At 48.6% G+C, this 57671-nt stretch carries 52 protein-coding genes, 2 tRNA genes, 2 other RNA genes, 1 pseudogene and 1 other annotated feature (2 of these 58 cut by a window edge); of the genes and pseudogenes, 30 read left to right on the forward strand and 27 right to left on the reverse strand.

Annotated elements, in window-relative coordinates:
• Positions 1 to 1276: the 5' portion of a nitrate/nitrite two-component system sensor histidine kinase NarX gene (narX, locus tag OGX67_RS10215; RefSeq protein WP_003020754.1), read on the reverse strand. It extends 521 nt beyond the left edge of the window; only the first 1276 of its 1797 coding nucleotides appear in the window; the start codon lies at positions 1274 to 1276; its stop codon lies off the left edge, out of view.
• 340 nt (positions 1277 to 1616) lie between these two features.
• On the opposite strand from narX, the gene OGX67_RS10220 reads away from it, so the two are divergent.
• The 5 genes from OGX67_RS10220 to narI all read left to right on the forward strand — a co-directional run bounded on the left by OGX67_RS10220 (position 1617) and on the right by narI (position 10066).
• A complete protein-coding gene (locus tag OGX67_RS10220; protein ID WP_003020752.1) occupies positions 1617 to 3008 on the forward strand; it encodes a NarK family nitrate/nitrite MFS transporter in 1392 nt (463 codons plus the stop codon).
• Positions 3009 to 3403: 395 nt separating this feature from the next.
• Positions 3404 to 7147, forward strand: coding sequence for a nitrate reductase subunit alpha (locus tag OGX67_RS10225; protein ID WP_268044360.1), 3744 nt, complete (start codon positions 3404 to 3406; stop codon positions 7145 to 7147).
• Positions 7144 to 8682 carry a nitrate reductase subunit beta gene (narH, locus tag OGX67_RS10230; protein WP_257651146.1) on the forward strand — a complete coding sequence of 513 codons (1539 nt, stop codon included), beginning with the start codon at positions 7144 to 7146 and terminating at the stop codon, positions 8680 to 8682. Before OGX67_RS10225 ends, narH begins: the two co-directional genes overlap by 4 nt.
• Positions 8679 to 9389 (forward strand): nitrate reductase molybdenum cofactor assembly chaperone, encoded by a 711-nt coding sequence (gene narJ / locus OGX67_RS10235; RefSeq protein WP_003020745.1) that lies wholly within the window; start codon positions 8679 to 8681, stop codon positions 9387 to 9389. Before narH ends, narJ begins: the two co-directional genes overlap by 4 nt.
• Positions 9389 to 10066 carry a respiratory nitrate reductase subunit gamma gene (gene narI / locus OGX67_RS10240; protein ID WP_003020743.1) on the forward strand — a complete coding sequence of 226 codons (678 nt, stop codon included), beginning with the start codon at positions 9389 to 9391 and terminating at the stop codon, positions 10064 to 10066. The genes narJ and narI overlap by 1 nt, the downstream gene beginning before the upstream one ends.
• A 236-nt stretch (positions 10067 to 10302) precedes the next feature.
• Here narI and OGX67_RS10245 read toward each other — a convergent pair.
• From OGX67_RS10245 to OGX67_RS10270, 6 genes are all read right to left on the reverse strand, one after another.
• A non-coding RNA gene (locus OGX67_RS10245) (RtT sRNA) lies at positions 10303 to 10434 on the reverse strand.
• Positions 10435 to 10478: 44 nt separating this feature from the next.
• Positions 10479 to 10563: transfer RNA gene (locus tag OGX67_RS10250), tRNA-Tyr, on the reverse strand.
• Between the two features lie 36 nt (positions 10564 to 10599).
• Positions 10600 to 10731: non-coding RNA, RtT sRNA (locus OGX67_RS10255), on the reverse strand.
• A 44-nt stretch (positions 10732 to 10775) separates the two neighbouring features.
• Positions 10776 to 10860 (reverse strand) — tRNA-Tyr (locus OGX67_RS10260).
• A gap of 156 nt (positions 10861 to 11016) precedes the next feature.
• Positions 11017 to 11859 (reverse strand): formyltetrahydrofolate deformylase, encoded by an 843-nt coding sequence (gene purU, locus OGX67_RS10265; protein WP_003020737.1) that lies wholly within the window; start codon positions 11857 to 11859, stop codon positions 11017 to 11019.
• 55 nt (positions 11860 to 11914) lie between these two features.
• On the reverse strand, positions 11915 to 12370 hold the full coding sequence (locus OGX67_RS10270) for a YchJ family protein (RefSeq protein WP_003020734.1): 456 nt from the start codon (positions 12368 to 12370) through the stop codon (positions 11915 to 11917).
• A 111-nt stretch (positions 12371 to 12481) separates the two neighbouring features.
• On the opposite strand from OGX67_RS10270, the gene rssA reads away from it, so the two are divergent.
• The 3 genes from rssA (at position 12482) to galU (ending at position 15610) form a co-directional block, all read left to right on the forward strand.
• Complete coding sequence (gene rssA, locus OGX67_RS10275; protein WP_003020732.1) at positions 12482 to 13393, forward strand: patatin-like phospholipase RssA; 912 nt, start codon at positions 12482 to 12484, stop codon at positions 13391 to 13393.
• Between the two features lie 90 nt (positions 13394 to 13483).
• Entirely contained in the window at positions 13484 to 14497 is a 1014-nt protein-coding gene (gene rssB / locus OGX67_RS10280; RefSeq protein ID WP_003841305.1) for a two-component system response regulator RssB, read from the forward strand.
• A 204-nt stretch (positions 14498 to 14701) separates the two neighbouring features.
• Positions 14702 to 15610 carry a UTP--glucose-1-phosphate uridylyltransferase GalU gene (gene galU, locus OGX67_RS10285; protein ID WP_003020727.1) on the forward strand — a complete coding sequence of 303 codons (909 nt, stop codon included), beginning with the start codon at positions 14702 to 14704 and terminating at the stop codon, positions 15608 to 15610.
• Positions 15611 to 15746: 136 nt separating this feature from the next.
• Here galU and hns read toward each other — a convergent pair whose 3' ends face one another.
• Positions 15747 to 16160, reverse strand: a complete 414-nt coding sequence (gene hns / locus OGX67_RS10290) for a histone-like nucleoid-structuring protein H-NS (RefSeq protein ID WP_003020723.1) — start codon at positions 16158 to 16160, stop codon at positions 15747 to 15749.
• Positions 16161 to 16770: 610 nt separating this feature from the next.
• Between hns and tdk the strand changes: the two genes are divergently transcribed.
• Positions 16771 to 17388: a thymidine kinase gene (gene tdk, locus OGX67_RS10295; protein WP_003020720.1), complete on the forward strand. Its 618-nt coding sequence runs from the start codon at positions 16771 to 16773 to the stop codon at positions 17386 to 17388.
• A gap of 236 nt (positions 17389 to 17624) precedes the next feature.
• Here the strand turns inward: tdk and adhE are convergent, their stop codons facing one another.
• Positions 17625 to 20303 (reverse strand): bifunctional acetaldehyde-CoA/alcohol dehydrogenase, encoded by a 2679-nt coding sequence (gene adhE, locus OGX67_RS10300; RefSeq protein ID WP_003020717.1) that lies wholly within the window; start codon positions 20301 to 20303, stop codon positions 17625 to 17627.
• 487 nt (positions 20304 to 20790) lie between these two features.
• Between adhE and ychE the strand changes: the two genes are divergently transcribed.
• The 7 genes from ychE to OGX67_RS10335 all read left to right on the forward strand — a co-directional run bounded on the left by ychE (position 20791) and on the right by OGX67_RS10335 (position 28713).
• Positions 20791 to 21438, forward strand: coding sequence for an NAAT family transporter YchE (gene ychE / locus OGX67_RS10305; RefSeq protein ID WP_003020714.1), 648 nt, complete (start codon positions 20791 to 20793; stop codon positions 21436 to 21438).
• A gap of 769 nt (positions 21439 to 22207) precedes the next feature.
• Positions 22208 to 23839, forward strand: a complete 1632-nt coding sequence (oppA, locus tag OGX67_RS10310; RefSeq protein WP_003020712.1) for an oligopeptide ABC transporter substrate-binding protein OppA — start codon at positions 22208 to 22210, stop codon at positions 23837 to 23839.
• A gap of 122 nt (positions 23840 to 23961) precedes the next feature.
• Positions 23962 to 24882, forward strand: a complete 921-nt coding sequence (gene oppB / locus OGX67_RS10315; RefSeq protein ID WP_003020708.1) for an oligopeptide ABC transporter permease OppB — start codon at positions 23962 to 23964, stop codon at positions 24880 to 24882.
• 14 nt (positions 24883 to 24896) lie between these two features.
• Complete coding sequence (gene oppC, locus OGX67_RS10320; protein ID WP_003020701.1) at positions 24897 to 25805, forward strand: oligopeptide ABC transporter permease OppC; 909 nt, start codon at positions 24897 to 24899, stop codon at positions 25803 to 25805.
• 11 nt (positions 25806 to 25816) lie between these two features.
• Positions 25817 to 26830 (forward strand): murein tripeptide/oligopeptide ABC transporter ATP-binding protein OppD, encoded by a 1014-nt coding sequence (oppD, locus tag OGX67_RS10325; RefSeq protein WP_003020699.1) that lies wholly within the window; start codon positions 25817 to 25819, stop codon positions 26828 to 26830.
• A complete protein-coding gene (gene oppF / locus OGX67_RS10330) occupies positions 26827 to 27831 on the forward strand; it encodes a murein tripeptide/oligopeptide ABC transporter ATP-binding protein OppF (protein ID WP_003020696.1) in 1005 nt (334 codons plus the stop codon). The genes oppD and oppF overlap by 4 nt, the downstream gene beginning before the upstream one ends.
• Positions 27832 to 27876: 45 nt before the next feature.
• Positions 27877 to 28713: an ion transporter gene (locus OGX67_RS10335; RefSeq protein WP_003020693.1), complete on the forward strand. Its 837-nt coding sequence runs from the start codon at positions 27877 to 27879 to the stop codon at positions 28711 to 28713.
• Between the two features lie 37 nt (positions 28714 to 28750).
• On the opposite strand, the gene OGX67_RS10340 is transcribed toward OGX67_RS10335, so the two are convergent.
• Together OGX67_RS10340 and cls are read right to left on the reverse strand one after the other, a co-directional pair.
• Positions 28751 to 29080 (reverse strand): HI1450 family dsDNA-mimic protein, encoded by a 330-nt coding sequence (locus OGX67_RS10340; protein ID WP_003020691.1) that lies wholly within the window; start codon positions 29078 to 29080, stop codon positions 28751 to 28753.
• A gap of 34 nt (positions 29081 to 29114) precedes the next feature.
• On the reverse strand, positions 29115 to 30575 hold the full coding sequence (gene cls, locus OGX67_RS10345; protein WP_003020687.1) for a cardiolipin synthase: 1461 nt from the start codon (positions 30573 to 30575) through the stop codon (positions 29115 to 29117).
• A 142-nt stretch (positions 30576 to 30717) separates the two neighbouring features.
• Between cls and OGX67_RS10350 the strand changes: the two genes are divergently transcribed.
• Positions 30718 to 30891, forward strand: a complete 174-nt coding sequence (locus OGX67_RS10350; RefSeq protein WP_003020684.1) for a YciY family protein — start codon at positions 30718 to 30720, stop codon at positions 30889 to 30891.
• A gap of 106 nt (positions 30892 to 30997) precedes the next feature.
• Here the strand turns inward: OGX67_RS10350 and OGX67_RS10355 are convergent, their stop codons facing one another.
• Positions 30998 to 32659, reverse strand: a complete 1662-nt coding sequence (locus OGX67_RS10355) for an acyltransferase family protein (RefSeq protein WP_257651148.1) — start codon at positions 32657 to 32659, stop codon at positions 30998 to 31000.
• Positions 32659 to 32928, reverse strand: a complete 270-nt coding sequence (locus OGX67_RS10360) for an acyltransferase family protein (RefSeq protein WP_307876133.1) — start codon at positions 32926 to 32928, stop codon at positions 32659 to 32661. Before OGX67_RS10360 ends, OGX67_RS10355 begins: the two co-directional genes overlap by 1 nt.
• A 579-nt stretch (positions 32929 to 33507) precedes the next feature.
• On the opposite strand from OGX67_RS10360, the gene OGX67_RS10365 reads away from it, so the two are divergent.
• Both OGX67_RS10365 and OGX67_RS10370 read left to right on the forward strand, forming a co-directional pair.
• The gene (locus OGX67_RS10365) at positions 33508 to 34737 is read left to right on the forward strand and encodes an MBOAT family O-acyltransferase (RefSeq protein ID WP_286526446.1); all 1230 of its coding nucleotides are present in this window, start codon (positions 33508 to 33510) and stop codon (positions 34735 to 34737) included.
• 11 nt (positions 34738 to 34748) lie between these two features.
• Entirely contained in the window at positions 34749 to 35843 is a 1095-nt protein-coding gene (locus tag OGX67_RS10370) for an alginate O-acetyltransferase AlgX-related protein (protein WP_257651150.1), read from the forward strand.
• A 270-nt stretch (positions 35844 to 36113) separates the two neighbouring features.
• On the opposite strand, the gene OGX67_RS10375 is transcribed toward OGX67_RS10370, so the two are convergent.
• Positions 36114 to 36410 carry a YciI family protein gene (locus tag OGX67_RS10375; protein WP_003020675.1) on the reverse strand — a complete coding sequence of 99 codons (297 nt, stop codon included), beginning with the start codon at positions 36408 to 36410 and terminating at the stop codon, positions 36114 to 36116.
• Positions 36411 to 36625: 215 nt separating this feature from the next.
• On the opposite strand from OGX67_RS10375, the gene tonB reads away from it, so the two are divergent.
• Positions 36626 to 37354, forward strand: coding sequence for a TonB system transport protein TonB (gene tonB, locus OGX67_RS10380; RefSeq protein ID WP_257651151.1), 729 nt, complete (start codon positions 36626 to 36628; stop codon positions 37352 to 37354).
• Positions 37355 to 37418: 64 nt separating this feature from the next.
• On the opposite strand, the gene yciA is transcribed toward tonB, so the two are convergent.
• From yciA to OGX67_RS10400, 4 genes and pseudogenes are all read right to left on the reverse strand, one after another.
• Positions 37419 to 37820, reverse strand: a complete 402-nt coding sequence (gene yciA, locus OGX67_RS10385) for an acyl-CoA thioester hydrolase YciA (protein WP_003020670.1) — start codon at positions 37818 to 37820, stop codon at positions 37419 to 37421.
• Positions 37821 to 37985: 165 nt separating this feature from the next.
• Complete coding sequence (locus tag OGX67_RS10390; protein ID WP_003020667.1) at positions 37986 to 38525, reverse strand: septation protein A; 540 nt, start codon at positions 38523 to 38525, stop codon at positions 37986 to 37988.
• 54 nt (positions 38526 to 38579) lie between these two features.
• A complete protein-coding gene (locus tag OGX67_RS10395) occupies positions 38580 to 39323 on the reverse strand; it encodes a YciC family protein (RefSeq protein WP_003020663.1) in 744 nt (247 codons plus the stop codon).
• A 28-nt stretch (positions 39324 to 39351) separates the two neighbouring features.
• Positions 39352 to 39438: pseudogene (locus tag OGX67_RS10400) on the reverse strand (YkgJ family cysteine cluster protein); the annotation flags it as partial.
• 283 nt (positions 39439 to 39721) lie between these two features.
• On the opposite strand from OGX67_RS10400, the gene ompW reads away from it, so the two are divergent.
• Positions 39722 to 40360 (forward strand): outer membrane protein OmpW, encoded by a 639-nt coding sequence (ompW, locus tag OGX67_RS10405; RefSeq protein ID WP_003833354.1) that lies wholly within the window; start codon positions 39722 to 39724, stop codon positions 40358 to 40360.
• 568 nt (positions 40361 to 40928) lie between these two features.
• The gene (locus OGX67_RS10410) at positions 40929 to 41645 is read left to right on the forward strand and encodes a YebC/PmpR family DNA-binding transcriptional regulator (RefSeq protein WP_003020658.1); all 717 of its coding nucleotides are present in this window, start codon (positions 40929 to 40931) and stop codon (positions 41643 to 41645) included.
• A 72-nt stretch (positions 41646 to 41717) separates the two neighbouring features.
• Here the strand turns inward: OGX67_RS10410 and OGX67_RS10415 are convergent, their stop codons facing one another.
• On the reverse strand, positions 41718 to 42155 hold the full coding sequence (locus OGX67_RS10415) for a hypothetical protein (RefSeq protein ID WP_226807665.1): 438 nt from the start codon (positions 42153 to 42155) through the stop codon (positions 41718 to 41720).
• 260 nt (positions 42156 to 42415) lie between these two features.
• On the opposite strand from OGX67_RS10415, the gene OGX67_RS10420 reads away from it, so the two are divergent.
• Complete coding sequence (locus tag OGX67_RS10420; RefSeq protein ID WP_048232137.1) at positions 42416 to 42691, forward strand: hypothetical protein; 276 nt, start codon at positions 42416 to 42418, stop codon at positions 42689 to 42691.
• Positions 42692 to 42877: 186 nt separating this feature from the next.
• Positions 42878 to 44350 carry a GGDEF domain-containing protein gene (locus tag OGX67_RS10425; protein WP_257651152.1) on the forward strand — a complete coding sequence of 491 codons (1473 nt, stop codon included), beginning with the start codon at positions 42878 to 42880 and terminating at the stop codon, positions 44348 to 44350.
• A 32-nt stretch (positions 44351 to 44382) separates the two neighbouring features.
• Here the strand turns inward: OGX67_RS10425 and trpA are convergent, their stop codons facing one another.
• The 6 genes from trpA to trpL form a co-directional block, all read right to left on the reverse strand.
• Complete coding sequence (gene trpA / locus OGX67_RS10430; RefSeq protein WP_003020647.1) at positions 44383 to 45189, reverse strand: tryptophan synthase subunit alpha; 807 nt, start codon at positions 45187 to 45189, stop codon at positions 44383 to 44385.
• Positions 45189 to 46382 (reverse strand): tryptophan synthase subunit beta, encoded by a 1194-nt coding sequence (trpB, locus tag OGX67_RS10435; protein WP_003020645.1) that lies wholly within the window; start codon positions 46380 to 46382, stop codon positions 45189 to 45191. Before trpB ends, trpA begins: the two co-directional genes overlap by 1 nt.
• Positions 46383 to 46392: 10 nt before the next feature.
• Complete coding sequence (trpCF, locus tag OGX67_RS10440) at positions 46393 to 47751, reverse strand: bifunctional indole-3-glycerol-phosphate synthase TrpC/phosphoribosylanthranilate isomerase TrpF (RefSeq protein WP_257651209.1); 1359 nt, start codon at positions 47749 to 47751, stop codon at positions 46393 to 46395.
• Between the two features lie 3 nt (positions 47752 to 47754).
• Entirely contained in the window at positions 47755 to 49350 is a 1596-nt protein-coding gene (gene trpD, locus OGX67_RS10445) for a bifunctional anthranilate synthase glutamate amidotransferase component TrpG/anthranilate phosphoribosyltransferase TrpD (RefSeq protein WP_257651153.1), read from the reverse strand.
• Positions 49350 to 50912: an anthranilate synthase component 1 gene (locus OGX67_RS10450; protein ID WP_071697396.1), complete on the reverse strand. Its 1563-nt coding sequence runs from the start codon at positions 50910 to 50912 to the stop codon at positions 49350 to 49352. The genes trpD and OGX67_RS10450 overlap by 1 nt, the downstream gene beginning before the upstream one ends.
• A 23-nt stretch (positions 50913 to 50935) precedes the next feature.
• Positions 50936 to 51030 (reverse strand) — a sequence feature (Trp leader region).
• Complete coding sequence (trpL, locus tag OGX67_RS10455) at positions 51007 to 51051, reverse strand: trp operon leader peptide (RefSeq protein ID WP_191229385.1); 45 nt, start codon at positions 51049 to 51051, stop codon at positions 51007 to 51009. Its footprint overlaps the feature before it by 24 nt.
• A 135-nt stretch (positions 51052 to 51186) precedes the next feature.
• Here trpL and rnm point away from each other — a divergent pair, with 135 nt between their 5' ends.
• The 5 genes from rnm to OGX67_RS10480 all read left to right on the forward strand — a co-directional run bounded on the left by rnm (position 51187) and on the right by OGX67_RS10480 (position 55923).
• The gene (gene rnm, locus OGX67_RS10460) at positions 51187 to 52065 is read left to right on the forward strand and encodes an RNase RNM (protein ID WP_032949412.1); all 879 of its coding nucleotides are present in this window, start codon (positions 51187 to 51189) and stop codon (positions 52063 to 52065) included.
• Entirely contained in the window at positions 52062 to 52682 is a 621-nt protein-coding gene (locus OGX67_RS10465) for an L-threonylcarbamoyladenylate synthase (RefSeq protein ID WP_003020628.1), read from the forward strand. The genes rnm and OGX67_RS10465 overlap by 4 nt, the downstream gene beginning before the upstream one ends.
• Positions 52683 to 52974: 292 nt before the next feature.
• Positions 52975 to 54486, forward strand: a complete 1512-nt coding sequence (locus tag OGX67_RS10470; protein ID WP_225623044.1) for a tyrosine-type recombinase/integrase — start codon at positions 52975 to 52977, stop codon at positions 54484 to 54486.
• 108 nt (positions 54487 to 54594) lie between these two features.
• A complete protein-coding gene (locus OGX67_RS10475) occupies positions 54595 to 55317 on the forward strand; it encodes an HNH endonuclease (RefSeq protein ID WP_049014272.1) in 723 nt (240 codons plus the stop codon).
• Positions 55318 to 55455: 138 nt separating this feature from the next.
• The gene (locus OGX67_RS10480; protein WP_071845323.1) at positions 55456 to 55923 is read left to right on the forward strand and encodes a DUF1643 domain-containing protein; all 468 of its coding nucleotides are present in this window, start codon (positions 55456 to 55458) and stop codon (positions 55921 to 55923) included.
• 183 nt (positions 55924 to 56106) lie between these two features.
• Here the strand turns inward: OGX67_RS10480 and OGX67_RS10485 are convergent, their stop codons facing one another.
• Positions 56107 to 56283: a hypothetical protein gene (locus OGX67_RS10485; RefSeq protein ID WP_160311308.1), complete on the reverse strand. Its 177-nt coding sequence runs from the start codon at positions 56281 to 56283 to the stop codon at positions 56107 to 56109.
• A gap of 5 nt (positions 56284 to 56288) precedes the next feature.
• A complete protein-coding gene (locus tag OGX67_RS10490) occupies positions 56289 to 56867 on the reverse strand; it encodes a tyrosine-type recombinase/integrase (protein ID WP_049014266.1) in 579 nt (192 codons plus the stop codon).
• A gap of 746 nt (positions 56868 to 57613) precedes the next feature.
• Here OGX67_RS10490 and OGX67_RS10495 point away from each other — a divergent pair.
• A protein-coding gene (locus OGX67_RS10495; protein ID WP_049014264.1) for a DNA N-6-adenine-methyltransferase crosses the window boundary here: on the forward strand, positions 57614 to 57671 show its beginning. 635 nt of this gene lie beyond the right edge of the window; 58 of the gene's 693 nt are visible here — the first part of the coding sequence; the start codon lies at positions 57614 to 57616; the stop codon falls past the right edge of the window.

The raw sequence follows: 57671 nt of genomic DNA on the forward strand, positions 1-57671 counted from the left end.
TATCTGAAAGCGCATCGCCCTGCATCTGTAAACAGCTAACCTGCATCTTCATACAAGAGAGCGATTGTGCAATAGAATCATGAAGTTCGCGCGCAATGGTGGCACGCTCTTCCATCACAATCAACTGCTGTTGACGCTCCTGATGCCTGTCGAGCGCAAGCGTTGCGGTCAGTTGCTCAACCAGAGTATCAACCAACTGCTGCTGATCGTGGCTGAGATGGCGTCCGTTCGGCAAGGTGGCGAGCAGAATACCATACTGGGTATGCGCATCGGTCAATCGCCATTTCAATGTAATCCCGCCGTCAATCGCGGGCAGCGTTCCGCGAGGACACAGATGGCAACCTTTCTCATCACAGCTGGCATTTGACTGACAGGTAAATTCCTGATGATTGTCTTCATCTTCCAGGTCGTAAACCCGGAGCTCAATATCATGCAGCAAGGTCAAATTTTGCAAACCATTCAGTACCGGAGAGAGGCGTTCGCACAACGGCACCTGAGAATGCAGGCGGCGGTTAGCTTGCCACAGAAAAGAAAGAATCTGATTTTTGTGCTCCAGCCCCGCCGTTTTCTCCTGTACTCGCTGTTCCAGCACAGCGTAACTTTCGGCCAGTTCTTCCGACATATTATTTAGCGCCGAGCCCAAAGCCGCCATCTCATTACGACCGCTGATATGCGCGCGTTGGGTAAAATCACGCTGGCTGACGGCTCGCGCCATCGACAGCAGCTGTTTCCACGGCTCTAACAGGCGCACGCGCAGCCAGATAATGGTGAAAACCAGCAGCAATGCCATAAATACGGCCATCAGGCGATGCAGCAGGACGACGCGTTCAATGCGTAATTCGGTGGTATGGTCAAAGGCGGTGACCAATTTATCCAGTCCGCCCACAAAGCGCGTCACATCCTGCGCTACCGCATCAGGCGTTTGCGCATGCGCAAGTCCCGGCGCAAGTTCAGTGTGCCAGTAATCCTGTAATGCTTTTAACTGCGCCTGTTGTCCGTCTCGTTTTGCGGCACGCGTCAACTCCGGGCTAAACGCCGTTTGCTCCATTTCATCCAGCAGCGGTTGATCGCTAGCGTCCAGTGGTACGGCAGCCAGCAGGCGATAACTCTGCATGCGCAGCGATCCCGCTTTGTTGATTGCATGGGCGCTACCCTGAACGCCCTGAACCAGCCAACCGGAGACAGCCATACCCGCCACGCCGATGGCTGTGGACAATAAAACAATCAGCGCCACCTGGTTGACCAGCGTAAGCGGGGAGAGACAACGTTTAAACATGGTGACTTGTTCCTTCGGGTTTTCGTCGAACAGAAAACCTTATTGAATGACGATTCTGCTGCAGGCAGTGGCGTTATTCTCGGCGATACACTGGAGTATACCCATACCTCAAACGGGCTACCTCTTAATTGCCAGTGGAGGGAGAGATCCTGGGCGACGGGGAGTAGGGGGCGACAGAAGCGTGAAAAACCACATCTTTTTTACCGAAGTTATGTACTCATTAAGGGTAATAATAAATTTTAGGCATGAATAATGACACCTTTTCCTTTGATTTATATCAACTTACCTCCAGCTGTAAACCCTAATGTTGCAGGCATCGAAACAAGTATCAGAGGTGTCTATGAGTCACTCATCTGCCCCGGAAAGGGCATCTGGAGCTGTAATTACCGAATGGCGGCCGGAAGATCCCGCCTTCTGGCAGCAGCGTGGTCAACGAATCGCCAGCCGTAACCTGTGGATTTCCGTCCCTTGCTTGCTGCTGGCGTTTTGCGTGTGGATGTTATTTAGCGCCGTGGCGGTGAACTTACCGAAAGTCGGATTTGATTTCACCACTGAACAGCTGTTCATGCTGACGGCATTACCTTCGGTGTCCGGCGCGCTGCTGCGTGTTCCGTACTCCTTTATGGTCCCCCTGTTTGGTGGACGTCGCTGGACGGCATTTAGCACCGGCATCCTGATCATTCCTTGCGTATGGTTAGGTTTTGCGGTGCAGGATACCTCCACGCCGTTTAGTACCTTTATTATTATCTCCCTGCTGTGCGGCTTCGCTGGTGCGAACTTTGCGTCCAGTATGGCAAACATCAGCTTCTTCTTTCCAAAGCAGAAACAGGGCGGCGCGCTGGGTCTGAACGGTGGCCTGGGCAACATGGGCGTCAGCGTGATGCAGCTGGTCGCGCCGCTGGTGGTTTCATTGTCAATCTTTGCCGCATTTGGTAGCCATGGGGTTGAACAACCGGATGGTACACAGCTGTATCTGGCAAACGCCGCATGGATTTGGGTGCCGTTCCTCGCTATTTTCACGCTGGCCGCATGGTTCGGTATGAACGAACTGGCAACCTCCAAAGCCTCGCTGAAAGAGCAATTGCCGGTGCTGAAACGCGGGCATTTGTGGATTATGAGCCTGCTGTATCTGGCGACCTTCGGTTCCTTTATCGGTTTCTCTGCCGGTTTCGCGATGCTGTCGAAAACGCAGTTCCCTGAGGTGCAGATCCTGCATTACGCCTTCTTTGGCCCGTTCATTGGTGCGTTGGCGCGTTCTGCGGGCGGCGCAATCTCTGACCGTCTGGGCGGGACCCGCGTCACGCTGGTGAACTTCATTCTGATGGCTATTTTCAGTGCCTTACTGTTCCTGACGCTGCCATCAAATGGTGTCGGCGGCAACTTTATCGCCTTCTTTGCGGTATTCCTGGCATTGTTCCTGACGGCTGGTCTGGGGAGTGGTTCAACCTTCCAGATGATCTCTGTAATCTTTCGCAAACTGACGATGGACAGAGTAAAAGCTGAAGGTGGTTCAGAGGAGAAAGCGATGCGCGAGGCGGCAACCGATACGGCGGCAGCGTTGGGCTTTATCTCTGCTATTGGTGCGATCGGCGGCTTCTTTATCCCGAAAGCATTTGGCACGTCCCTGGCATTAACCGGTTCTCCGGTCGGTGCGATGAAAGTATTTCTGATCTTCTATGTCGCTTGTGTGGTTATCACCTGGGCGGTATACGGACGTCATTCTAAAAAGTAAAAAAGCAGTAACTGTTGATTATCCATTGCGCGGTGTTAGACCGCGCTTTTTTTTGTCTGTAATTAGTTACAACATACTTTTGTATTGTGGCATGACAACAGCCTGTGAGAACGGCGTACGCAACATGCTAAGCAGGGGGGATACCCCTTAATACCCACTTATAAAGAATTTAACATTTGCATGATAATTGAATTATTAAAAATCCTTTAAATTCAATTTATTACGTTAAATATCAATATCCCACTTTGGGGGTATGTAAAAACCAACCCTCATTTTTCATCCCTGCCTGCCTTGATCGTTATCAATTCTCACGCCCTTTCAGAGCGTTACCTTCGCTCTCAATCAAGCAATGTCGATTTATCAGAGAGCCGTCAGGCTCCTACAGGAGAAAACCGATGAGTAAATTCCTGGACCGGTTTCGCTACTTCAAGCAGAAGGGCGAAACCTTTGCCGATGGGCATGGCCAGCTTCTCAATACCAACAGGGACTGGGAGGACGGATACCGCCAGCGTTGGCAGCATGACAAAATCGTGCGTTCAACCCACGGGGTAAACTGCACTGGCTCATGCAGCTGGAAAATCTATGTGAAAAATGGTCTGGTGACCTGGGAAACCCAGCAAACCGATTATCCGCGTACCCGTCCGGACCTGCCAAACCACGAGCCTCGTGGTTGCCCTCGTGGTGCAAGCTATTCCTGGTATCTCTACAGCGCTAACCGTCTGAAATACCCGCTGATGCGCAAACGCCTGATGAAAATGTGGCGTGAAGCGAAAAGACTGCACAGCGATCCGGTAGACGCATGGGCCTCCATCATCGAAGACGCCGATAAAGCAAAAAGCTTCAAACAAGCGCGTGGTCGTGGTGGTTTCGTGCGTTCTTCCTGGCAGGAAGTGAATGAGCTGATTGCCGCTTCTAACGTTTACACCGTTAAAACCTACGGTCCTGACCGCGTGGCGGGCTTCTCGCCGATCCCTGCGATGTCGATGGTTTCCTACGCCTCCGGTGCACGATATCTGTCGCTGATTGGCGGCACCTGCCTGAGCTTCTACGATTGGTACTGTGACTTGCCGCCTGCGTCTCCGCAGACCTGGGGTGAGCAGACTGACGTTCCGGAATCTGCCGACTGGTATAACTCCAGCTACATCATCGCCTGGGGTTCCAACGTTCCGCAGACCCGTACCCCAGATGCGCACTTCTTCACGGAAGTTCGCTACAAAGGGACTAAAACGGTCGCCATCACCCCGGATTACGCCGAAATCGCCAAACTCTGCGATCTGTGGCTGGCTCCGAAGCAGGGCACCGATGCCGCAATGGCGCTGGCAATGGGCCACGTCATGCTGCGCGAGTTCCACCTTGATAACCCGAGCCAATACTTCACCGACTACGTGCGTCGTTACACCGACTTCCCGATGCTGGTGATGCTCGAAGAGCGTGACGGGTATTATGCGGCGGGTCGTATGCTGCGTGCCGCCGATCTGGTTGACTCCCTGGGTCAGGAAAATAATCCAGAGTGGAAAACTGTTGCCATCAATACCGACGGCGAAATGGTTGCGCCAAACGGTTCAATTGGTTTCCGCTGGGGTGAAAAAGGTAAATGGAACCTTGAGCAGCGCGACGGCACGTCCGGTAACGAAACCGAACTGCAGCTCAGCCTGTTGGGCAGCCAGGACGACATCGCTGAAGTCGGCTTCCCGTATTTTGGCGGCGAAGGTACCGAGCACTTTAGCAAAGTTGAACTGGAAAATGTTCTGCTGCACAAACTGCCGGTAAAACGCCTGCAACTGGCAGATGGCTCTACTGCGCTGGTGACGACCGTTTACGATCTGACCATGGCCAACTACGGTCTGGAACGCGGTCTGAACGATGAAAACTGCGCCTCCAGCTACGACGATATCAAAGCGTATACCCCGGCATGGGCAGAGAAAATCACTGGCGTATCGCGCGCTCAGATCGTGCGTATTGCCCGTGAATTTGCCGATAACGCAGATAAAACGCACGGCCGCTCAATGATTATTGTTGGCGCGGGTCTGAACCACTGGTACCACCTCGATATGAACTATCGTGGGCTTATCAACATGCTGGTGTTCTGTGGTTGCGTCGGCCAGAGCGGCGGCGGCTGGGCGCACTACGTGGGCCAGGAAAAACTGCGTCCGCAGACCGGCTGGCAGCCGCTGGCGTTTGCCCTTGACTGGCAGCGTCCGGCGCGTCACATGAACAGTACGTCCTACTTCTATAACCACTCCAGCCAATGGCGCTATGAGACGGTTACGGCACAGGAACTGCTGTCCCCGATGGCAGACAAATCCCGCTATAGTGGCCATTTGATTGACTTTAACGTTCGCGCTGAACGTATGGGCTGGTTGCCATCTGCGCCGCAATTGGGTACTAACCCGCTGTACATTGCGCGTGAGGCGGAAAAAGTCGGGATGACACCGGTGGATTACACTATTAAATCTCTGAAGGAAGGTTCTATTCGCTTTGCGGCTGAACAACCAGAGAACGGTAAAAACCATCCGCGTAACCTGTTTATCTGGCGTTCTAACCTGCTCGGCTCTTCCGGTAAAGGCCACGAGTACATGCTGAAGTATCTGCTGGGTACTGAACATGGTATTCAGGGGCTGGATCTGGGTAAACAGGGGGGCGTGAAGCCAGAAGAAGTGGAATGGCAGGATAACGGACTGGACGGCAAGCTGGATCTGGTCGTCACCCTGGACTTCCGTCTGTCGAGCACCTGTCTGTACTCCGACATCGTGCTGCCGACCGCCACCTGGTATGAAAAAGACGATATGAATACCTCGGATATGCATCCGTTTATTCACCCGTTGTCTGCCGCCGTTGATCCAGCCTGGGAATCGAAGAGCGACTGGGAAATCTACAAGGCTATCGCCAAGAAATTCTCTGAAGTTTGCGTGGGCCACCTTGGCAAAGAAACCGACGTAGTGACGCTGCCTATCCAGCACGACTCGGCCGCCGAACTGGCGCAGCCGTTGGATGTTAAAGACTGGAAGAAAGGCGAATGCGATCTGATTCCAGGCGTTACCGCGCCGCACATCATGACAGTTGAGCGTGATTATCCGGCAACCTACGAACGCTTCACGTCCATCGGCCCACTGATGGATAAAGTCGGTAACGGCGGGAAAGGGATTGCCTGGAATACCCAGAGCGAAATGGATCTGCTGCGCAAGCTCAATTACACCAAGGCTGAAGGCCCGGCAAAAGGCCAGCCGATGCTGAATACGGCGATTGATGCCGCTGAGATGATCCTCACCCTGGCACCGGAAACCAACGGTCAGGTGGCGGTGAAAGCCTGGGCAGCGCTGAGTGAATTTACCGGCCGTGACCATACGCATCTGGCGCTGAATAAAGAAGACGAGAAAATCCGCTTCCGCGATATTCAGGCGCAGCCGCGCAAAATTATCTCCAGCCCGACCTGGTCAGGACTGGAAGATGAACATGTTTCTTACAACGCTGGTTACACCAACGTTCACGAGCTGATCCCATGGCGTACGCTGACTGGTCGCCAGCAGCTGTATCAGGATCATCAGTGGATGCGAGACTTCGGTGAAAGCCTGCTGGTTTACCGCCCACCAATTGATACTCGTTCGGTGAAAGAGGTGATGGGCGAGAAATCAAATGGTAACCCGGAAAAAGCGCTCAACTTCCTGACGCCACACCAGAAGTGGGGTATCCACTCCACCTACAGCGATAACCTGCTGATGCTGACGTTAGGCCGCGGCGGTCCGATCGTGTGGATGAGCGAAGCGGATGCGAAAGATCTGGGTATCGAGGATAACGACTGGATCGAAGTCTTTAACAGTAACGGGGCACTCACCGCCCGTGCGGTTGTGAGTCAACGTGTCCCGGCCGGGATGACCATGATGTACCACGCCCAGGAACGTATTGTGAATATTCCGGGGTCGGAGATTACCGAGCAGCGCGGCGGGATCCATAACTCGGTGACCCGTATCACACCGAAACCGACGCACATGATTGGTGGTTATGCCCACCTGGCCTACGGCTTTAACTACTACGGCACCGTAGGTTCGAACCGTGATGAGTTCGTGGTGGTTCGTAAGATGAAGAACATTGACTGGTTGGATGGCGAAGGCAATGACCAGGTACAGGAGAGCGTAAAATGAAAATTCGTTCACAAGTCGGCATGGTGCTGAATCTCGATAAGTGCATCGGTTGCCACACCTGTTCAGTAACCTGTAAAAACGTCTGGACCAGCCGTGAAGGTGCGGAGTATGCCTGGTTTAACAACGTTGAAACCAAACCGGGTACTGGCTTCCCCACTGATTGGGAAAACCAGGAAAAATGGAAGGGCGGTTGGATCCGTAAGATCAACGGTAAACTGGTGCCGCGCATGGGTAACAAAGCGCTGCTGCTGGGTAAAATTTTTGCTAACCCGCATTTGCCAGGTATTGATGACTACTACGAACCGTTTGACTTCGATTACCAGACTCTGCACAACACCCCGGCAGACAGCAAAGCGCAGCCGATTGCCCGTCCGCGCTCGCTGATCACCGGTCAGCGTATGGATAAAATCACCAAAGGTCCGAACTGGGAAGATGACCTCGGCGGTGAGTTCGAGAAGCTGGCGAAAGACAAAAATTTCGAGAACATGCAGAAGGCGATGTACGGTCAGTTCGAAAACACCTTCATGATGTATTTGCCGCGTCTGTGCGAGCACTGCCTTAACCCGGCGTGCGTGGCAACTTGCCCGAGCGGTGCCATCTACAAGCGTGAAGAAGATGGCATCGTGCTGATCGATCAGGACAAATGCCGCGGCTGGCGTATGTGCATCACCGGTTGCCCTTATAAAAAAATCTACTTCAACTGGAAGAGCGGTAAGTCAGAGAAGTGCATTTTCTGCTATCCACGTATCGAAGCCGGTCAACCGACCGTGTGCTCCGAAACCTGCGTCGGTCGTATCCGTTACCTCGGCGTACTGCTGTATGACGCGGATGCGATTGAAAGCGCGGCAAGCACCGAGCATGAGAAAGATCTGTACCAGCGTCAACTGGACGTGTTCCTCGATCCGAACGATCCGGCTGTTATTGAACAGGCGCTGAAAGATGGTATTCCGCTGAGCGTTATCGATGCCGCACAGCAGTCTCCGGTTTATAAAATGGCGATGGACTGGAAGTTGGCGCTGCCGCTGCATCCGGAATACCGCACATTGCCGATGGTTTGGTACGTGCCGCCATTGTCACCGATTCAGTCTGCCGCCGATGCGGGCGAGCTGGGCAGCAACGGTATTCTGCCGGACGTTGACAGTCTGCGTATCCCGGTTCAGTACCTGGCGAACCTGCTGACAGCAGGCGATACTCAGCCGGTGCTGTTGGCGCTGAAACGTATGCTGGCGATGCGTCACTACAAACGTGCGGAAACCGTTGACGGTAAAGTCGATACCCGTGCGCTGGAAGAGGTGGGCTTGAGCGAAGCGCAGGCACAGGAAATGTATCGTTATCTGGCGATCGCGAACTACGAAGATCGTTTCGTGGTACCGAGCAGCCATCGTGAACTGGCGCGTGACGCGTTCCCGGAGAAAAGCGGTTGTGGCTTTACCTTCGGTGACGGTTGCCACGGTTCTGATACTAAATTCAATCTGTTCAACAGCCGCCGCATCGACGCTGTCGATGTGACCAGCAAAACGGAGCCGCACCAATGATTGAACTCGTCATTGTTTCGCGTTTGCTCGAGTACCCGGATGCTGCCCTGTGGCAGCATCAGCAGGAACTTTTCGATGCACTCGCGTCATCTGAGAACCTGGATAAAGAGGATGCCCAGACTCTGGGCGTTTTCCTGCGCGATCTAATCGCGCAAGACGTGCTGGATGTGCAGGCAAGTTACAGCGAACTGTTTGATCGTGGCCGTGCCACCTCGCTGCTGCTGTTTGAACATGTACACGGTGAATCCCGCGATCGCGGTCAGGCGATGGTTGACCTGATGGCACAGTATGAACAGCACGGTTTGCAGCTCGACAGCCGCGAACTTCCCGATCATCTGCCGTTGTATCTGGAATATCTTGCGCAACTGCCGAAAAGCGAAGCGCTAGGTGGCTTGCAGGATATTGCGCCGATCCTGGCTTTGCTCAGCGCTCGTTTGCAGCAGCGTGGAAGCCGTTATGCAGTACTGTTCGATTTACTGTTAAAACTGGCGAATACCGTAATCGACAGCGATAAAGTGGCTGAAAAAATTGCGGATGAAGCCCGTGATGATACTCCACAAGCGCTGGATGCGGTCTGGGAAGAAGAGCAGGTAAAATTCTTCGCCGATCAGGGGTGTGGCGAGTCGGAAATCTCCGCTCACCAGCGTCGTTTTGCCGGGGCCGTTGCGCCGCAGTATCTGAATATCACCACCGGAGGACAGCACTAATGCACTTCCTGAATACGTTCTTCTTTGACATCTATCCGTACATCGCGGGTTCTGTCTTTCTGATCGGCAGTTGGCTGCGTTATGACTACGGGCAGTATACGTGGCGTGCGGCCTCCAGTCAGATGCTGGATCGCAAAGGGATGAACCTGGCGTCAAACCTGTTTCACATTGGGATCCTGGGGATTTTTGCCGGGCACTTCTTGGGTATGTTAACGCCACACTGGATGTATGAAGCGTGGCTGCCGCTTGAAGTGAAACAAAAGATGGCGATGTTCGCGGGTGGCGCTAGCGGCGTAATGTGTCTGATTGGCGGTGTACTGCTGCTGAAACGTCGTTTGTTCAGCCCACGAGTGCGGGCTACCACCACCGGAGCGGATATTCTGATCCTCTCTCTGTTGGTTATCCAGTGTGCGCTGGGTCTGCTGACCATTCCGTTCTCCGCCCAGCATATGGACGGCAGCGAGATGATGAAGTTGGTGAACTGGGCGCAGACAGTGGTGACCTTCCATGGCGGAGCGTCTCAGTATCTGGATGGCGTCGCATTTATTTTCCGTGTGCACCTTGTGCTGGGTATGACGCTGTTCCTGTTGTTCCCATTCTCGCGTCTGGTACACATCTGGAGCGTCCCGGTCGAATATCTGACACGCAAATACCAGATTGTTCGTGCACGTCACTAATCGTATTTCTGTGAAAGATAAAACCCTGCTTCGGCGGGGTTTTTTTATGCCTGTTTGCCGGATGGCGGCGCAAACGCCTTATCCAGCCTACGCAGGTTTCAGCGAGCGCCGTAGGCCTGCGTAGTGCATCAGGCAATTTGTGGGCATGTGTCGAGTTTGTAGGCCTGATAAGCACAGCGCATCAGGCAAATAAAGGGCATTGCAGATTGATTATGTGTTGGTGCTTTATGAAGTGATGGTGGTGGGGGAAGGATTACTCAGCGCTGCGCGCTTCGCCCTTCGGGTCGTTGCCTGCGGCAACGCTTTCTCGCTAACGCTCGAATCGAACCTTGGTCGAAGCTTCTCATCCTTCCCAAATAGGAAGTATATGGGGCATTGCAGATTGATTTTGTGTTGGTGCTTTATGAAGTGATGGTGGTGGGGGAAGGATTCGAACCTTCGAAGTCGATGACGGCAGATTTACAGTCTGCTCCCTTTGGCCGCTCGGGAACCCCACCAGGGGTATACTAATTTTGTGAATCTAAAAGAATGAATAGTGGTGGGGGAAGGATTATTCGTCGCTTCGCTCCTCACCCTTCGGGCCGTTGCCGTTGGCAACGTTCTCTCGCTTTCGCTCGAGTCGAACCTTAATCGAAGGTTCTCACCCTTCCCCGACAAGTGCAAACTTCTGTATTGCTCACCGGGATAACTACATCGCTGTAGTAAATAATGGTGGTGGGGGAAGGATTCGAACCTTCGAAGTCGATGACGGCAGATTTACAGTCTGCTCCCTTTGGCCGCTCGGGAACCCCACCACGGGGTAATGCTAATTACTGGCCTGCTTCCGTTGGAAGCGGGGCGCATCATATCAAATGATGCGCCCCTGTAAAGCATTCCGTTCATAAAAAAGAACTGGTTGCCTGATTTTTACACGTAAAGATGTAAAGGTAACCAATTAACTTATCAATCGATTACAGAATAATCGTTCGGTTACCGTAAACAAAGACGCGCTGAGCCAGAACCTGATACAGCGCACGGCTTAAAACATTTTTTTCAACGTCGCGACCCGCACGCATCATATCTTCGGCAGTGTAAGTGTGATCAACATGGATCACGTCCTGCATAATGATTGGGCCTTCATCAAGGTTATCATTTACGTAGTGGGCCGTCGCGCCGATGATTTTCACGCCGCGCTCATAAGCTTGATGGTACGGGCGAGCACCAATGAATGCTGGCAGGAATGAATGGTGAATATTGATAATTTTATTTGGGAAGCGTGAAACAAATGTCGGGGTCAGAACGCGCATGTATTTAGCCAGCACGACATAGTCCGGCTGGTGGGCGTCGATAGCGTCAGCCATTTTCTGATCATGTTCGTCACGTGTTAAACCTTCATGGCTGACCAGCTCAAACGGAATATCAAACCGTTCAACCAGAGGACGCAACGTCTCGTGATTGCCGATCACCGCGGCGATTTCAACATCCAGCCCGCCATAATTGGCCTTCATTAACAGATCGCCCAGGCAATGCGCTTCCTTGGTGACCAAAATGACGATGCGGCGGCGGCCTGCTGGGGTTAATTCACGAATTGAGCCTTCAGGTAAGGCGCTGTCCAGATCGGCAAGCAGCGTGACGTCGTTAAAAATGCCCTCCAGTTCGGTGCGCATAAAAAAGCGTCCGGTGCGGTGGTCCACAAACTCATTGTTTTGCACGATGTTCAGTTCATGCTTGTAACAGATATTCGTAATGCGCGCGATCAGACCTTTTTGGTCCGGGCAAATAGTACGCAGCACTTTTCTTTGTAATGAATGCATTTGCAGCGGTGATCCTGTTGAGAATGTTTGCAAAATTGATACTGTCGGGCGTTGATTAGCCGCAGCACTTTTTAAATTTTTTACCGGAGCCACAAGGGCAGGTATCGTTTCGTCCAATTTGAGGGCGTGTACCGTCTATATAGTACCACTGACCGTTTTCTTTTAAAAAACGAGAGCGCTCGATAATTGCACCTGTTTTACCTTGTTCAGAAAACCGCGCGACAAAACTGACATAGCCGGTATTTTCTGTGTCTGCCGTCTCTTGTTCAAAAACGGTCAGTCCGAGCCATTCTGTATGACTAAATCCTGCGATAATGTCGTCGCGAAACGAGGCCGCATGACAATCTGGATGCCAGGTCCTGATAAGGTAATCTGCGTCTTTCATCACAAAAGCACAGTAACGAGAACGCATGAGGTGTGACGGCGTAGGTGCTACTTGCGCGCCGGACACATAACGGTAGCAACATAGGCTATACTCGACAGCGCTACCACAGGGACAAAGCTGAGACACAAAGTACTCCCTGGAATATAAAAACGGCGTAAAAACGCCAGAGTGGCACTATGTTAACTGAGCGGTAGCGATGTTGCTACGTCTGCAAGCCAGGGGAAGTTTGTACGTATAATGAGAAAAATAAAAATTGGGCTGGCGCTAGGTTCCGGCGCGGCGCGAGGTTGGTCGCATATTGGGGTTATTAAAGCCCTTAAGCATATGGGCATCGATGTTGATATCGTGGCAGGGTGCTCCATCGGTTCGCTGGTTGGCGCTGCCTACGCCTGCAATAAGTTACCTGCTCTTGAAAAGTGGGTATGTTCTTTCAGCTATTGGGATGTTTTACGGCTGATGGATCTCTCATGGCGCAGGGGAGGTTTACTGCGCGGTGAACGGGTATTCAATCAGTACCGTAATGTCATGCCGGTAGAAGCAATTGAGCAATGCACACGCCGTTTCGCAACAGTTGCTACTAATCTGAGTACGGGGCGGGAGTTGTGGTTTACCGAAGGTGATTTGCATCTGGCTGTCCGAGCCTCCTGTAGTATTCCTGGTCTGATGTCTCCCGTGGCGCATAATGGTTACTGGCTGGTCGATGGCGCGGTGGTGAATCCCGTCCCTGTATCCCTGACTCGTGCGTTGGGGGCCGATATTGTTATCGCGGTCGACCTGCAACACGATGCTCATCTCATGCAACAAGATTTACTCTCCTTCAACGTCAATAGCGATGCCGAATCGGGTAATGATGCTGACGAGCTTTCATGGCATGCCCGTCTGAAAGAGCGATTGAGCAACATTACGGCCAGGCGTGCGGTCACGGCACCGACAGCGATGGAGATCATGACGACGTCTATTCAGGTTCTGGAAAATCGTCTGAAACGTAACCGCATGGCCGGCGACCCTCCAGACATACTGATTCAGCCGTTTTGTCCACAAATATCCACGCTGGATTTTCACCGCGCCAGTGCAGCAATTGCTGCCGGGCAGTTGGCGGTCGAGAAGAAAATGGATGAACTTCTACCCCTGGTGAAAACCAACGTCTAACGCATTTTTTATCAACACTTAAGCTAATTCTGACAGGCGTGAGTGGCAATAGCATGCCACTATTTATTAAAGCCAGTCAGGGGGGAGAATATGACGCAGCCATTGGTCGGAAAACAGATTCTTATCGTTGAGGATGAGCCGGTATTTCGCTCACTCATGGACTCATGGTTTTCCTCTTTGGGAGCGACAACGGCGGTGGCTGGCGACGGGCTTGAAGCACTTGAACTACTTGGACACTTCACACCAGACCTGATGATTTGCGATCTGGCTATGCCAAGAATGAACGGCCTCAAACTGGTTGAGTATCTACGCAATCGTGGCGATCAGACCCCGATACTGGTGATTTCTGCGACGGAAAACATGTCCGACATAGCCAAAGCGCTACGACTCGGGGTGGATGATGTCCTATTGAAGCCGGTGAAAGACCTTAATCGCTTGAGAGAAACCGTCTTTGCATGTCTTTATCCCAACATGTTTAATTCACGCGTGGAAGAAGAAGAGCGGCTGTTTCGCGACTGGGATGCGATGGTGGACGATCCTGCCGCCGCCGCGAAGCTGCTAAAAGAATTACAGCCTCCTGTGTCGCAAGTGATTTCGCACTGTCGCATTAACTATCGACAATTGGTAGTAGCCGACCAACCGGGGCTGGTGCTGGATATTGCGCCGCTGTCGGATCATGACCTTGCATTCTATTGCCTTGATGTGACGCGGGCAGGGGATAATGGTGTTTTGGCTGCATTATTATTGCGGGCGCTATTTAATGGTTTACTGCAGGAGCAACTGACACAACAAAATCAGCGCTTGCCGGAGTTAGGTACGTTATTGAAACAGGTAAATCATTTGTTGCGGCAAGCCAATTTACCAGGGCAGTTTCCCTTGCTGGTGGGGTATTACCACAGCGGATTAAAAAATCTGATTCTGGTATCTGCAGGGCTGAATGCGACATTAAATACAGGTTCCCACCAAGTGCAAATCAGCAATGGCGTTCCGCTGGGTACCTTAGGTAATACGTATCTTAATCAGTTGAGCCAACATTGTGAGTCATGGCAATGCCAAATATGGGGGGCGGGAGGGCGCCTGCGCTTGATGTTGTCTGCGGAATGAACAATTGAGAGGCGTGCAAATGAAATTGGTTCACCCTCCCCGTGCTGTGAGTGCTACTATCAGCGCCAGATTTATTCGTATTTATCTTAATTATACCGACGCGCGTCCTTTTCAGACCAGAAGTTTGTCGCTGTACTGATATACTCGGATGCGATACAGAATGATGAACACGTTCAATACATGAACAGTCCAGGAGAGTTTTAAATGGCTGCCCTTAATTCAAAAGTCAAAAAAGCCGTTATCCCAGTTGCGGGATTAGGAACCAGGATGTTACCGGCTACGAAAGCAATCCCGAAAGAGATGCTACCGTTGGTTGATAAGCCATTAATTCAGTACGTCGTAAACGAATGTATTGCTGCGGGCATCACTGAAATTGTACTTGTAACTCACTCGTCTAAAAATTCTATTGAAAACCACTTCGATACCAGCTTTGAACTTGAAGCGATGCTGGAAAAACGTGTAAAACGTCAGCTGCTGGAAGAAGTGCAATCTATTTGCCCGCCGCATGTGACTATTATGCAGGTGCGTCAGGGTCTGGCAAAAGGTCTGGGCCACGCAGTATTGTGCGCGCACCCTGTGGTTGGCGATGAACCGGTTGCTGTAATCCTGCCGGACGTAATTCTTGACGAATACGAATCTGATTTATCCCGCGACAACCTTGCCGAAATGATTCATCGCTTTGATGAAACAGGTAGCAGCCAGATTATGGTTGAGCCGGTAGAAGATGTTACGGCTTATGGTGTTGTTGATTGTAAAGGCGTTGAATTATCCCCGGGCGAAAGTGTCCCGATGGTTGGCGTGGTTGAAAAACCAAAAGCTGACGTAGCGCCTTCTAATCTGGCCGTTGTGGGTCGTTACGTTCTTAGTGCCGATATCTGGCCTCTGCTGGCTAAAACGCCTCCGGGAGCGGGTGATGAAATTCAGCTGACAGATGCAATCGATATGCTGATTGAAAAAGAGACGGTTGAAGCTTATCACATGAAGGGCAAAAGCCATGACTGTGGTAATAAACTGGGCTATATGCAGGCGTTCGTCGAATATGGTATTCGCCATAATACTCTCGGCGCTGAATTTAAAGCCTGGCTGGAAGACGAGATGGGTATTAAGAAGTAACCTTCTGGCATTATCTGGTCAGAACGGCGCTGTATTAACAGCGCCATTTTTTTATACCTAATCCGGGTAAGGCTGAGCGAAGTACCAGTAAAAAAAATCCCGCCAATGGCGGGATTTTAAGCAAAGTATTTCTGAATTATTCCTTGATCAGGAAATCGTCCAGTTGTTTACCTTGCTCTTCCATCGCTTTTTTGATCACTGCCGGTGTACGACCCTGGCCAGTCCAGGTTTTAGTTTCACCGTTTTCGTCAACATAGCTATATTTAGCCGGACGTGCAGCGCGTTTAGCTTTGGTGCCAGATTTAACAGCAGCCATGCTATTCAGCAGTTCGTTCGGATCAATGCCGTCAGCGATCAGCATTTCACGATATTGTTGCAGTTTACGAGTGCGTTCTTCAACTTCAGCGGCAGCAGCGCTTTCTTCTTCGCGACGCTCGCTAACTACAACTTCTAATTTTTCCAGCATTTCTTCAAGCGTTTCCAGAGTGCATTCTCTTGCCTGCGCACGAAGAGTACGGATGTTGTTCAGAATTTTAAGTGCTTCGCTCATTGTAGTAATCTCAAACTTATATTGGGGTGGTTTGTTGAGCTAATAATAGAGCGATAAATTCAGTTGTGCAATAGCCAGGAATGTAAGGAATTCAAAATTGCGCTTTATTTAGTAACAGAATTAATTCTCCTGTCTTAAATTCCCCATGATGTTGGGCATAAAAAAGGCTTATTGGCGAGGGGGCTTCTCAGCGGCTGAGAGTAAAAATTCAAGATTCAGGTCACATTTTATGGTGTACAAATAGTATCTCTTTGCAGTGATTTCAACCTTTTGTATTAGTTTTGCTTACGTGAATTCGCTAATACATGGTGAGAGTGGGTAGATTCAATAACAATATGGGAAGGGTTTCTTTATTGCCGTATGATGATAAGTGACATTGATAAATTTCATGAGCACTATTTGTGAAAGAGAGTGTATATACGCGTCCGAGCTCGGGCTGTATGGTCGATGGTTGTATGCTCTCTCACAACCTGCTACTTAAATTCAGGCGGCACTGAGCGGGCTTGCCCGCGCATTTATACGCCTTTGGGCGCAACGCTACACCGACACTTTCGTGAAATATGATACAATCCCGCGCATATTTATTTCCCCATGTGAGGGCCTTCGGTCAATGGCACAGCTATATTTTTACTATTCTGCAATGAATGCCGGTAAGTCGACTGCATTGCTGCAATCTTCGTACAATTATCAGGAACGTGGGATGCGTGCTGTTGTATATACAGCGGAAATTGATGACCGTTTTGGTGCTGGAAAAGTAAGTTCACGTATAGGTCTGTCGTCACCTGCAAAATTGTTTAACCAAAATTCATCTTTGTACGAAGAGATTCGTGCTGAAAATGAGCAGCAAAGAATTCACTGTGTACTGGTTGATGAGTCGCAGTTTCTGACTCGACAACAGGTTTATGAATTATCTGAAGTTGTCGATCGGCTGGATATTCCTGTGTTGTGCTATGGCTTACGCACAGATTTCCGTGGTGAATTATTTGGCGGTAGCGAATACCTGCTTGCGTGGTCAGATAAGCTCGTTGAATTAAAAACCATTTGTTTCTGTGGGCGTAAGGCCAGCATGGTTTTACGTCTTGATCAGTCTGGAAGGCCCTATAACGAGGGCGAGCAGGTGGTTATTGGCGGGAATGAACGCTATGTGTCGGTATGCCGTAAACACTACAAACAGGCGCAGTCTGAGGGCTCTCTGACGGCGATACAAGAACGACACAGCCACGATTAACCTGCAGGCTTCTGAGCGCTTATAAATACAGGGTAGGCCGGGACATTCGTCAATATTCTCTACCCTGTCAGACTCTCTTCTGACGGCTATTCTCACATCTTCCTGAATACATCTCTTACCGTGCCATTCTATTCACATGGTTAAATTGGGGAGCACTCAATTTTCATAACACAAGACGAAAAAAAACGGTCCCAACTGGGACCGTTTATAGTGAAACTAAAACTTATCTGAGAAAATTAAGCGGATTTCTTCGCTTTCTTTTCTGCTTTCGGTGCAGCTACTGCTTCAGTCTTAGCGGTGGTCTGGCCTTCGCTGTACTCACGACCGTAGTATGTATCCAGCAGGATCTGTTTCAGTTCAGCAATCAGCGGGTAACGTGGGTTTGCACCAGTACACTGGTCATCAAACGCATCTTCAGACAGTTTGTCCACGTGTGCCAGGAAGTCAGCTTCCTGAACGCCAGCTTCACGGATAGACTTAGGAATACCCAGCTCAGCTTTGATTTCTTCCAGCCAGCCCAGCAGTTTCTGGATTTTCGCGGCAGTACGGTCGCCCGGTGCGCTCAGACCCAGATGGTCTGCGATTTCAGCGTAGCGACGGCGTGCCTGCGGACGGTCGTACTGGCTGAATGCAGTCTGTTTAGTCGGGTTGTCGTTCGCGTTATAACGAATAACGTTGCTGATCAGCAGGGCGTTCGCCAGACCGTGAGGAATGTGGAACTGAGAACCCAGTTTGTGCGCCATTGAGTGACATACACCCAGGAAGGCGTTAGCAAACGCGATACCGGCGATGGTTGCTGCACTGTGTACACGCTCACGTGCTACCGGGTTCTTAGAACCTTCATGGTAGGACGCCGGCAGGTTTTCTTTCAGCAGTTTCAGCGCTTGCAGAGCCTGACCGTCGGAGAACTCAGAAGCCAGTACGGAAACGTAAGCTTCCAGAGCGTGAGTGACGGCATCGAGGCCACCAAACGCACACAGGGACTTCGGCATATCCATCACCAGGTTGGCGTCAACAATCGCCATATCCGGAGTCAGCGCATAGTCTGCCAGCGGGTATTTCTGCCCAGTTGCATCGTCAGTAACAACCGCAAACGGAGTCACTTCAGAGCCGGTACCGGAAGTGGTGGTGACGGCGACCATCTTCGCTTTCACACCCATTTTCGGGAACTTGTAGATACGTTTACGGATGTCCATAAAGCGCAGCGCCAGTTCTTCGAAGTGAGTTTCCGGGTGCTCGTACATAACCCACATGATTTTCGCGGCGTCCATCGGGGAACCGCCGCCCAGCGCGATGATTACGTCTGGTTTGAAGGAGTTAGCCAGCTCAGCACCTTTGCGAACAACGGTCAGAGTTGGGTCAGCTTCAACTTCAAAGAACACTTCGGTTTCAACGCCAGCAGCTTTCAGAACGGAGGTGATCTGGTCTGCATAACCGTTGTTGAACAGGAAGCGGTCGGTCACGATGAGCGCACGTTTGTGACCATCGGTAATCACTTCATCCAGTGCGATTGGCAGAGAGCCACGACGGAAGTAGATAGATTTCGGAAGTTTGTGCCACAACATGTTTTCAGCTCGCTTAGCAACGGTTTTCTTGTTGATCAGGTGCTTAGGACCAACGTTTTCAGAGATGGAGTTACCACCCCAGGAACCACAACCCAGAGTCAGGGAAGGTGCGAGTTTGAAGTTGTACAGGTCACCGATACCACCCTGAGAAGCTGGGGTGTTAATCAGGATACGTGCGGTTTTCATCATCTGGCCGAAGTAAGCAACACGTTCTGGCTGGTTGTCCTGGTCAGTGTACAGGCAAGAGGTATGACCGATACCGCCCATCGCAACCAGTTTTTCAGCTTTAATGACTGCGTCTTCGAAGTCCTTCGCACGGTACATTGCCAGCGTCGGAGACAGTTTTTCATGAGCAAACGGTTCGCTTTCATCGACAACCGTCACTTCACCGATCAGAATCTTAGTGGTTTCTGGTACGGAGAAGCCTGCCAGTTCAGCAATCTTGTATGCCGGCTGACCAACGATAGCTGCGTTCAGCGCGCCATTTTTCAGGATAACGTCTTGGACTGCTTTCAACTCTTTGCCCTGCAGCATGTAGCCGCCGTGAGTCGCAAAACGCTCACGTACTGCATCATATACAGAGTCAACCACGACGACAGACTGCTCAGAAGCACAGATTACGCCGTTATCGAAGGTTTTAGACATCAGAACAGATGCAACAGCACGTTTGATATCAGCGGTTTCGTCGATAACAACAGGGGTGTTACCTGCGCCTACGCCGATAGCCGGTTTACCGGAGCTGTATGCCGCTTTAACCATGCCTGGACCACCGGTCGCAAGGATCAGGTTGATGTCCGGGTGGTGCATCAGCGCATTAGACAGTTCAACGGAAGGTTGATCGATCCAGCCGATCAGATCTTTCGGTGCGCCAGCAGCGATTGCTGCTTGCAGAACGATGTCTGCTGCTTTGTTAGTTGCATCTTTTGCACGCGGATGCGGAGAGAAGATGATGGCGTTACGGGTCTTCAGGCTGATCAGCGATTTGAAGATAGCGGTAGAAGTTGGGTTAGTGGTTGGAACGATACCGCAGATGATACCAATTGGTTCCGCAATGGTAATGGTACCGAAAGTGTCGTCTTCAGACAGCACACCACAGGTTTTTTCATCTTTGTAAGCGTTGTAAATGTATTCAGAAGCAAAGTGGTTTTTGATCACTTTATCTTCGACAATACCCATGCCGGATTCGGCAACGGCCATTTTCGCGAGAGGGATTCGAGCGTCTGCGGCAGCCAGAGCGGCGGCGCGGAAGATTTTGTCAACCTGTTCTTGAGTGAAACTGGCATATTCACGCTGGGCTTTTTTTACGCGCTCTACAAGTGCGTTAAGTTCAGCGACATTAGTAACAGCCATGATGCTCTCCTGATAATGTTAAACTTTTTTAGTAAATCATCTGCTCGATACGAGAGTATAGACAGACCGACGAAAATTTGTGTAACGGTTTGAAAATCAAACGGTTAATTAACGTCCACTTTACTTTGATTTACTAAAAGAGCTTATACGCTAGTGCCAGTTAACTCTAACGCGTTACCTCCAGGTGGCGTAAGCAAGATTACTCACTTCTGAGTAGTAATTGCGTGATCTGGATCAAAAATTCGCAAAGCTGACACCTTTCAGCAGGCCCTTTTAGCGTTTCTCGTTAAGTGTTAATAAATTGACGTAATGAATGCTAATAACGTTAGCATAATTAATACATATTAATAACACTGAGTATTGGTAGCGTATTTACGTAGATATACGAAGATAGAAGGTGAAGTATGCTGACAAAAGGCGTATCTTCAGCGCGGATTTTATCAATTTTTATGACTCATTTTATCCGGCTAACGCTTCGGAGCTAACCGTGATCCAAACGCTATTTGATTTTCCTGTCTATTTTAAATTTTTCATTGGGTTATTTGCGTTGGTCAACCCGGTAGGGATCATCCCTGTCTTTATCAGTATGACCAGTTATCAAACTGCTGCAGCGCGAAACAAAACCAACCTTACGGCAAACCTGTCGGTCGCTATCATTCTGTGGACTTCTCTGTTTCTTGGTGATGGTATTCTGCAACTTTTCGGTATCTCAATAGATTCGTTCAGGATTGCCGGCGGCATTCTGGTTGTGACTATTGCGATGTCAATGATTAGCGGAAAACTAGGGGAAGATAAACAAAACAAACAGGAAAAATCAGAAACTGCAATTCGTGAGAGTATCGGCGTTGTACCGTTGGCATTGCCGTTGATGGCGGGCCCGGGGGCGATAAGCTCAACTATTGTTTGGGGTACGCGATATCACAGTGCGATTAACCTGTTTGGCTTTTTTGTCGCGATTGCGCTGTTTGCCCTGTGCTGCTGGGGGCTGTTTCGCATGGCGCCATGGCTGGTACGACTGTTGGGACAAACTGGCATCAACGTCATTACGCGTATTATGGGGCTACTGTTAATGGCCTTGGGTATCGAATTCATTGTTACAGGTATCAAATCCATTTTCCCTGGTTTGCTGGCCTGATATCTCTCTTCTGTACAAACGGAGTCGGTCCCGGCTCCGTTTCATTTCATTATCAGTAAAACTTCTCACTAAAGTTGAAAATCAGCATAGTGATAATAAAAAATGCTGATGGTTATTCATTTGTTTATTCATTAATTTTATGAATGTAACACTCATCTATCTGCCAGAGAGCCTGATATCGCTGTTATTTAATTAACATCATACTCTGGGGCTTGCTGAAGGATTATCGAAATGTTATTAGTTATTTCAGCATTTTTTTCAGTTGAATGTGCTAATTAATAGCCAATTGTTAAATTTATGTGCATTTTGACGTGGTGTTGACACCTGACAGGGTAGTTAACACTTGGCTTGATGTAATTTATTGTTTTTTATGGATTTGTTGTAAAAAACCTTCATTCGTAAGACTTTCTTTGTGAGATTTATTTCCAATAAAAGAGAATTGGTTAACAAATTTGTAAAATGTATTGGCGGTTAAGAAACGCATTTGATACTTTCCGGCCAGGTATTATGCAGAAGAATTCACGTTGATGAGAATCATTTGCAGTTAGTTTCTCTCAACAGGGTAATAGCGTGTTTCCGGCAGGGGAGGCACGTAGATAATCGACGTAAGGCGGTCATACGAACCGCCAGAATAAATAAAGTCGGTGATAGCAAGCAGTAAAACAAAAAACGACCTGACGGCAGAAAATCTCCGGTGCCGTACAGTGATCCTGACAGGATTAACAGTCTGGTTAAAAAACCAGCCATAATAATGAGGGAGTACAACACAATGACTAACATCACTAAAAAAAGTTTAGTAGCTGCGGGGATCTTAACTGCGCTAGTCGCTGGAAATGTTGCCACGGCGGCAGTAGTGCCAGCGGGTGTGCAGCTTGCTGAAAAGCAGACTCTGGTGCGTAATAACGGTTCGGAAGTGCAGTCACTCGATCCCCACAAAATCGAAGGTGTACCTGAATCCAACATTAACCGTGACCTGTTTGAAGGTTTATTAATCAGTGATGTCGATGGCAAACCATCGCCTGGCGTGGCTGAAAAATGGGAAAATAAAGATTTTAAAGTCTGGACATTCCATCTGCGTAAAGATGCTAAGTGGTCTGACGGCACGCCTGTTACCGCGCAAGATTTCGTGTATAGCTGGCAACGTTTGGCTAATCCAAATACTGCATCACCGTACGCCAGTTATTTGCAGTACGGTCACATCGTCAATATTGATGATATTATCGCCGGTAAAAAACCGATCACCGATCTCGGCGTAAAAGCTCTCGACGATCATACTTTTGAAGTCACCCTCAGCGAACCTGTTCCTTATTTCTACAAACTGCTTGTGCACTCTTCCGTTTCACCAGTTCCTAGAGCTGCTGTTGAAAAATTCGGCGAGAAGTGGACCCAGCCCGCTAACATCGTTACTAACGGTGCGTATAAACTGAAAGACTGGGTTGTGAACGAACGCATTGTGCTTGAGCGTAATACCAACTATTGGGACAACGCCAAAACGGTTATTAACCAGGTAACCTACCTACCTATTTCTTCTGAAGTGACTGACGTTAACCGCTATCGCAGCGGTGAAATCGACATGACCTATAACAACATGCCGATTGAGTTATTCCAGAAACTGAAAAAAGAGATCCCGAACGAAGTCCACGTTGACCCGTATCTGTGCACCTATTATTACGAAATCAACAACCAGAAAGCACCGTTCAACGATGTTCGTGTTCGTACCGCCCTGAAGCTGGCGTTGGATCGTGACATTATCGTCAATAAAGTGAAAAACCAGGGTGACCTGCCGGCGTATAGCTTTACTCCTCCATACACCGATGGCGCAAAACTGGTTGAGCCAGAGTGGTTCAAGTGGTCTCAGGAAAAACGTAATGAAGAAGCGAAGAAACTGCTGGCTGAGGCCGGATATACCGCTGAGAAACCGCTGACCTTTGACCTGCTGTATAACACTTCAGACCTGCATAAGAAGCTGGCTATTGCAGCGGCATCTATCTGGAAGAAAAATCTGGGTGCTAATGTGAAGCTGGAAAACCAGGAATGGAAAACGTTCCTCGATACGCGCCATCAGGGCAACTATGATGTTTCACGTGCGGGCTGGTGTGCGGACTATAACGAACCGACGTCCTTCCTGAATATGGTGCTGTCCGACAGCTCCAATAATACCGTCCACTATAAGAGCCCGGCATTTGATAAGCTGATTGCGGATACGCTGAAAGTGACGGATGAAGCGCAGCGCAGTGAACTGTATTCGAAAGCGGAACAGCAGCTGGATAAAGATTCTGCGATTGTACCGGTTTATTACTATGTTAATGCCCGCCTGGTGAAACCATGGGTTGGCGGATACTCCGGTAAAGACCCGATGGATAATATCCACGTTAAAGACTTGTATATTATCAAGCATTAATGGCAAGACGTGGGGCAATCATTTTTGCCCCACAGTGTCTTTTTTCTTCGAACTATTAATACCGCTTTACCTGAACGTCGGGGTTAAAGAGGTATAAAGGCACACGCCAGAAGGTACGGGCAATGTTAAAATTCATATTACGTCGCTGTCTGGAAGCGATTCCGACGCTGTTTATTCTTATTACGATTTCATTCTTTATGATGCGCCTTGCGCCCGGAAGCCCATTCACCGGGGAACGCGCGTTACCGCCAGAGGTGCTGGCGAATATTGAAGCGAAATATCATCTTAACGATCCTATCTCGACGCAGTACTTCAGCTATCTGAAACAGCTGGCGCATGGCGATTTTGGACCATCCTTTAAATATAAAGACTACACGGTTAACGACCTCGTTGCTTCGAGTTTTCCGGTTTCTGCGAAGCTGGGTGCGGCAGCCTTTATTCTGGCGGTACTCGTCGGCGTTAGCGCCGGGGTGATAGCCGCGCTGAAGCAAAATACACGTTGGGATTACACGGTGATGGGGGTGGCAATGACTGGGGTAGTTATCCCCAGTTTCGTGGTCGCTCCCTTATTGGTCATGATATTTGCCATAACCTTGAAATGGCTGCCCGGCGGGGGCTGGAACGGTGGGGCGTTGAAATTTATGATCCTACCAATGGTGGCCTTGTCACTGGCCTACATCGCCAGTATCGCTCGTATTACTCGCGGTTCGATGATTGAAGTGCTGCACTCTAACTTTATTCGTACCGCGCGCGCCAAAGGGTTGCCGATGCGGCGGATTATTTTCCGCCATGCGTTAAAACCTGCGCTGTTGCCAGTGCTGTCCTATATGGGACCGGCATTTGTCGGCATTATCACCGGTTCGATGGTTATTGAAACCATCTATGGTTTGCCGGGCATTGGTCAATTGTTCGTCAACGGCGCGTTAAACCGCGACTATTCGCTGGTTCTGAGTCTGACCATACTGGTGGGTACTCTGACCATCGTGTTTAACGCGATTGTCGATGTGCTTTATGCCGTTATCGACCCGAAAATTCGTTACTGATACTGGAGCTCGCTATGATGTTAAGTAAGAAAAACAGCGAAGCGCTGGAGAATTTCAGTGAAAAGCTGGAGGTCGAAGGCCGCAGCCTGTGGCAGGACGCGCGTCGACGCTTTATGCATAACCGAGCTGCGGTAGCAAGCCTGGTGGTGCTGGTAATTATTGCGCTGTTCGTGACGCTCGCGCCGATGCTGTCGCAGTTTACCTACTTCGATACTGACTGGGGCATGATGTCCAGCGCGCCGGATACGGAATCAGGCCACTATTTCGGTACTGACTCGTCGGGACGCGACCTGTTGGTGCGCGTGGCGATTGGCGGGCGCATCTCGCTAATGGTCGGCATTGCGGCGGCGTTGGTCGCGGTGGTTGTCGGTACGCTGTACGGTTCTCTGTCGGGCTACCTCGGCGGAAAAATCGACTCGGTGATGATGCGTCTGCTGGAAATTCTCAACTCCTTCCCGTTCATGTTCTTCGTGATCCTGCTGGTCACCTTCTTTGGGCAAAATATCCTGCTGATTTTTGTCGCTATCGGGATGGTCTCCTGGCTGGATATGGCGCGTATCGTGCGTGGACAAACGCTGAGCCTCAAGCGCAAAGAGTTTATTGAAGCGGCGCAAGTGGGTGGGGTGTCTACCGTGCGTATCGTTATCCGCCATATTGTGCCGAACGTGCTGGGTGTGGTGGTGGTATACGCTTCATTGCTGGTGCCGAGCATGATCCTGTTTGAATCCTTCCTGAGCTTTTTGGGATTAGGTACGCAGGAGCCGTTAAGTAGCTGGGGCGCTCTGCTCAGTGATGGTGCCAACTCAATGGAAGTCTCACCATGGCTGCTGCTGTTTCCGGCAGGTTTCCTGGTGGTCACTTTGTTCTGTTTTAACTTTATTGGCGATGGCTTGCGTGATGCCCTCGACCCGAAAGACCGTTAAGGAGTGCAGCCATGAGCGTAATTGAAACCTCAACCGCGCCGCTCGCGCAACAACAGGCTAACGCACTGCTGAACGTAAAAGATTTGCGTGTGACGTTCGCTACCCCCGACGGCGATGTAACTGCGGTCAACGATTTAAACTTTTCTCTGCGAGCTGGAGAAACGCTGGGTATTGTCGGAGAATCCGGTTCAGGTAAATCGCAAACGGCCTTTGCCCTGATGGGCCTGCTGGCGGCTAATGGTCGTATCGGGGGCTCCGCAACGTTCAACGGACGTGAAATTCTGAACTTACCGGAACGTGAACTGAACAAACTGCGCGCCGAGCAAATCTCGATGATTTTCCAGGACCCGATGACGTCTCTCAATCCGTACATGCGGGTCGGGGAGCAGTTGATGGAAGTTCTGATGCTGCATAAAGGCATGGGCAAAGCGGAAGCTTTTGAAGAGTCGGTCAGAATGCTGGATGCGGTGAAAATGCCGGAAGCGCGTAAGCGCATGAAAATGTATCCGCATGAATTCTCCGGTGGTATGCGTCAGCGCGTTATGATCGCTATGGCGTTGCTGTGCAGGCCCAAATTACTGATAGCCGATGAACCGACCACTGCGCTCGATGTGACGGTACAGGCGCAAATCATGACGCTGCTGAATGAACTGAAAAGCGAATTCAACACCGCGATTATCATGATCACCCACGATCTGGGGGTTGTTGCCGGTATTTGCGATAAAGTTCTGGTGATGTACGCCGGTCGTACGATGGAATACGGCAGTGCGCGGGATGTCTTTTATAAGCCCGTTCATCCGTATTCGATTGGTTTGCTGAATGCCGTACCTCGTCTGGATGCAGAAGGGGAAGAGATGCTCACGATCCCGGGCAACCCACCGAACCTGCTGCGTCTGCCAAAAGGCTGTCCATTCCAGCCGCGTTGCCCGCATGCGATGGAAATCTGTAGCAGTGCTCCGCCACTGGAGGAATTTAGTCCAGGCCGTTTGCGCGCCTGCTTTAAGCCGGTGGAGGAACTGGTATGAATGCGGTAACCGAACAACGTAAAGTGCTCCTTGAGATTGCTGACCTTAAAGTCCATTTCGATATTAAAGATGGCAAACAGTGGTTCTGGCAACCATCTAAAACCCTGAAGGCAGTTGATGGCGTAACCCTGCGACTGTATGAGGGCGAAACCCTGGGCGTGGTCGGTGAATCAGGCTGCGGGAAATCGACCTTTGCCCGTGCGATTATCGGCCTGGTGAAGGCCACCGATGGAAAGGTTGCCTGGCTGGGTAAAGATTTACTCGGCATGAAACCCGATGAGTGGCGGGAAGTACGCAGTGATATCCAGATGATTTTCCAGGATCCGCTGGCATCGTTAAACCCGCGCATGACCATTGGTGAAATCATTGCCGAACCGCTGCGAACTTATCATCCGAATCTTCCTGGTCAGGAAGTCCGCGATCGTGTGAAAGCGATGATGATGAAGGTAGGATTACTGCCCAACCTGATTAACCGCTACCCACATGAGTTTTCAGGTGGCCAGTGTCAGCGTATTGGTATTGCCCGCGCGCTGATCCTCGAACCGAAGTTGATTATCTGCGATGAACCCGTTTCGGCGCTGGACGTGTCAATCCAGGCCCAGGTGGTTAACCTGCTGCAACAACTTCAGCGAGAAATGGGATTATCGTTAATCTTCATTGCCCACGACCTCGCGGTGGTTAAACATATCTCCGACCGTGTGCTGGTTATGTATCTCGGACATGCGGTGGAATTAGGGACCTATGACGAGGTGTACCATAACCCGCTGCATCCTTATACCAAAGCGCTGATGTCTGCGGTGCCGATCCCCGATCCGGATCAGGAAAGGAACAAGGTTATCCAGTTGCTGGAAGGCGAGTTACCGTCCCCGATTAACCCTCCTTCCGGTTGCGTGTTCCGTACGCGCTGCCCGATTGCAGGGCCGGAATGCGCAAAAACGCGCCCGGTTCTCGAAGGAAGTTTCCGACACGCAGTTTCCTGCCTGAAAGTAGACCCGCTATAATTCCGAGGGCTGACAAAAGTCAGCCCTTTTTTTGGTGAGGTATCTGTGCCAGGTTTAGTCTCTTCTGTCCGCCGCGCGCTCTTTCGCAAATTATTCGATTTAAACACCCGTTCAGGGCGTCGCTTTGAAGGTATGTGCGCGCTATTCGCCTTGCTCAGCGTCATTGTTATCTTCATTGAGTCCGGAGTAGGGACGCAATACCATTTAACCTTTGAGGAATGGCGCGTTTTTGTCTGGCTGGAGATCTTTATTACTCTGGTTTTTACTCTCGAATATCTTCTGCGCTTATGCTGTTGGGCCAATCCCGCCAAATATGTGTTTAGTTTCTGGGGGATAGTTGACCTTGCCACCATTCTGCCGCTGTATGTGATGTGGCTATGGCCGGAAATCAGTCTGAGTTATGTTTTCGCCTGGCGGGCGATGCGTGTCCTGCGCGTCCTGCGTATTCTCAAGCTGTTGCGCTTTATGCCTTCTCTACGGGTGTTCTGGAATGCGTTAAAAAGTGCCCGACATCAGCTGATGTTATTCTATTCCTTTATCGCCATTCTGATGGTGGTTTTTGGTGCGATGATGTATCTGATTGAAGGGCCAAAATATGGATTTACTACGCTGAATGCGTCAGTGTATTGGGCGATTGTTACTGTAACCACCGTCGGCTATGGCGATATTACGCCGCACACTCCGTTGGGGCGCATGGTGGCGTCCGTGCTTATCCTGATTGGTTACTCGGTGATTGCGATACCGACGGGATTGATTACCACGCACATGAGCAGTGCGTTCCAGCATCGCGGGCACCAACGAAAATGTCCCCAGTGTCAGCAGGCGCAGCACGAACATAGCGCGCAGTTTTGTAACCGTTGCGGAAGCAAACTACCGGGCTAAAAATAAAAAAAGCTGCGAGAGCAGCTTTTTTGTTTGATTATTCGCGCCAGAGAATATGGCAGAGCTTATGATCTTTTTCGCGACATAATAAAACGCGCGCAAAAATATCGTTAATCTCACCGTCTTCTGTATCTGCCAGACCAATCACCACTTCGGCAAAGAAATCAGGGTTCAGGTCAAAATCAACATGCTCCTGCCAGTCTTCTGCCGGATCGAATAACTCGGCACCGCCGCGTTCTTCAAACTGCAAATTGAACAGAATGATATCTGCCGGGTCGAGGTTATCCGCAGCCAGTTCGAGAAAAATGTCGTAAGCCTGCTCAAGCGTTTCGTCTTCGGTCAGGCGATTGTTCAAATCCATATCCATAATGACTACCTGTTTACTGTCTGATGGGCACGTTTTACAGCAACGGACTAAAGAAGTAAAACAGTCGCTCTGCTATCCGCTGCCAGAGTGGTCGTTTTACCCACAAACGGGCATCAAGCAGGCGGGAACGCGAAATATAATCATCCTGCACGGCGGCGAGATCGCCGCCGAATCCAGCATCGTCAATGACCAGCGTGATTTCAAAATTGAGCCATAGACTGCGCATATCCAGGTTAACGGTACCGACCAGGCTCAGCTCGCCATCGACCAGTACGCTCTTGGTGTGCAGCAGGCCGCCTTCGAACTGATAAATTTTAACGCCAGCTGCCAGCAACTCAGTGAAAAAGGCCCGGCTTGCCCAGCCAACCAGCAGGGAATCATTCTTACGTGGAAGAATGATACTGACGTCGACCCCACGCTGCGCTGCCGTACAAATTGCATGCAGCAAATCGTCGCTGGGAACAAAGTAAGGCGTGGTCATAATTAAATATTCGCGCGCTGAATAAGCTGCGGTTAACAGCGCCTGATGAATCAAGTCTTCTGGGAAACCAGGACCCGAGGCAATTGTGTGAATGGTGTGCCCGCTGGCCTGCTCAAACGGCATGATATTGACGTCCGGCGGCGGGGGCAAAATGCGCTTTCCGGTCTCAATTTCCCAGTCGCAAGAATAGACGATGCCCATAGCGGTGGCTACCGGGCCTTCCATTCTTGCCATTAAATCAACCCATTGCCCAACGCCTGCATCTTGTTTGAAGAAGCGCGGATCGACCATGTTCATGCTGCCGGTATACGCAATGTAGTTGTCGATCATGATCATTTTGCGGTGCTGACGCAGATCCATACGGCGTAAAAATACGCGCATCAGGTTCACCTTCAGCGCTTCTACAACCTCGATACCTGCGTTACGCATCATCGCCGCCCAAGGGCTGCGGAAGAACGCCACGCTGCCGGCGGAGTCCAGCATCAGGCGACAGTGAATGCCACGCCTCGCGGCAGCCATTAACGACTCGGCTACCTGATCGGCCATACCGCCTGGCTGCCATATGTAGAACACCATTTCGATGTTGTGGCGCGCCAGCTGAATATCGCGGATCAGCGCCTGCATCACGTCATCTGAACTGGTGAGCAGCTGCAGCTGATTACCCTTAACGCCGGCGATTCCTTGACGACGCTCGCACAGTTTAAATAAGGAGGAGGCGACGCTGCTGTTTTCCTGCGCAAAAATATGCTTACAGGCTTTAAGATCGTTCAGCCACTTGGCCGTTGACGGCCACATTGCCCGGGCGCGTTCGGCGCGGCGTTTACCCAGGTGGAGCTCACCGAAGGACAGATAAGCAATGATCCCTACCAATGGCAGAATATAGATGATCAAAAGCCAGGCCATTGCGGAGGGCACTGCGCGTCGTTTCATTAGAATGCGTAATGTTACGCCAGCAATGAGTACCCAGTAACCCAGAATGACCAGCCAACTCACCACGGTGTAGAAGGTTGTCATAAATTTAAAAATCCTTTTGAAAGCGTATTGTTAAGAGTTTACGCATCAGGATTAATCTGGCAAATAAAAACACGGGAAAACCGCTGGTCTGCATTCGGTGTGGCGTTATAATGGCCACTCAGTGACTGAAAGAGTAGTAAACATGAAGCGTAGTAGAACGGAAGTGGGACGCTGGCGGATGCTGCGTCAGGCTAGCCGCCGTAAAGCACGTTGGCTTGAAGGACAATCGCGTCGTAATATGCGTATCCACACTATCAGAAAGTGCATTCTCAACCATCAACGCAACTCGTTGCTGTTTGCGATCCACAGCATCTGATCCCAAAAGGGCACCGCTGGCGGTGCCCAATGTCACAGCTTTTTGTTCTGTTTCTCAACGCTATTTTCTATTGCAATTCATTTCTCATATTGATGAGCATACCTTTCTACCTCAATGGATTTCCATGGCTTTTTAAATACTCAATCCCAATTTCTTTAGCTCCCACGGCATTCAAGTGAGCACCATCAGTTCTAAATATTATAGTGTCGTTAATAACCGACTTACACTTCCCATTCGAACACAGAACGTCATTAGGGTCGATGAGCGTAATTTGTGGAAACTCCTTTTTAAGACGATACTCAATTCTTTCAGCTTTAGGCACTCCATAAGCGTACTGTTCGCCAGCAGCATCGCCATGCCTGAGTTTAATCTGTCGGAGCTTGTTAATGGCTGAAGCACCGATTAAGTCAAACGGCCTCGCCAATATATAAACCTTAACATTGTGTGATAGTAGATATTTAATGGAATCAACTTGCATTTGATACGCATTGTCGGACACATCACCTGTCTCATTGTATACGCGAAAAAGGTTATTTTGCGGTCCGTATTGATCCCAAAAGACTGAGATAATTGCAAGTTTACGCGTTGCAGCATATTCTAATCGATGCTTGGTGTAGTTCATTATTAGCTGCGCATCAATGTCAGATAGTTTATTTCTGACATCTTGCATAAAAATTCCTGAAATTACCGGAGTGGAACTATATGCTGTATCATTAATCGTAAGCCCAGCATCCTTCGCGAGAATATCTACAAAATAGGAATATGCATTTGCAAATGAATCACCTAACAGGACGCCGTCAGCATCTTCTTTTTTTACACCCAGATAACATTGGCTAACATTGCCTATGAAAAGTTTGTCAATACAATTAGGTCTCATGATATTGGAAGCGTTTTTTCCTTCCAGTTCAGCGACCAGAGAAAAACTGCTTTCGCGAAATCCATCATTACTGGTGATATATTTCGCGTAGCCTAGAGAAAATAGCAATGGAATGGAATAAAGTATAATAAATGCTTTCGAAAAAGAATTTATTGTGTCTTTTCTAAAGGGTTTTTCGATGAAATGATAACTCACACTTGCCATAATGATTGCCACGACTATAAGCCCTGCAGCGTTAGTAGGTGTGAGATCAATACCTCGATATTCGGCAAGTATAAGAATCGGCCAGTGCCACAAATAAAGTGAATAAGATATTCTCCCTATATAGACCACGGGAGTCCATGAAAACACTTTAGAAATAAAGTTTTTTGGGGAGTCACCTGCCGCAAGTAGCATTACAGAACCAAGACATGCTGGCAATGCAGTTACGCCAGGAAAAGGCATGTCCGAATTGATAACCATTGCACTTATAATGATAAGCAGGACACCAACAAGAGACAGCGTTGAACCATTTCGAAGATATTTTGAAATAGTATCTCTATGGATTGCCAGAAGAGCACCTGACATTAACTCAAAAAAACGGAACGGCAGCAAGAGATAGGCGGCTGTTTTATAATTTATTGCACCGTACTGAGATACGCCAAGAAATACAGCAAACAATATCCCCGATATAGCAAGTGCTTTCTTTTTTCCGGCGTGTCTTGCGAGTAAAAATACAATAAAAGGCCATATTACATAGAACTGTTCTTCAACAGACAGGGACCATGTGTGAAGAAGTGGTTCATATGTCGTTGTATTAAAATACCCTGTGCCACTATAAAAATAAAAATTGCTCACGCCGAGTAATGAGTAAACAGCACTTTTAGAAAATGATATTAACTCATCAGGCATCAAATATAATTTGCAATAAATAATACTGCCAGAAGGAAAATGAATGCAGGTAATAATCTTTTTATTCTACGTTTATAAAAATTAAGAAAAGAGAATTTTTTATTTCTGCTTTCTTTATAGATAATCGTTGTTATCAGATATCCGGAGATAACAAAAAAAATATCTACCCCTAAGAATCCCCCACTGACAGGGAATTTTGCATGGTATAATACTACCAACATCACCGCTAAGGCGCGCAGTCCATCAATATCAGGTCTGTACTTTAACATCTGTATAATCACTTATGGTATCGATGTGCTGAATGTTACCACTCAATTGATTAATATCAACTACTAACTGGAGAGAACTCCTCATATCAGTGGTTCACAAATGTGGAACTCATGAGATAGCAGGATATCAGCAGACTTCCTTGCCAGTACTGGAGTAGAGAGCTGTAGAAGCAGCGGGAAAATCTGTCAGAATGCTGCATTTTTATTGCTTAAAGGTTGATTTTTCTGCGTTCTGTTGATAGCCATCTACATTGAGAGCATGTTCGTACCTTCGTAAACATAAGATGATTCTTGCGATCTGCTATGCTAGAATTCATTTTTACTTTTTTGGTCGGATTTTGAACAATGATTTTCAGCTCCCCAGAATTCATATTTGCGTTTCTGCCGATAACTTTTTTTGTTTATTTTCTACTAAATAAATATAAATTTTTATACTTTGCTAAGTTATGGCTTGTTATAGCTAGCTTGTATTTTTATAGTTATTGGAGTCTGAATTATCTTCCCTTGATGCTTGGTTCTATAATTGTTAACTATAGCCTTGGCGTCCAGTTGGCAAAAGGGGCAAAAAGGAAAAAGATAATGCTAACAGTTGGCATTATCGCCAACCTGGTGGTGCTTTGTTATTATAAATATATGAACTTTTTCCTGGATAACATTAATGTTATAACTGGCGAACACTTGCATATTGAAGGAATAATATTACCTATTGGTATAAGTTTCTACACGTTTACGCAGATAGCATTTCTTGTGGATAGTTATAAAGGAACGGCAAAGGAATATGATCTTGTAAATTACTCGTTGTTTGTTACGTTTTTCCCTCATCTAATTGCAGGCCCCATTCTTCATCATAAAGAGATGATGTCGCAGTTTAAATCATTAAAGACCGTACCAGTTAATTACAATAATATTTTAATGGGCTTGATGATTTTTGGGATCGGCCTCTTTAAGAAGGCCATTATAGCAGATACCTTCGCTCAATGGGCGGAAATCGGTTATGTGGTCGGAACTCAGCATGATTTTTATAGTGCTTGGGTAACTAGTTTGTCATACACATTTCAGCTTTATTTTGACTTTAGTGGATACTGTGATATGGCAGTTGGCGGAGCATTGCTATTCAACATTTGGTTGCCTATAAACTTTAACTCTCCATATAAAGCACTTAATATTCAGGACTTCTGGCGTAGATGGCATATTACCTTGGGTAGATACCTGCGTGATTATTTATATATCCCGCTAGGAGGAAACCGATGCTCAGTCTCAAGAACATATTTTAACTTATTCATCACCTTTGTAATTGGTGGGCTTTGGCATGGAGCCAGTTGGATGTTTATCATTTGGGGGGCTATGCATGGGATTGCACTGGTTGTGCACAGAGCATGGTCCAAATTTGGGGGGGTAATGTATAAACCTTTAGCATGGTTTATAACATTTTTATATGTGCATATCGCATGGGTTTTTTTCAGAGCTCATACCATGCAGGATGCATTGAATATAATAACTGCGATGTTTAATATGCAGTCAGCGCACAATATTTCTTTAGTTAATATACCAATTACAAATATGTCAGCATTGGGCATGCTGGCTGACAAATTGCTGACGATTTTCCCGGTTGGTATTGTGGGGTATGCAATTCAGTTCGCTGCGATAGCTTGTGCATTCGGTATTGTGTCATGCAGGAATTCGCTTGAGATTGTCAAAGCAAGAAAGCACAGCATGGTAAAGGTGCTAACGCTCAGCATTGTTATGGTTATGGGCCTGTATATGACTCTCCATACGACCAGTCCTGTATTTCTTTATTTTAACTTTTAATGGTGGTGATTATGAAAGTAAAAACATATATATTTGTAATCAGCACTGCAGTGCTTATGCTTATTTTGCCAGCATATAATTTAGTGGCTAATAGTTCGTTATTCACCAAGCCCACATTACTGGAAAATATGAAGTCATTGTATAACATGGATTCTACCGAAGGCGAAGTAGGATATCTGGCATATTTAGCAGGTATATCTGTTGAACCAAATAAAGTTTTGGTTGGAAAGAATGGATGGCTTTTTCTGGGTAATGGATATGCGAATACGTTGATTGCTAAAAGAGATGGTGTTAATTCATCAAACGAAGCGACAGTTAAATCATTGCATGACACGATGCATTCCTGGAAGGAATATCTTCAGCAGCATGGGGTTAAAAAATTCATTGTAACAATTGGTCCAGATAAAGATTCGATTTATACAGATATGCTTCCTGGTTGGGATCAACATTCTAAAAGTCCAATAATCAGAAGAATAATTAATGATAATAAAGATATCTATATTGATACTCTTACACCAATGCTAGAGGCAAAGAAAGCATCTTCAGTTCCATTGTATTTCTATACAGATACTCACTGGAATCATTATGGTTCATCAGTGGTTTTTAATCTTTTACGTCATGTAATGGATAATTCTGAAATGGAATGGACTAAGGAGTTTAATGAGAGTGATTTTAACGTGTCTAATGGTACTCCTGGTGACCTTGCCGCATTCCTCAGAACGAACAAAATAAGAGACATTAAAGTTGACATAAAATCCCCTGAAATCAATGGATTGAATGTTGATAAAATAGACTACACTACTGGTAATACCATCGCACATGAAAAACTTATTGCGATTGAGGCACCGACAGTACCTACATTAATTGTTTCAGATAATGCTCTGAGCAATAAAAAAGTTCTTTGGTTAAGAGATTCTTTCGGTAATGCAATGTCTCCATTTATGTCTCGAGAATTTAAAGAAACTCTTCAAATTCATCATGGGAGAGTGACTCCGAGGATGATGAAGGACATGGTCGAATCATTCAAACCTGATTATGTCATCATTACAGTTGTTGAGCGTGATGCATTGACAAGTTTCTTTACCACGCCTCCATCTTGGGGGTAACAAGCTTAACCCGCTTTGTGAACTTCCCCCTTTAAGCTTGATAGTTTTCAGAGGGGAGATCAGTTGCAGTTTTGGACCATGCATCAATTAGCGGTGGCTTTGACTGTGAAAAGCGCCCTGCAAGGAAACTCCAGTCAAGTGTCAGGTTGAGATCGAGGAGCGTAGCGGAGAGAGGGCATTTAGATTCATCCGTACCTAAATGCGCCCTCGATTAATGTATTTTTGATTGTATTTACACTAACATAATGAGTAATAAATATTTTTTTGTTATTAAAATACTTTCTTATACGGTTTTACTGAAACCTGAGCATAAACGCCCGCTGCAACATACGGATCGGCTTCCGCCCACGCCTGTGCCGCCTCCAAAGATTCAAATTCGGCAATCACCGTCGAGCCGGTAAAACCCGCCGCACCGGGATCGTTACTATCGACCGCTGGCATGGGGCCCGCCGTGAGCAAACGACCTTCGTCATGAAGGAGTTGCAGGCGAGCCAGATGAGCAGGGCGCACGGAAAGACGTTTTTCGAGAGAGTCTGCGATATCTTGGGCGTAAATAACATACAGCACGGGTAGAACTCCTTGAACGGTAAAAGTCGTTAATAACGTTATTGGAAAGGCCTAACAACTGCAACGGAAAGATAACTGATATGTTAAGGCCATACTCTGAAAGTGGTTTTTTATCATAAAATCGTGTTCTAAATGTCAGTTACCGCCACGGGCTTATTGAATATGATTGCTATTTGCATTTAAAATCAGGGCCTGGTTTTTTTACTGAAACGATTATGACTTCAATGACCCTTGATTTACCTCGTCGCTTTCCCTGGCCAACGTTACTGTCTGTCGGCATTCATGGTGCCGTAGTGGCTGGTTTGCTGTATACCTCGGTACATCAGGTTATTGAACTGCCTGCGCCAGCGCAGCCGATCTCTGTCACGATGGTCGCGCCTGCCGATCTCGAACCACCTCAGGCCGTTCAGCCGCCGCCGGAACCCGTTGTCGAGCCTGAACCGGAACCAGAGCCGATTCCAGAGCCACCAAAAGAGGCGCCGGTGGTGATTGAAAAACCGAAGCCTAAGCCTAAACCAAAGCCAAAACCGGTGAAAAAGGTGGAAGAACAGCCGAAACGCGATGTTAAACCAGCAGAACCGCGCCTGGCCTCCCCGCTGGAAAATACGGCACCTACGCGCACAATGACCAATACCGCGCCGGCAACTACCAGCAAACCGGTGGTCAGTGCGCCATCGGGTCCACGTGCTTTAAGCCGTAATCAGCCTCAGTATCCGGCGCGAGCTCAGGCGCTGCGCATTGAAGGGCGGGTAAAGGTCAAATTTAACGTAACGCCGGATGGTCGGGTTGAAAATGTGGAGATCCTGTCTGCGCAGCCTGCCAATATGTTTGAGCGTGAAGTGAAAAACGCGATGCGTAGATGGCGTTATGAAGCAGGTAAACCCGGTTCCGGACTCGTGGTAAATATTGTTTTCAAATTAAACGGCACAACGCAGATCGAGTAAGCATCAGGCCGTCCGGCAATGATCAAGAGTGATGATTGCCGGATAGCATTACTGGCGTGTGCTATCAGGCCAACGTGGGGATTGGACGCGGTTTCCCGTCTTTATCAACGGCAACGTAGATAAACAGAGCTTCGGTGGCCTTATAACGCTGACCAATAGGTTCAGAAGCGACTTTCTTCACCCAAACTTCAATATTGATGCTGATTGAGGTTGTCCCGCGTTTCACACAGCGAGCATAGCAACACACTACATCACCTACGGCGACCGGGCGCAAAAAGCTCATTCCTTCAACCCGCACAGTTACCACACGACCATGTGCGATCTCTTTGGCCTGAATCGCGCCACCTATATCCATTTGTGACATCAGCCAGCCGCCAAAAATATCACCGTTCGCGTTGGTATCGGCAGGCATGGCCAGAGTGCGTAAAACCAGTTCACCCTGGGGAGTGTTATTCGTTGTTGTCATTGTAGAACCGACTATAGAGAAAGATTACAGGCGCGATGCTACTAGAATTTGTGCGTCGAGAACAGAGGGGATGCGGCATGCAGAGCAGATGTAAGTCAGGTTGTCAGCTCTATGGAACGCGAGGGGATAAAAATTCGCCAGATCCGCAGATCTGGCGAGCATGTATTACGATTTATCTTCTTGCGGCAGATGACGGTAAATATAGACTCCACTCAGCAGCGTAAAGAATAAAGTCAGGGCGGTCAGGCCGAACACTTTGAAGTTGACCCAAATGTTCTGCGGTAGCCAAAATGCAATATAGATATTCGCCAGACCACACAGGATGAAAAAGACTGCCCAGGCTAGATTTAGTTTCGACCACACTGGCTGCGGCAGGGTCAGTTCTTTACCTAACATGCGCTGGATCAGCGGCTTTTTCATCACCCACTGGCTTACCAGCAATGCACCAGCAAACAGCCCGTAAATCACCGTTACTTTCCACTTAATGAATTCATCGTTGTGGAAAAAAATAGTCAGGCCACCAAATACGGCCACCAGGACAAAGGTGATTAACGCCATCTTCTCGACCTTGCGATAGCGAACCCAGCTGTAAATCAACACTACAGCCGTCGCGACAATCAGCGCCGAGGTCGCCGCATAGATGTCGTAAAGCTTATAAAAAGCAAAAAAGACAACCAGCGGTAAAAAATCAAGAAACTGCTTCATTCTTCGATTCCGTCATCAAAAGCACCGGGTACAAGCCCGGAATGCGTTCAGGGTTTATTGGCGAATCAGCATGTACAGGCGGAACAAATAGATCAGCAACACCGCGGAGATCATATTGCTCAGCGTATTCGCCAATACCGCGCCTACATTCGGCGTAAGTACTGCAAAACTTGGCGCAAAAAGCAACAGCAGCGTTTTTGCCAGCAACCAACCGATTACTGCCGGCGCAACCAGTCGCATATTCGACCACGCCAGACGCATACTGTTGCGCATCGCGGCAAAGACACCCATTTTGTCCTGTACCAACATCACAGGTGCGAGTGCCAGCAGGATGGCCAGCAGAATACCGGGAACAACAACCAGCATAATACCGATTTGCACCAGCAGAGTAGTCAAAAAAATCAGAATAAACAGCTTTGGCAACACTGGCGCACTGGCGCCGATGGCACGTAATGCGCTGACCCGATGACCTGCTGAAATCAGCTGAATCATCAGGATGACACCACCGGCAAGGATTGCATTACCAATCAGACCGGAAAACGTAGACGCCGCGGAAGCGCGTAGCAAAATTTGCTGTTGCTCCGGGGTCATGTTTTGCACCAGATCGAACAACCCCACGCTGCTGGTTAACTGATCGCCTTCACTGAGTTGCGCAATTTGTGCGTCAGTGGGGGAAAAGGCATGCCCTAACACCACTGTGATAAACGCGCACAACAACGATACCAGCAAGATGGTAATGAATTGATTACGGAAAAAGTTTCCCGTGTCACGGTAAACGGATTTCGCCGTGATAGACATGCACTCTCCTTGAGTTTTGCAGGTGTTCATTTGCGGGCAATTGTACCCTGGATAACTCTACAGTGGCAGCATCGCGCGATGTATGGAAAAGCATATCTTTGTAAAGCTGCGGTAATTTTTGGCTATGACTTCAGCGTCGTGCATGAACGCTGTTTGTTATCTGCGCATCGCGTGCAGATAACCATCACCCATCAGCAATGAGTTGGAGGTACTTGCACATTGAAAATATATCAAAATTGATCTGAATTAATTTAACCAGGATTTTGAATGCAAGTTCTAACTTAATCTGGATCAATAAATGTTAAATTATCAAAGTCAATGTGATCTATGTTAGATCATTTATTACTCCAATGTGGGTATATTCATTCCGCTTTTATAACCATAACGATGGAGCGGACATGAAAAAATTAACAGTTGCAGCATTGGCTTTAACAACTCTTCTCTCTGGTAACGCATTTGCGCATGAAGCTGGAGAGTTCTTTATTCGTGCAGGTTCAGCCACCGTCAGACCGACGGAAGGTGCAGGTGGTACGCTGGGCAGCTTAGGTGGCTTTGATGTCAGCAATAACACGCAGTTGGGTCTGACATTTACCTACATGGCAACCGACAATATCGGTGTTGAATTACTGGCGGCTACGCCGTTCCGCCATAAAATTGGCACTGCAGCAACGGGTGATATTGCCACCGTACATCATTTGCCGCCGACGTTAATGGCACAGTGGTACTTCGGTGACTCCAGCAGTAAACTGCGTCCGTACGTAGGTGTTGGTGTGAACTACACGACCTTCTTCGATGAAGGCTTTAACGATAACGGTAAAGAAACAGGATTATCGGACCTGAGCCTGAAAGATTCCTGGGGTGCAGCAGGGCAAGTCGGTATGGACTATCTGATTAACCGCGACTGGCTGATTAACATGTCGGTCTGGTACATGGATATCGACACCACTGCAAGCTATAAAATGGGTGGCGTCCAGCAGCGCGACAGTGTACGCCTCGATCCGTGGGTGTTTATGTTCTCTGCGGGTTATCGTTTTTAAGTTCTTCTGCAAAACTCCTCTGCAAAACTGGTCATCAAATGACCAGTTTTTTCTATTCTTTTCCACGCGTATTGTTGTTTTGACCAGCCGTAGTCAACTGAGTCACGTGTGCTTCTGAACGCATCAGTCAGAGATGCTGGTTGTACCGTTCCACCCATTTAGCATTTCCCTTTGTTGTAGTGGTGGAGTAAATATAGGCTAAGTATCTTGTCCCGGTACTAAACGAACACACTATCAAATAAGGCGCTGTGCAAGATGACTTGTAGCGCTCTCTTTAAGCAGTACCGCGGTAACTTTAATAGCCTGTGTGTTTATCTGGAATATCGCTTTTGTTTCTATTCTCTTATGCATTATTGCTGCGGCTCATTTATTACGTACAAAAAAGAACCTGCAGATAATAAGGGGATAACTTATCCAAAATGTTACCTATTGATAAAATTAAAGTAACATATCGTAAAATTTGGATATTTTATTTTTCATGGACTAATGTTTATACATCATGATATAATGTGATGGCAGATTATTTACCATTCAATAATGTAAATGAATTTTCGAGGAGATCATTCCAGTGGGACGTAAGTGGGCAAATATTGTTGCTAAAAAAACAGCTAAAGACGGTGCAACGTCTAATGTATATGCAAAATTCGGTGTAGAAATTTATGCTGCTGCTAAACAAGGCGAACCAGACCCAGAATTAAATACATCTTTAAAATTCGTTATTGAACGTGCGAAACAAGCGCAGGTTCCAAAACACGTTATTGATAAAGCCATTGATAAAGCCAAAGGCGGCAGCGATGAAACATTCGTGCAAGGGCGTTATGAAGGCTTTGGTCCCAGTGGCTCACTGATTATCGCTGAAACATTGACTTCAAACGTTAACCGTACGATTGCTAATGTCCGCTCAATTTTTAATAAAAAAGGCGGGAATATCGGAGCGGCGGGTTCTGTCAGCTATATGTTTGACAATACCGGAGTAATTGTATTTGAAGGGACAGACCCTGACCATATTTTTGAAATTCTACTTAATGCTGAAGTAGATGTTCGTGATGTAACCGAGGAAGAAGGAAACATCGTTATTTATACTGAATCTACAGATCTTCACAAAGGCATTGCAGCTCTAAAAGCTGCAGGAATTACTGAGTTCTCAACCACAGAATTAGAAATGATTGCTCAATCAGAAATTGAACTTTCACCAGAAGATTTAGAAGTCTTTGCAGGGCTTGTTGATGCTCTTGAAGATGACGATGATGTTCAAAAAGTATATCATAACGTTGCAAATCTCTAATGATAGATTAAAGAAATCTGTCATTATGGCAGATTTTTTTAACTCATAAGGTTGTAATGAGTGCACTATTTATTACAAACTCGGATATTTTCCATCATCATCAACTAAAAATATCTGAGATAGGTACCAGGTATCATTCTCTTTGGATAATTGATATTCATAAATAGGTGAATAATACTGCCTCGATAATCTGGTCGTCACGGTCGCTACTTTTTCAGTAATCTGAACCGATATGATGTTCTCTTGCTCAGGATCATGACTAGACTCAGAACCAAAAGCTATAGGCTCGCCCTGAAAACCAGGTTTTGTATATTTATTCAAAAGCTCATTCCAACCCTTCTGGGCCAGGAGCATAACTTCTTGCTTTCCGTAGTTCTGATTTCTCTGAAATGACTGGTCATTCCAATATTTATAATCCCTCTGGAAAGCGGTGATTACCTGTTCCGGAGTATTTGCCAGTATGTCCCCAGCGCTTAAAAATCCAACGCTTAACATAACTAATTTAATCAATAGATGTCTCAACAAGTTCACCCATATTTGGCATGCTTTACTTCAGTGTCTCGCAAGGGACTTTTTGAAGTCAACTTCATTAATGGTTGCACAACCAAAACGACTGAACTGTATAGATTCCGGGCATACCTGCCCGTGGTTAGCAACCAGGAAAAATTCCCCTCGTTCTTCATTTAAAAAATTCTGGGGAAAACATCCTGCCTTTCTCCCCTTTGATGTAGTGCTACTCTTTAAGCAAACCAACTTTGAGGGTATTGCTGATGATGTTGACCCGCCATCTGCTACAGCAAAAAATCACACTTCTGGAACCGTTCTACGAGGATCAAACGGCAGCGTTTGCCGTGAGTGTTGCACGTGAATTATTGCTTTACATGGATAAAATTGAGGCGCTGGAGAAACTTATTGCGACTCCGGTTACACTACCTTATTGCAGCGCAAGTCCGGTTTGTGAGATTGAGGCGGGCTATGCCGCAGGCGTAAACGACTGCCGCGAGGCCATCCGGCGGGCAGGGTATCCTATCGAAGGTGATGATTAGTTTGCGCTTATGTTAACAAATATGTGCTTTTGTTGTATAAATCTGTAACCTAAGCGCGCGATTGCGGGCTACATCAACGTACCTGCTTCGGAGTGGCAAACATTCTCTATCAACGTACAACGCTGTTATGCAACAACATAAACGGGTAACCGATTTGGCAATACTGTTAACTATCAGGGTGGACTCGTGAAGATTGTGCAGGATAAGCTCAGAAACAGGCAGGCTCTGCTGGTATCCGGGCTCATTACGTTGATTTTTACCTCGTTGTTTCTGTTTATCATTTATGAACAGCGTATGGCGGCCGCCAGTGAAGGTGTTAGCCGCCTGCAAGCTCACATGTTGGACATTTTTAACGATAATGAACTGATTGCCGATGCGATTGGCGAGCGTTATTACCACATCAAAACCGGCGAACAGTGTGGTGTTATGGCGCAGTTTGTTCCGCGAAACAAAGATGAATGGGGAATTAACGCCGACCCAAAGCGGGTTCATTCTGCAACGGGGACGATTATTGCTCAGCAACCCAGCCATAATGCGCTGTGTATGTATACTGCGGCGGAGTTCATTCGCGGAATGGTTAATGAGCTAAATCCAGGCAGCTTCGATGCGCACCGTTACATTATCGCCAGCAATTCAGATTATTTTTATTGGTTTATGGCTTCTGACTCGCGCAATTTCAGTTTTTCTGACTCCGAAATGGCGATGGATATAACGCATTTTTTCTATCCGCCCACCGATTTCTATACCCGGTTGTTGCAAAAAAACGTCAAAAATAAAGCTCTCAGTTCAACAAACTTCTATACCGATAAAATTACCGGTGAAAAAGCCTACAGCGTAGTGAGCTATATCTATGATCTGTCGGGTAAGGAGATATCAGACCAAATCGTTGCCTATCTGGTCTATGATCATTCGAAGCCTGAGCTGCAGGAAGCGTTAGCCGAGGCGTTTGATAATCAAATCCTTCCCGGATTGAACGTGGAGTTAGTGAATCTGACCAACAAAGAGAGCCTCTGCTTATCCGGCAAATGTGCGGGGCAATCCAGCTATTTGATACGCAATTTTTCGGAGAAATATGCGCTGCACTATTCGCTTTCATTAGGCCGTTTTATGGCGCGCGATACACATGCCGGGATTGTTATCCTGCTGGCGCCGTTCTTTTTCATCATCATTAGCTTCTCGTTAAAGTCATGGCTAAACGAAAGCGACCTCAAGGTTTATATCGATACTCTGACCGGCTGTTTTAACCGCCGAATACTCGACATTATCAAGCGTCGGGATTTATCACACTGTTCGGTGGTGCTACTGGACTGCAATAAATTTAAGGCCGTCAATGATACCTGGGGCCACGCGGCGGGCGATCGCGCGTTGCAAATTATCGCCAACAGGATGCTGTCAAACACCCGCACCAGCCACGATATTGTGATTCGTACCGGCGGGGATGAATTTATGATCCTGCTGTTTCGATCGCAGGCAACTGACGCCATAGCAATCGCGCAACGTATTAGCGGGCAGGTGACCAGTCATGTGTTTGTGGTGGATGGGCATACCGTGCCATTGTCAGTATCGTGGGGAATTGCAGAGGTGAACGGTGAACTGGATGTGGCCATTCAGAATGCGGATAGCGCTATGTATAGAATGAAGCACACGGAAGAAGGGTGAAACCGCCAGACGTCTCTGGCGGTTGATTTAACTTACTGGTGGGTGGCGGCTTTCATCGTGCTGACAAACGCTTTCAGCTCAGCCAGCATCTGTTCCGGTGCCGCAACATTTTTCTCAATGATTTTCACAATTGCCGAGCCGGAAATTGCACCGGCAGCACCGGCTTCAATAGCTCCGGCTACCTGTTCAGGCGCAGAGATACCGAAGCCCTGTAAAGAAGGCGGAGCATCATATTGTTTCAGCTTTTCAACCAAATGATGCAGCGGTAATGCCGCACGATTTTCGGCACCGGTCACGCCTGCACGTGAAAGCAGATAAGTGTAGCCGCGACCGTAAGAGGCAATCTGGCGTAGCAGTTCTTCATCAGCGTTCGGCGGGCAGATGAAAATCGGTGCGATGTTGTGACGCAGTGCAGCAGTTCTGAATGGCGCAGACTCCTCAACAGGGACATCGGCTACCAACACAGAATCCACACCCACTTTTTCGCACTGGGCGTAAAACTCGTCAATGCCCTTGCTGAAGACCAGGTTGGCATACATCAGCAACCCAATGGGAATTGTCGGATGCTTCTGGCGAATCAGCGCCAGCATTTCAAAGCATTGCGATGGTGTGACGCCGGCGGCAAACGCACGCAGAGTGGCTTCCTGAATGGTTGGGCCATCGGCCAGCGGATCGGAGAACGGAATGCCGAGTTCAAGCGCGTCGGCACCAGCTTCAATCAGCGTATCAATGATTTTCAGTGACTGCTCAACAGACGGATCGCCCAGGGTTACGAAGGGGACAAAAGCACCTTCTTTGCGGTCCTTCAGCTGCGCAAACAGGTTTTCGTAACGTTCCATCAGATTTCCCCTCGCGCTTTCAGAATATCGTGTACGGTGAAAATGTCTTTGTCGCCGCGACCGGAGAGATTAACCACCAGTAACTGCTCTTTTTCCGGATTTTCACGCATCATTTTCAACGCGTGCGCCAGGGCATGGGAGGACTCCAGTGCCGGAATAATCCCCTCGTGCAGACACAGCGTTTTGAAGGCTTCCAGTGCTTCATCATCGGTTATTGAAACATAATCGGCGCGACCAATGCTGTTCAGGTACGCATGCTGTGGCCCGACCGACGGGAAATCGAGTCCGGCGGAAATAGAGTAAGACTCTTCAATCTGTCCTTCTTCGGTCTGCATCATCGGGGACTTCATGCCGAAGTAAATCCCGACACGACCATGTTTCAACGGCGCGCCGTGTTCTCCAGACTCAATCCCGTGACCGCCTGGCTCTACGCCAATCAGACCGACGCTGGTTTCATTAATAAAATCGGCGAACATACCGATGGCGTTAGAACCGCCACCCACGCAGGCGATAACGGCGTCCGGCAGACGACCTTCTTTTTCCAGAATCTGCGCCTTGGTTTCTTCACCGATCATCCGCTGGAACTCACGCACAATAGTCGGGAAGGGGTGCGGACCTGCCGCTGTACCGAGCATATAGTGCGCAGTATCGTAGCTGCCAGACCAGTCGCGCAGCGCTTCGTTACAGGCATCTTTCAGCGTTGCGGAACCGCTGTGAACGGGGATAACTTCTGCACCCATCAAACGCATACGGAAAACGTTCGGCGACTGACGTTCAACATCTTTCGCGCCCATGTAAATACGGCATTTCAACCCCAGTAGTGCGCTGGCGAGAGCAGATGCAACACCGTGCTGCCCCGCGCCTGTTTCGGCGATAATTTCCGTTTTACCCATGCGCTTCGCCAACAACGCCTGGCCCAGCACCTGGTTGGTTTTGTGCGCGCCGCCGTGCAGCAAATCTTCACGCTTGAGATACAGCGTCGTGTTGGTGCCTTGAGTAATGTTCTGGCACTTGGTCAGTGCGGTTGGGCGACCCGCATAGTTTTTCAGCAGGTCTGTAAACTGCGCCTGAAATTCAGGATCTTTTTGCGCGCTGACAAAAGCTTCTTCCAGCTGGCGCAGGGCAGGCATCAGAATCTGTGGCACATACATACCGCCAAATTCACCAAAATACGGATTGAGTAATGTTGTCATGTCCTTTTCCTTAATATGCGCGCAGCGTCTGAAAGACCGAAGCCAGAAGACGTGCATCTTTGATGCCCGGCTGTGACTCTACGCCAGAATTGAAATCGAGACCGGCACAGCCGGTTTTTGCCGCGTCAACGCAGTTATCTGCGCCAAGTCCGCCAGCCAGTAATACGTTATCCAGCGATTGTCCGCCTAAAAGTGACCAGTCGAAGCGTTGCCCGCTGCCGCCCTGACCGTTGTCGAATACGTATTTATCGACATGCTGATAATCCCGGGCTGGCAACTTATCGCTGACGCTGAGCGCCTTCCAGATTTGTACCTGTGCGGGTAGCGCATTGCGTAGCGCGTCTACGTAGGTCTGATCTTCGCTACCATGCAGTTGCACGGCCGTGAGTCCCAGAGCAGCCGCTGTTTCACGTACATCGATAATATCTGTGTTGCGAAACACCCCGACGTATTGCAGCGGCGCGCCGGTCATGACCTCTCGCGCTTGCTCAACGCTAACCGCGCGTGGCGATGTGGGTACAAAAATCAGTCCGCCATAAATCGCGCCAGATTTATACGCCGCGTTGGCATCCTGAGCCCGGGTTAAACCGCAGACTTTATTCTCGCCGAGCAGTACGCGACGCACGGCAGCGTGCAGATCATCATGCGACATCAGCGCGGAACCAATCAGAAAACCGTTGGCGAAGTGGCTGAGTTCGCGCACCTGTCCATAGGTATTGATCCCGGACTCGCTGATGACGGTCACACCGTGGCCCAGTCGCGGCGCAAGCTGGCGGGTGCGATTCAAATCAATCGACAAGTCGCGTAAATCGCGGTTGTTGATACCAACGACTTTGGCGCCCAGTGCGATAGCACGCTCCAGCTCTTCTTCGTTGCTGACTTCGGTCAGTACGCCCATTTTCAGGCTGTGGGCGACGGCGGCGAGTTGACGATATTGTTCATCATCGAGGACCGACAGCATCAACAAACAGGCGTCCGCCTGGTAGAAACGCGCCAGGTAAATCTGGTAAGGATCGATAATAAAGTCCTTACACAGAACAGGTTGCGGCGCGATGCGGCTGACGATAGGCAGGAAATCAAAACTGCCCTGGAAATATTTCTCATCGGTCAGTACGGAAATCGCGGAAGCATAATGTTTATATACGCCCGCAATCTGTGCCGGATCGAAGTCATCACGGATCACGCCTTTTGACGGAGATGCTTTTTTACATTCCAGAATAAAGGCGGTGCGCGCACCTTGCAGCGCATCGTAGAAATCACGAGAGCTGGGTTGAACATCATTTTGAAAGCTGGCCAGCGGTTGTTGCTGTTTGCGGGCTTCTACCCAAATCGCCTTGTCTGCGACAATTTTCGCTAAAACGGTTTGCATCATTTACCCTCTTGCTGCCAGTGCAGTGACACGGTCATAGGCCGCACCGCTGCGCAGTACATTAATCACGGTTTGCGCATTGGCTTTTAAATCTTCTTCACCGTGCAAGCGCATTAACATGGCGACATTCGCGGCAACAGCGGCTTCATGAGCGGCTTCACCTTTACCTTGTAACAAGCGACTAAGAATGTCACGGTTTTCTTCCGGCGTGCCGCCAGCCAGCTGTTCCTGGTGGTAAGGCGTCAGGCCAAAGTCTTCTGCCGTCAGTTGATAACTCTTGATTTCCCCATCGTGCAGCTCTGCCACAATGGTCGGTGCATGCAGCGAAACTTCGTCCATGCCACCACTGTGCACTACGGCTGCCCGCTGATATCCGAGCACGCGCAGCGTTTCGGCAATCGGCAGCACCAGCTCCGGGCTGTAAACGCCGATCAGCGCCAGCGGCGGATGTGCCGGGTTAATCAACGGGCCGAGCACGTTAAACAGCGTGCGGGTTTTCAACTGCTGGCGTACCGGCATGGCATGGCGAAAACCGGTGTGGTATTTCGGCGCAAACAGAAAGCACACGCCGAGATCGTCAAGCGCCTGACGTGATTTGTCGGCGTTCATATCCAGATTGATGCCAAATGCCGCTAACAGATCCGAAGAGCCTGACTTGCTGGAGACGCTGCGGTTGCCGTGTTTGGCAACTTTCAGTCCGCAAGCCGCTGCAACAAAGGCGCTGGCGGTAGAAATATTGATGCTGTTGCTGCCGTCGCCGCCGGTACCGACAATATCGGCAAACAGATAATCAGGACGCGGGAACGGAGAGGCGTTTTCTAGTAGCGCGGTTGCCGCACCGGCAATTTCATTCGGGTGTTCGCCACGGATTTTCATGCTCACCAGCGCCGCAGCCAGTTGTTCCGGCTTCAGTTCACCGCGGACCACGGCGGAGAACAGCTGGTGGCTTTCCTGCTGAGACAGCGTCTGCGCCTGGTACAGTTTCTCCAGAATTGGTTGCAGCGTATTGGTTTGTTCAAGCTTCTGTTGCGCCCAGGCCAGCGTTTGTTCCAACAGACGCGCGCCCTGGGTGGTCAGAATGGACTCCGGATGGAACTGGAAGCCGCAGACGCGATCGGTATCGTGACGCACCGCCATCACCATGCCGTTAAAGTGGGCGTTAATGGTTAATCCTGCCGGAACGTTGCTGCCAACCAGCGAATGATAGCGTGCCACCGGCAGCGGATTAGCCAGACCAGCAAACATTGCCTGACCGTCGTGTTCAATGCTGGACGCTTTGCCGTGCAGGATTTCTCCAGCCTGGCCCACATATCCACCATAGGCCTCAACAATGGCCTGATGTCCCAGACAAATGCCGATGATTGGCAGCTTGCCGCGCAGACGGGTTAACAGCTCCGGCATGCAACCTGCTTCGCTTGGCGCACCTGGGCCTGGAGAGAGCATCAGCACAGGATTTTTCATCGTTGCTAAGCGGTCAATCAACGTCTGGGCCGGAATATGGTTGCGGTAAATCACCACGTTGTGACCATTAGTACGCAGCTGATCCGCCAGGTTATAGGTAAAAGAGTCGATATTATCGAGCAGCAGAATGTCAGCCATTAGAAGGTCTCCTGTGCGTGGTGCGCGGTGGCGATAGCACGCAGAACCGCGCGCGCTTTATTACGGGTTTCATCGGCTTCAGACTGCGGTACAGAATCCAGAACAATTCCGGCACCGGCTTGTACGGTGGCAATACCGTCTTCCACGAGGGCGGAACGAATGACAATACAGGTATCCAGATCGCCATGAGCCGTGAAGTAACCTACCGCGCCGCCGTAGCTGCCACGGCGACGACCTTCTGCCTCGGCGATAAGCTGCATAGCGCGAACTTTTGGCGCTCCGCTTAACGTGCCCATATTCATACAGGCGCGGTAAGCGTGCAGCACATCCAGATCGTTACGCAGCTCGCCGACCACGCGTGAAACCAGGTGCATAACGAAGGAGTAACGATCGACTTTGGTGAGGTCAGCAACATAGCGGCTGCCAGGCGTACAGATGCGCGCCAGGTCGTTACGCGCAAGGTCAACCAGCATCAGGTGCTCAGAAAGCTCTTTATGGTCGGTACGCATTTCCAGCTCGATACGGCTGTCAAGGTCGCGGTCAAGCGAACCGTCCGCACGACGACCGCGCGGACGAGTGCCGGCAATCGGATAGATCTCAATCTGGCGGCTGGTGGCATCGTATTTCAGCGAGCTTTCCGGGGAGGCGCCAAACAGCGTAAAATCGTTGTCCTGCATGAAAAACATGTATGGGCTGGGGTTACTTTTCTTCAGCACATAGTAGGCTGCCAGCGGTGACGGGCAGGGCAGCGAGAAACGGCGGGACGGAACTACCTGGAAAATTTCGCCCGCGCGAATCGCTTTTTGCATCCCACGCACCACGGCGCCAAACTCTTCATCGCTCTGATTGCATTCGCAGCGCATCTGCGGGACTTCAGTAACGGGCAGCGGCGGCGCAGGCTCGGTAAGCTGTTGGCTCAGCTGCGCCAGACGGGCGTTAAGACGCTGTTTCTCCGCATCATTGGGGGTAAAAACACTGGCCTGAATTCGGGTGCTTTTTTTCTGGTGGTCGATAACCATCAGCGTTTCTGCCAGATAGAAGCAGTAGTCAGGACAACGGTTGCCCGCTTCAAGCTGAGGTAAATCTTCAAAACCGGCAACCAGGTCGTAGGAAAACAGACCGCCGAAGAACATCGCTTCACGTTCTTGCACAGGAACATTCACCAGCCCCTGCAGTAAGCGAAAAGCATCAAATACGGAAAGAGAACATAAACGGGCGTCTTCATCCAACAGAGGGCTGACGGCAGGGAATCGCAGATGACGACCATTCGTCTGTTTTTCATTCTCAACGCCAGCGGGCAGGGCAGCATCCAGCAAGGGCAGCAGCGATGCGCCGTTTGTGGATAACGCCTGAATAGTGACAGTGTCACCGAGAGCGGTAATGCGCAATGCGCTGTCGACTAGCAGCAAGCTCTTCAGATCGTCTTTGCTGTCGATATCTGCAGATTCCAGCAGCAGCGTTGCCGGACGTGCGCCACACACCTGATGAAACAGCGATGTCGGATTCTCACGGTAGGCGGCATCGCAGGCAAGCAGTTCGAGTATCGGTTTTTGTGTTTGCATCGTTATTCTCATTAATTTTGTTCAAAAAAAAGCCCGCTCATTAGGCGGGCCGGGTATCTGGTTGCAAATTGCAGACGTAAGACACTGCCCGAAATCAGGAAGTGCGCCACCAACCGTGCAGAAAAAATGTTGCTTTCATTGCAGATACCTTCTTCATGTGAACTTGCGTACTAGTTAACTAGTTCGGTGGGATAAAGTCAACACCTGATTTCAGTATATTTGCCGAAACCGCTATGATGGGCGTGTTACGACATTTATTGAAACGGGAGCCGCCTTGAGCGACACGAATTACGCAGTGATTTATGACCTGCATAGTCATACTACAGCCTCCGATGGGCGATTAACCCCAGAAGCCTTAGTACACCGTGCGGTAGAGATGCGAGTCGGTACACTGGCGATCACCGATCATGACACCACGGCGGGCATTGCGGCGGCAAGAGAAGAAATTTCACGTTCGGGATTAGCGTTAAATTTGATCCCTGGTGTCGAGATATCAACTGTCTGGGAAAACCATGAGATCCATATAGTGGGTCTGAACATTGATATCGCCCATCCCATGATGTGCGATTTTCTGGCGCAACAAACGGAACGTCGTCAGCAGCGTGCGCGCCTGATTGCCGAACGACTCGACAAAGCGCATATCCCCGGCGCGTGGGAAGGGGCGTTGCGCCTGGCTGATGGCGGGGCGGTTACGCGGGGCCATTTTGCGCGTTTCCTGGTGGAATGTGGCAAAGCCACAACCATGGCGGATGTCTTTAAAAAATATCTTGCCCGTGGGAAAACCGGTTACGTTCCGCCACAGTGGTGTACAATAGAACAAGCTATTGATGTCATTCATCATTCTGGCGGTAAGGCTGTTCTGGCTCATCCTGGGCGGTACGATCTTAGCGCTAAGTGGCTGAAAAGACTGGTTGCACATTTTGCTGAACATCGCGGCGACGCGATGGAAGTAGCGCAGTGTCAGCAGTCTCCCAATGAACGCACCCATCTGGCGACGCTTGCGCGTCAGCATCAATTGTGGGCATCGCAAGGGTCTGATTTTCATCTACCCTGCCCATGGATTGAGTTGGGTCGTAAACTTTGGTTGCCCGCAGGCGTAGAAGGCGTCTGGCAACTTTGGGAGCAGCCCGAGATCACAGAGAGGAAAGTATGAGCCAGTTTTTTTATATTCATCCCGAAAACCCGCAGCAGCGCCTGATCAATCAGGCCGTTGAAATCGTGCGTAAAGGTGGGGTGATCGTCTATCCAACCGATTCCGGCTATGCGTTGGGCTGCAAAATTGAAGATAAAGGCGCAATGGAGCGCATTTGCCGCATCCGTCACCTGCCGGACGGGCACAACTTTACGCTGATGTGCCGTGACCTGTCTGAACTGTCGACCTATTCATTTGTCGACAACGTGGCCTTCCGTTTAATTAAAAACAACACGCCGGGCAACTACACCTTCATTCTGAAGGGGACGAAAGAGGTTCCGCGCCGCTTGTTGCAAGAAAAACGTAAGACCATCGGCCTGCGCGTACCCTCAAACCCGATAGCACTGGCGCTGCTTGAAGCGCTGGGCGAGCCGATGCTCTCCACGTCACTGATGCTGCCGGGTAGCGAATTTACCGAGTCAGATCCGGAAGAAATTAAAGACCGCCTGGAGAAACAGGTGGATTTAATTATCCACGGCGGATATCTCGGCCAGCAGCCGACCACGGTCATTGATTTAACCGACGATTCTCCGGTGGTGTTGCGTGAAGGCGTCGGTGACGTTAAACCTTTCTTATAAGGGCGCGAACCGCTATACTACGCGGCCTTAAAATGGCGCTGACTGGCGCCGTTGATTCTCCTGTTCGACGCCTGTGAAGGTAAAAAATCACCAAATCCAATCAAGACGTTAGCGTTAACTCCATGAAATACATAACAAAATGGGTGGCGCAATGAGGAACAGAGTGTACAACAAGACTCCGCGATTCACGACGAAACGCGGTAACATCTACTACATCAACTTTCGACTTACAGATGGAACATTTTTTCGTCGAAGCCTCGGCACAGATTCCTTGCAAGCTGTCGAGGTTACAATGTCACGTCTTAGCGCTTACATCCCCCTTGTTCAAAGTGGTTCACTATCTGTTGAACAGTTCAAAATGCACATTGACGGCTTCAGAGAAGCGACACAGAGAGACTTTGATACTTATCTGTTGGATTGGCTTAGGATGGGCGTTGAAGAAGCTCAACGGATGCCGGAACTTGGACGGATGCAGCGAAAGATCGATCCTGAAAGTGCAATCTCTCCGATTGACAGTGTAACTGAGGCGAAAGGTCGTACGGAAGTTCATCTGAATCGTATATATAGCGGCGATGATTCAACGGCGCGGATGTTGCTTGCCACTTTGTTTAAGAAGAAAGTTTCTTTTGACCAAAGTGATGTAGAACAGGCTTACTACGTGGCGGGGCAGATTGATTTACATCAGGCCATGCTCCAACAAGCCTATGATGCTTTCTATTCTGGTGATCTTGTTCGATATCGCTCTTTGGTTGAGGAGATGCAATTCAAGCTAACAGAAGCAGAACGGCAGAAAAAGCCAGTAGCTAAAAAGGCTGTATCCCCTACGGTTGAACCTGAAAGCCACAATACACCTCTGCTCTCTGTCGCCTGGAAGATGTTTACCAGTGAGAAAGGAAAGGGCTGGGCGGTGGCTGTCGCCAACGAAAACCAGCGTTTCTATGACGTTTTGCTATGTGTTATCGGTGATCTTCCTGTTGGAGTGATCACGAAGCAGCAAATACGGCAGACGCTGGAAGTGATTAAAAACCTCCCGCGTAGAACTAAACTTCCATACTCTCGTTTGAGTCTTGAGGAATGTATTGAGTTCGATGTACCAGAAGATGATCTGATCAGTAGTGCCAACGTTAAAAAGCATCTCAAGATCTATTCTTCTTTTTTCAAAGTGTTCCTGAAAGATGAAAAAGACATTTTAGAAAAAGCGCCAACGGAAGGGATCAAATACGAAGTAATGGAGAATAAGGGCGGCTCTTACTCAAAATCTGAGATGCAGCGCTTTGTAAAATATCTGAATACTTGCACCGATTGGCGGCGTGATTATTTCCTGACTCTGATTTATACCGGGGCACGTCGGGGCGAAATTGCTGCTATCCGTAAAGAGCATATTCGAAAAGATGAAGAAACAGGACGCTGGTACATCTTCATTGACGGCGGGAAAACTGATCAGGCTGTGCGGCAGATACCGTTAAACAAAATTTTAGAAAAGTTACTTTTAGCGCGTATTAAATCGCTCAAATCTACTGAGCCTGTTTTCGGTGAGTTGCCAACGTATGAACAGATCGGGCTTGAGTGGCATAGCATCATGTCTGCTTGTGAAATACAAAAGTTTAATGAATTTGGACAGAAGAGGGTGATCCATGCCCTTCGTCACACTTTCATTTCGGGGGCAATGACAAAAGCTTTGCCCGTAATGGTGCAGTTTGTCGTTGGCCACAGTCGGACACAATCATTAGGTATAACAGCACGTTACACCCATAGACCACTATTGAGAGATTTACTTCCGGTAGTTGATTGCATAAACTGGTAACGTTGTTCCACCAAGGGGTTAAGTATTTTTCCCTAAATTCAGTTGGTTGCAAAAATTATGCTTGATAGATTTCCTATGATACATCTTAGTTGTTGATGAGGGTTGGGTATGTCAAAAAAATCTAAGCGAACTTACAAGTATGGTGATCAACCAATGAGGGTTATCATTGTTCAGGTGGTGGAACTATTGGGTGGAGCTGCAACTTTGAAAAATGTCGATGCTTATCTGAGGTCAAAATTTCCTCATTATAGGGACAACACTCATTTAAACCTCGCCATTAACACTGTTAACTGTAATAGAAGCCATTGGGATTGTAATAAAGTTGCCAGAAGAACAGATGATGTAACTCATCGTTATCATGAATATGATCGATTATTCAAGCGTGGAAAGATTTTTGAAATCTATCAACCCTCTGTGCATGGAATTTGGGAGTTGTACCAAGATCAACAGGGTAAATGGTGTTACCGTCAAGTGAAGTCGGAGTTTGAAGAAGCAGTAGAGGCTGCTGCTAAATTACCCTCATCTACACGGGAGCGGATTTTAGCAACGGAAAGTAAAACTCCAGAGCTAACCGAAGTCACAACTCGAGTTTATAAGCGAAGCCCGTATGTGGTTGCAGAAGTTCTTTTAAGGGCTAATGGTAAGTGCCAAAACTGTAAGCGTGATGCACCCTTCCTGAAAGAAGATGGCACACCATTTCTTGAGGTTCACCACATTGAGTGGCTTTCTAAAGGTGGAGAAGATTCTGTTGAGAATGCGATTGCGTTATGTCCTAACTGTCATAGACAAGCGCATTATGGCATTCTGGAGTTATTATCAGTTAATAAATAAACCTAAATTTCATGAAGCCGCTACGCTCCGTTTGTCTCCTTACCACTAACGGGGCGTTATGGCTTCTATTGCTAGACACTTAACAAATTGATAAACCGTGTTTGCACGGACACAACTAAAAAAGGTTTTCAAATGGAAATGTTAAAAAGTGCAGTGTTCTCAGATTGCAAACAGTATCGCTATTCAATAACCAGAACCTGGGATGAAACAAAACCCTATGTGGTCTTTATAGGTCTGAATCCTTCTTATGCTGATGCTGAAAAAGATGATCGCACTATGGGCCGTTGTATCTCGTTTGCAAAAAGCTGGGGATGGGGTGGGGTGCGTATTGTCAATCTGTTTGCATACGTCCATACAAATCGCTTCGAAATGATGAGGATGGCTAATCCTGTTGGTTCAGATAATGATCGCTACATAGTTGAAACGGTAGCTAATGCTGGATTGGTAGTTGCTGCATGGGGTGATGACGGACGGCATTTGAATCGCTCTGATGCTGTGCGTGCGCTTCTGCCTTCTGATACGAAATGTTTTAAAATCAATGTAACAGGTGAACCAAAACATCCTCTCCTTGTGCATAGAGATGCGGTGCTGATTCCCTTTATTTAATTGGTAAGGCATTCAGTGAGCATAGTTATTCCGTATTGTGAAAAGGAGCATTGCGCCTCCCTCGTATTATTCCTGTAAAGCCCGTAGCCACATCAAAAGCAAATTAAGCTGACTTTCTGCCACGGCAGGTATTCGGACGGTTCTAGCCTTTCTCACTTCGCTTTCGTCCGTGTTACCAGCCAGCTATTCAATCAGGATTTCTAACAACTCCTTCGCTCTGTTCCAGTTGTGATTCTTTGGTCGCTCCTTGCTTGCATCTGCCATGAAACAGGCTTCTACATGGTCGTAATGAAACAGTAGGGCAAGAAAACTTTCATGTTGCCATTGTTCCGGCTTTTTCAATCCGTAACTGTTTTCCATGTTGATCACCATTCTAAAGAAAACTCCTCTGTTAAATCGTCCTGCACGTCCTGACCATACCCGATGTAGTACATTGTTGAGCGCGGATCTGTCTGTCCCAGGAAATGGGCGATTGTCTCTATAGCCACCCCTGCATCGAACATCACACGTCCACGGCTTTTACGAGGTGTATGGCATCCCACGTTAGAGAATCCCGCTCTACGGCCCATCTTTCCAAATTCAGCAAACACGGTGTTACGGGTTACGGCGTGGCCTTTGCTACGGAGATCGCCCTTGCTAAAGATGAAATCAGTTTTCACTGGCATAGTGGCTTGCTCTACCTTGCGTTGTTCCACTACTGACAACATGGAAGTAGTAACCTTTGGTCTTACCACGTTTCCTGTTTTCTCCTGCTTTACCTTCAAGTGAGATTGCCCCACTACGTCTTCATACTTGAGCTTGAGTACGTCAGAGATACGTAACCCGCTCTCATACATGAACACCCACAGGCAATAGAACAGATTGCTTCTGGCGTTGCGCTGTAGCTCTGCCGCCACTGCCTTAACTTCGTCTGCACTCTTTAGCGCTTGGCTAATACCTTTCATCTTTATCTCTCCTCTTGTTCGTTTCGGTGAAAACATCATTGATCAGAAAATGATTATTTTCAACATACTACACGATACGTTATTTATAAAGAGCACAGAATGATTAAAATGTGTGCGCGGTTGCCTGACGTGCTGAACGGCGTGATCGAGGCCACTCTCATTCCAGGCGTAGAAATGCCCAAATATCAGTAACTAATTGAAAAATAACTTAAAAATTGTTTGTTTAAATGATTCATGAAACGGCGTTTTTGTCAAGAGATTTATTTTCGATGGCGGGGAGTTACCCCTTTTTGCATGGTGAGGTGATGAAAAGGTGTGCTGAGTGAGTTAAATCAACAGGTTACAGAATACACTTTGCTAAAGTGTATCGAATCGGGAGAGATTTTCACGGTAAATGATAGTATTTATCATTTGTAGTGATGAGACCTCACGTGATGAGAGTTATTCTCAGTAATGACGGTTTTGGCATGAAAAATTGAGTTGTTACATTTTAACAATAAAACAAGGGAACTCGTTCAACGAATGTTGCACAGGTGAAAGTGCTCATTGTGGACAATGATCGATGATAGCCGCACGGCGTAAGGCTTTATAAAAGTTAAGTGATTCTGAAATAGAAGTTCAAAGTTTAACTTAGGCTACATTCCCGAGTTTATTTTATGGTTAATAACGTTGGATTACCGCTTGATTTGTAGTGTGTTTAATGGTCTATTTGTGCCACTTTCGGTGGCGATAGTGGCATGGAATAAATGACAGAACAGGGCGTAGACCTCAGCAGGTATTTAAGACACGGAACGAAGATTACAG

The organism is Citrobacter sp. Cf118 (genome assembly GCF_030334095.1).
Taxonomy (GTDB): Bacteria; Pseudomonadota; Gammaproteobacteria; order Enterobacterales; family Enterobacteriaceae; genus Citrobacter; species Citrobacter freundii.

Coding starts and splice junctions, on each gene's coding strand:
- OGX67_RS10220 (WP_003020752.1), top strand. CDS start 1,617: ATGAGTCACTCATCTGCCCCGGAAAGGGCATCTGGAGCTGTAATTACC.
- OGX67_RS10225 (WP_268044360.1), top strand. CDS start 3,404: ATGAGTAAATTCCTGGACCGGTTTCGCTACTTCAAGCAGAAGGGCGAA.
- narH (WP_257651146.1), top strand. CDS start 7,144: ATGAAAATTCGTTCACAAGTCGGCATGGTGCTGAATCTCGATAAGTGC.
- narJ (WP_003020745.1), top strand. CDS start 8,679: ATGATTGAACTCGTCATTGTTTCGCGTTTGCTCGAGTACCCGGATGCT.
- narI (WP_003020743.1), top strand. CDS start 9,389: ATGCACTTCCTGAATACGTTCTTCTTTGACATCTATCCGTACATCGCG.
- purU (WP_003020737.1), bottom strand. CDS start 11,859: ATGCATTCATTACAAAGAAAAGTGCTGCGTACTATTTGCCCGGACCAA.
- rssA (WP_003020732.1), top strand. CDS start 12,482: ATGAGAAAAATAAAAATTGGGCTGGCGCTAGGTTCCGGCGCGGCGCGA.
- rssB (WP_003841305.1), top strand. CDS start 13,484: ATGACGCAGCCATTGGTCGGAAAACAGATTCTTATCGTTGAGGATGAG.
- galU (WP_003020727.1), top strand. CDS start 14,702: ATGGCTGCCCTTAATTCAAAAGTCAAAAAAGCCGTTATCCCAGTTGCG.
- hns (WP_003020723.1), bottom strand. CDS start 16,160: ATGAGCGAAGCACTTAAAATTCTGAACAACATCCGTACTCTTCGTGCG.
- tdk (WP_003020720.1), top strand. CDS start 16,771: ATGGCACAGCTATATTTTTACTATTCTGCAATGAATGCCGGTAAGTCG.
- adhE (WP_003020717.1), bottom strand. CDS start 20,303: ATGGCTGTTACTAATGTCGCTGAACTTAACGCACTTGTAGAGCGCGTA.
- oppA (WP_003020712.1), top strand. CDS start 22,208: ATGACTAACATCACTAAAAAAAGTTTAGTAGCTGCGGGGATCTTAACT.
- oppB (WP_003020708.1), top strand. CDS start 23,962: ATGTTAAAATTCATATTACGTCGCTGTCTGGAAGCGATTCCGACGCTG.
- oppC (WP_003020701.1), top strand. CDS start 24,897: ATGATGTTAAGTAAGAAAAACAGCGAAGCGCTGGAGAATTTCAGTGAA.
- oppD (WP_003020699.1), top strand. CDS start 25,817: ATGAGCGTAATTGAAACCTCAACCGCGCCGCTCGCGCAACAACAGGCT.
- oppF (WP_003020696.1), top strand. CDS start 26,827: ATGAATGCGGTAACCGAACAACGTAAAGTGCTCCTTGAGATTGCTGAC.
- OGX67_RS10340 (WP_003020691.1), bottom strand. CDS start 29,080: ATGGATATGGATTTGAACAATCGCCTGACCGAAGACGAAACGCTTGAG.
- cls (WP_003020687.1), bottom strand. CDS start 30,575: ATGACAACCTTCTACACCGTGGTGAGTTGGCTGGTCATTCTGGGTTAC.
- OGX67_RS10350 (WP_003020684.1), top strand. CDS start 30,718: ATGAAGCGTAGTAGAACGGAAGTGGGACGCTGGCGGATGCTGCGTCAG.
- OGX67_RS10355 (WP_257651148.1), bottom strand. CDS start 32,659: ATGCCTGATGAGTTAATATCATTTTCTAAAAGTGCTGTTTACTCATTA.
- OGX67_RS10360 (WP_307876133.1), bottom strand. CDS start 32,928: ATGTTAAAGTACAGACCTGATATTGATGGACTGCGCGCCTTAGCGGTG.
- OGX67_RS10365 (WP_286526446.1), top strand. CDS start 33,508: ATGCTAACAGTTGGCATTATCGCCAACCTGGTGGTGCTTTGTTATTAT.
- OGX67_RS10370 (WP_257651150.1), top strand. CDS start 34,749: ATGAAAGTAAAAACATATATATTTGTAATCAGCACTGCAGTGCTTATG.
- tonB (WP_257651151.1), top strand. CDS start 36,626: ATGACTTCAATGACCCTTGATTTACCTCGTCGCTTTCCCTGGCCAACG.
- yciA (WP_003020670.1), bottom strand. CDS start 37,820: ATGACAACAACGAATAACACTCCCCAGGGTGAACTGGTTTTACGCACT.
- OGX67_RS10390 (WP_003020667.1), bottom strand. CDS start 38,525: ATGAAGCAGTTTCTTGATTTTTTACCGCTGGTTGTCTTTTTTGCTTTT.
- OGX67_RS10395 (WP_003020663.1), bottom strand. CDS start 39,323: ATGTCTATCACGGCGAAATCCGTTTACCGTGACACGGGAAACTTTTTC.
- ompW (WP_003833354.1), top strand. CDS start 39,722: ATGAAAAAATTAACAGTTGCAGCATTGGCTTTAACAACTCTTCTCTCT.
- OGX67_RS10420 (WP_048232137.1), top strand. CDS start 42,416: ATGATGTTGACCCGCCATCTGCTACAGCAAAAAATCACACTTCTGGAA.
- trpA (WP_003020647.1), bottom strand. CDS start 45,189: ATGGAACGTTACGAAAACCTGTTTGCGCAGCTGAAGGACCGCAAAGAA.
- trpB (WP_003020645.1), bottom strand. CDS start 46,382: ATGACAACATTACTCAATCCGTATTTTGGTGAATTTGGCGGTATGTAT.
- trpCF (WP_257651209.1), bottom strand. CDS start 47,751: ATGCAAACCGTTTTAGCGAAAATTGTCGCAGACAAGGCGATTTGGGTA.
- trpD (WP_257651153.1), bottom strand. CDS start 49,350: ATGGCTGACATTCTGCTGCTCGATAATATCGACTCTTTTACCTATAAC.
- OGX67_RS10450 (WP_071697396.1), bottom strand. CDS start 50,912: ATGCAAACACAAAAACCGATACTCGAACTGCTTGCCTGCGATGCCGCC.
- OGX67_RS10465 (WP_003020628.1), top strand. CDS start 52,062: ATGAGCCAGTTTTTTTATATTCATCCCGAAAACCCGCAGCAGCGCCTG.
- OGX67_RS10470 (WP_225623044.1), top strand. CDS start 52,975: ATGTCACGTCTTAGCGCTTACATCCCCCTTGTTCAAAGTGGTTCACTA.
- OGX67_RS10475 (WP_049014272.1), top strand. CDS start 54,595: ATGTCAAAAAAATCTAAGCGAACTTACAAGTATGGTGATCAACCAATG.
- OGX67_RS10480 (WP_071845323.1), top strand. CDS start 55,456: ATGTTAAAAAGTGCAGTGTTCTCAGATTGCAAACAGTATCGCTATTCA.
- OGX67_RS10485 (WP_160311308.1), bottom strand. CDS start 56,283: ATGGAAAACAGTTACGGATTGAAAAAGCCGGAACAATGGCAACATGAA.
- OGX67_RS10490 (WP_049014266.1), bottom strand. CDS start 56,867: ATGAAAGGTATTAGCCAAGCGCTAAAGAGTGCAGACGAAGTTAAGGCA.